This is a genomic window from Nannocystis pusilla, from assembly GCF_020073745.1.
Classification (GTDB): Bacteria; Myxococcota_A; Polyangia; order Nannocystales; family Nannocystaceae; genus Nannocystis; species Nannocystis radixulma.
The window spans coordinates 1-57,671 of record NZ_JAIRAU010000011.1 but is presented as its reverse complement, the minus strand read 5'-3'; the positions used below and the strand labels follow the sequence as shown (position 1 = coordinate 57,671).

Below are 57,671 nucleotides of genomic sequence, written 5' to 3'. Positions count from 1 at the left end.
GCGAGCCCAGCAAAGCCGAAGGTGGCTGTCCGACCTTCTGGGAGCTGAAAGACGTCACCGAGGCGACCGAGTCGTTCGACAAGAACGACGACGGCTGCGTCTGCGTCAAGATCATCCCCGGCCAGGGCAAGGGCAACACCGGCGCGGGCAAGAACGTCAAGGACAACAACAATCCCAAACACTGATCGCTGCTGATCCGCCACTCGTCCGGGGCGACGACGCTCCGTCGTCGCCCCGGCGTGGCCTCAATGGCAGCAGACGTGCTGCGAGCGCTCACGACCGCGGCGCTGGACAGGGAATGCACCGACGTGCCGGCCCGGCACAGGGCGTGAGCCTGTCGCGTTTTGGTGTGAGGGCGCGCCGGTACCCTGCTCGCATCGCCCGGCCAACCTCTCGAAGGCGCGCAGCTGGGCTCGCCCGGGAGGTCACTTCAAGACATGTCCCGAGAGCCAGGCTTCGAGATCGCCGTGCAGCGCCACGAAGCTGGCGCTCGCGCTCAGCATGTCGCGGCCCTGCTCGGCCAGCGCGCGGGCCTCGGCGCGCAGCGAGGGGTCGATCCACAGCGCCTCGGCGAGCGCCAGGCGCAGGCGCGCCGACACGTGCGGCCGCGCGGGCGCCTGGCCCGGCGGTTCGGCCGCGAGCGCCCGGCGCAGGGGCTCGCGCGCGGCCACGGGGTCGCCGGCGTCGAGGGCGGTCTGGCCGAGGCCGAGCAGCAGCGGCAGCACGTGCGGGTTGCCGAGGCCGGCGGGCTCGGCGAGCTGGAGGGCGCGGCGGAACAGCGCCTGCGCGGCGGGGAAGCGGCGCTCGCGGCGGGCGACCTCGCCGAGGTCGTGCAGCAGCTCGGCGAGCTCGGGGTGGTCGGGGCCGAGGGTGCGCTCGCGGATCGCCAACGCGCGGCGGAGGATCGCCTGGGCCTCGCCGAGCGCGCCCTGGCGCAGGCGGATGTGGGCGATGTTGCGGAGCGACGCGGCGACGGACAGATGGTTCGGGCCGTAGGTGCGCTCCTTGATCGCCAGCGAGCGCTCGTGCAGCGCGGCGGCCTCGTCGTCGCGGCCGGTGTCGGCCAGCGCGGCGCCGAGGTTGTTGGCGAGCGCGGCGGTCTGCGGGTGGTCGGGGCCGAAGAACTCCTCGGCGAGGGCGACGGCGCGGCGGTGGCTGGCCTCGGCCTCGGCGTGGAGGCCGAGGTCGGAGAGGGTGTTGCCGAGGTTGCTCAGGGTGCCGATCAGCGCGGAGGCGTCGGGCTGGTCGGGCCGGTCGAGGAGGTCGAGGGCGCGCTCGTGGAGCTCGCGCGCCCCGGCGAACTCGCCGCGGATCTGGCGGACGATGCCGGTGTGGCCGAGCCGCTTGGCCTCGACCACCTGTCCCTCGGGACCTAGCCGCTGGACCATGGCGCCGGCGAGGTCGGACCAGCGCAGGGCCTGGTCGGTGTCGGTCTGATAGACGCCGACGCAGGCGATGAGCTCGACCATGGCCCGCGCGGCCAGCTCGTCGAGCTTGCTCGCGGTGGCGACCAGTGCCGCCCGCGTCAGCGTGGCGCCGGCGGTGCGCGGCTCGGCGGCGCGGTTCTGCAGCAGGCCGAGGATGTACAGCGCCTCGGCCTGCGTGGGCGGGTGGGCGACCCGCTCGGCCTCCGCGGCGGCCTCCTCGGCGCGGGCGAGGCCGTCGGGCAGACGACCGGCGTCGAACAGCGCCTTGGCCTCGGCGAGCTGCTGGCGCACGGCCTGCAGCTGCGCGCGCGCGGCCGGATCGTCGGGCGGGGCGGCCGGGGCGATCAGGGCGGCGGGGTCGGAGCAGCGGCGCACGGGGGTCAGGGCCGCGGCGGCCTGCAAGGCGCGGTCGACGACCTCGGGACCTGTCTGAACGAACAGGTCGGTGAGGGCCGCGAGCTCGCGCCGGCGCTCGCCGAGGCAGGTCATGCGCAGGTCGAGCAGCTCGGGCGACTGCTCGTGGCGCACGTGGGTGGCCCGGCAGGCGTCGGCGTGGCCGGCGGCCCAGGCGGCGGCGTAGGCGTCGAGGGTGGCGACCACGCGGTCGGCGGTGGCGCGGGCGTGGGCGCGGCCGGTGGTCGCCAGGGCCGCGTGGACCTCGGCGCGGCGGGCCGGGTCCCACGCGCCGACGAGGCCGAGCGCGCCGTCGCGGCAGAGCTGGTCGCGGCTGTCCGAACGGACATATCCCCACACCCCGGCGCCGAGGAGCAGGCCGAGGGCGAGGCCGGCGGCGCCGGCGGCCCGGGCCCGCCGCGAGCGCAGGGCCCGGCGCTCGAGCACGTCGAGCAGCGCGCCGACGTCGGGCCAGCGCGCCAGCGGGTCGACGGCGAGGCCGCGGGCCAGCGCGCGCGTCAGCCAGGTCGGGGTCCGCCTGTCCCGAGGGACAGCACGCAGCTTGCCGCGCGAGATCGCCTGCAGCAGCGCCATCGCCCCGCCGTCGCCGAACGGGTGGGCGCCGTGGATCGCCTCCCACAGCGAGACGCAGAAGCTGAACTGGTCGCTGCGCGCCGAGGTCTCCAGGCCCATGTACTGCTCCGGGGCCATGTACGCCGGGGTGCCGATCAGCGCGCCGACGCGGGTCAGCCGGCTGTCGACGCTGACCAGCGAGCCGAGCAGGAAGTCGGCGCCGGAGCCGTCGGGCGGCCGCTCGCGCGCCGACGCGGAGTCGCTGCTGGCCTTGAGGACCTGCTCTAAAATACCTGAGTCTTCGGACACGCTGGCGCGCGCCAGGCCGAAGTCGAGCACGCGCACGCGGCCGTCGTCGCCGACCAGCACGTTCTCGGGCTTGAAGTCGCGGTGGATCAGGCCGGCGGCGTGGGCGGCCTGGAGGCCGCGGCCGGCCGCGACGAAGAGGGCGAGGATGTCGCGCCAGTGAAGTGTCCTCTGGGACAGGTAGTGGCGCAGGGTGACGCCGGGGACGAACTCCATGGCGACGAACACGCGGCCGTCGATCTGGCCGGCGTCGTGGACGGCGACGACGTTGGGGTGGGCGAGCCGGGCCAGCGCCTTGGCCTCGCGCAGCAGGCGGGCGCCGGGGCCGAGGCTGGCGCCCTCGGGCGCCTCGTCGGGCCGGCCCAGCAGCTTGAGCGCGACCTTGCGGTCGAGGCCGGGGTCGAAGGCGGCGTAGACGACCCCCATGCCGCCGGCGCCGAGGCGCTCGAGGATGATGTAGCGCCCGAGCAGGTGGCCGGGCTCGAGCGGCGCGTCGGTGAGGTCGTGCGGGGCCGGCGTGATCCGGTCCTCGGCGACCGCGGTGCGCGACAGCGCGAGCGTATCGGCGTAAGCGCGGTCCGTCACCAGCACGCCATTATATCGAGCCGGCCGCGCCGCCGCGCGGGCGGTCTTGCCGCGTGCAGACGCGGACGGGTCCGCATGCGGGAGGGTCGGGGCGAAACTTGTGTCCGTTCCGGCCCCCAGGGCGCGCGGAGGCGGCCGCATCACGGGTTCGTCGAGCGTCGACGGGGCACCGCAGAGGCCGCCTGACGCCGTGGTCCGCGCTTTGGACCTGTCGACGTATTCGCCGGTCCGGGCCTGGATGCGCAAAGGTCGTCGCGTTCGGCCGTGGCGCCTCGGAGCGACGTGTCGTGGCATACGCGGGCGAGGCATGCGGTGCGAGTCGCACGCGCACGGGACATGTCGACCTGGACATGCTTGAAGGGGCATGTCCAGGTCGACATGGGGTTATGACTAATCGTAACTCGAGCCCGCGCCGCGGCGAGCGGGCTCGATATTCTTTTTATAATGAAAATTCGCTGCTGCGGCCGGCGAATGGCGCTCGTGGGGCCATTCGTGGCGCACCGTCCGGAGCCGGCGCCCGAGCCGGATGCTCCCGCCGTCTGCGCCCTGACACACCCCTCCCAGGACAGCCAGGACAGACAGGCGGCGGAGACGATCAGGGCTCTGGCGACGTGCCCCTTCCACCCCTCATCGTTTCGACGTCCCTGCCTCGCGGGCGAGCGATGGGCCGCTCATCGGCCGGCGTGGCGGCGCCGGGGATGCGCGTGCCGATCGGCCCGCGGGCGGTCACACGCTCGCCAGGTCCAGCTGGAGGCAGGTCGAGGTGTCGATGAACACGACCTCCTCGAGGACGACGTCGGAGCCGATGTCGTCGTCGTCCCACGGGTTGATGTTGTAGAACGCGTCGTCCCAGCCGCCCAGGCGGGCCACGAGGTCGCTGGGCCCGCAGAACAGGGCGCCACCGTCGTCACACTGGCTGCGGCAGGTGGCGTCCTGGGCGCACTGCGCGAGGCAGGCCGGGCCGGTCAGCGTGTCGCAGTCGTACGCGCGATTGTAGTCGCTGCCCGTGCCGACGAAGATCTGGGTCTGGACGCACGCATTGAGCAGCACGTCGGTGTCCAGGTTCTGGTCCAGCTGCTGGATCGGCTCCCACTGGCCGGGGCCGGCGAGCGCCGGAGTGGACACGAGCGCCGACACGGCGAGGACAGAGCAAACCTTCAGGATGTTACGCAACATGGGGAGTTCCTTTCTTCTCTTCTCTCGGGCGCGGCGTGGGATGATTCCCTCCGTCGCACTGTGTGGGAATGTTCAGCGCATCCAGAACGTGGGCAATGTCGAAATGTGCCCCGTCGCATGCCCGGCCGCGGCTCGACCTCGCCTGAACGCCGGAGTTCGCCCGCTTGTCTCGACGAATTCGCGGTTTTCGTCGCGGGCGGGCAGGGGCCCGGCGCCGGCGGCGTTTGCGGCGTTCTGCGGCGTCCATTGGCGATTGGCGCCGTCGCCCGCCGCGCTCCTCCAATGTGCATAGTCTTGCGCGGCGGCGTGGCAATATCGAGGCCGTTCGCGGCTCGGCGCAAGGTACTATGATCATTGACGGTGCGGGGCGGTCGCGGCGGCCTCCGGAGGGCTCCGCGCACCTACGAGTCGATGACGGCCGCGTAGGCACCTTGGGCTATGTACATTGTGATATATCGCCTTACAAGTCGCGGGCGCTCCGACATTCGACATTGGCGCGACCGCCGGCGGGCCGGGCGGCGCTTCGATCGGCGCGCCGTTCGACGCGCCCGCGCGGCGACCACGACCTGTCCGGGAGGACGTGTGTGTTTGGAAGGACATGTTTTTCAAGACATGTCCTGAAGAGGGTGTTCAGGGCTGGCCGCGCGGCTGGGCGGCGGCGAGGCGCAGGTCGGCGAAGACGAGGCGGTTGTCGGCCTGGCCCTCCTCCTCGGCGAGGACGCGGCCGCGGCCGTCGGCCTCGATCGTCAGGGTCAGGCGCACGCGCGGCACGCCGCGCGGGCCCGGGCGGCGGAGCGCGAGCGTGACGGTCATGAGCGGGCGGCAGGCGCTCGCGCGTGGGCTGTTGCCGACGACGAGGCGGACCATGACCGTGGGCTGGTCGTCCTCCGCGGTGGTGAAGACCTCGGAGAAGCTGGTCGGGAGCGCCGCGCCGTACGGGACGATCGCGGTGGCGATGTCGCCCGCGGTCTCGATCGTCACCGCCTCGGCGAGCCGCGGGACCGCGAGCTCTCCGGCGCGGCCGCACCAGCGGCAGAACAGGCCGTCGTGCGGCTCGAAGGCGGCCCCGCAGTGGGCGCAGGCGGGCATGCAGGGACTCTATCATGGATCGCGGCCGACGCGCGTGGCCGCGCCGAGGGCCGAGGCGGGCGGGGCGTGTTCGGGCGGGAAGACGTGCGCCGCGTCGCGGTCGGGCGCGGTTGCGGGTGCGCCGGGGCCGGGCCTGGTGAATACTGTCCCACCGCGCCATGACACGCCTCGGCTGTCGCCTCGCCGTCCTGCTCCTGTTCGCCGCCGGGTGTTCGCGGAGCGGGCTGCGGGACGCGAGCGACCTGACGGCGGAGCAGCTCGAGGCGGCGGGGCAGTCGCGCTGCAGCGTGGTGAAGGACCCGGACAAGCCGCTGATCGTCGAGTGGTCGGGCATGGACGCGGCGGAGCTCGAGTCGCGGCTGCTCCGCGGGGTGGTGGCGGTCCGCTACGAGGATTGCGAGATGGAGGTGCTGCGCGGCTGTACCGCGCCGGGGCGCTACGCGTATGCGCAGACCACCACCGGGTCGCAGAGCATTCACATCGGCTCGCTCGACGATCTGCTGATCAACATCCCGCTCGGGCTGGCGCAGCTCGGCGGGCGGATCGAGCGCGGCGAGGCGCTCGAGCTCGACATGGTGGTGGTCGGCCGCTACGAGGCGCCGCAGCCGGCGTACACGGCGGCGGAGCTGAGCGGCGGGCCCGAGTGCGCGCGCGCGACCCACGTCGTCACGGGGGTCAGCCTCGGCGCGTTCCGCCTGTCGTCGGTGGCCGACAGCGCGCGCAGCGGGTCCGGGCCGGCGCTCGCCGGCGCGGCGGAGGACACGATCGAGATCCTCAAGGAGTCGCCGCCGAACATGCTCGAGGCGTGCGCCCAGGTGTCGCTGGCCGACGACCCGCGGCGCAATGTCTGTACCGCGCCGATCCGCCTCGAGGTGGCGCCGATCTCGGCCCACGCGGAGGCGCTGGCCGGGTCACAACAATTCCTCCGACCGCCCGACCTCGACCGCCGCGAGGTGCAATCGATGGACACGGCGGGCAGCCTGCTGGCGCACCAGGCCTACGACGTGGCGGTCAAGGTGCAGGCCGACGGCCGGGCGACGCCGGAGCGCCGCACCGAGGCGTGGTGCGGGCTGGCGGCGATCGAGCAGGACAACCCCTATTTGGCGCAAGCCCGCGAATTGTGCGACCGCTGGCGCGACCACACCACGGCGCTGCGCGCGAGCGAGGCGCGGATGGTCCACGACTACGACAACCTGCGCGTGATGCTCGAGCTGCGCGGGGTGCCGGTGGCGGTCCAGGAGCGCGCGGCGGCCAGCTTCCTGGTCACGCACGCGGGGCTGTCCGCCGAGCAGTATCCGCGGATCCGCGCGGTCGAGCGGGCCAAGCGGCGACTCAGCCGCGGCGACCGCACCAGCCTGCCGTCGTTCTCGGTCGCGGCCGCCGGCGAGCCGCCGCCGATCGACAGCCAGATCGGCGCCAGCCTGATCGATCGCCGCACGTACCGCAAGGCGATCAGCGTCGGCTTCGCCCCGCGGTGGGTCCCGCAGGGCTACGGGCTCGGCGGCACGCTGCTCGGTCGCGTCAATTATGTGCACGAGGTCGGCTTCGAGGTCGCCTATGCGCAATACGCCGGCTACGGCCCGCGCTGGCGCTACATCCTGGCGATGGCCCGCTACGAGCGGGTGTACCGGCCGCACAAGGTGTTTCGCCCGTACGTCGGCGCGTCGTTCGGGGCCCTGATCCCGATCGGCCGGCAGATCTGCGCCGAGTCGCCGCGGATGTGCGCGTCGCCGGCCGGGGTGATGACGCTCAACGGCGGGGCCCGCGTGTCGCTGACGCCGTGGCTGTCGCTGGTGGCCCAGGGCTTCGCGGGGGCGATGACGGCCCGGCCGTACTTCGTCGGCGGGGTCTCGGGCGGGATCGAGTTCACGATCCCGACCGGGCGCGACTGGCCGCAGTGACGCCGGTGACCTGCAGATCGGCGATCGACCTCGTCCTGTCGGGTTCGCTCCTCCTGCGACGGAGAACTCCCGGGCTTCGGAGGACACTGCTCGTGCTCAGCAGTGGCAGTTGCAGAGCGCGGGCCCGGCGTCCGGATACGGCAGTGCGCACATATCAGCAGCCGGCTCGGTCCAGGCGCACGAATTCCAGCCCACGAGGGTGGATCCACAGAAATTGCCGAGGAACATCTCGGTCTCGCAGGTGGCCGTCGTGCGAAAGTAAACGGTGCCTTCCACTGCGCCGGCGCAGGCCGTGGCGACCTCGCAGCCGTCTCCGAAAGCGCTGAGCGCGACGCACGCTCCGCCCTCCTTCGCGGCGCCGCACTCGCTCGCATCTTTCGGATACGAGGTCGTCGAGACCCACTGGCATGTATCATTGTTGTCGGCGAGGCCGATCGGGCCGTCGCAATCCTCGGCCGTACGTTTCGCGCAGATCTCCGCGCGGGGATCGGTCACCTCGTCGGGCGTGCAGGGGGTGGGCTCCGGAGCCGGACCGCAGGGGTCGCTCTCCGCGGCACAGGCCGACGCGAAGATCAGGGCTCCGAGGCATGCGGGACGAACGACCACCGTTTCGGTGTACGACGTGCGCCAGGGGGCGTCAACCGCGGTCGGTGAGTGAAGACCGCGCGGTCGCGGGTCACTGGCGCCTGGGGCGGCCGGCCTCGCACGCCGCCGCCGGGTCGGCGCGGGTGAGTTCGGCGGTCCAGGTTGGTCTCCCAGGCGCCGCCGTCGTACGAGAACGCCTGCTCCCGGCGGCGTGGTTCGTGAACGGACAGGCTCAAGAGGCGTGCCGACGCGGCGCCGGGTGCGACGATTCGTCGATGTCCTTGTGGACATGTCCCGTGAGCCATGCCGGAAGCAGCGGGGAGGGCGGGCCGGCGCTGGCCAGCCACAGCCGGTGGAGCGGGCGGGTGACGGCGACGTAGAGGGCGCGGCGGGCGTCGGCGCGGTCGGGGTAGGTGGCGACGTCGAGGTCGGGGACGACGACGAGGTCGAACTCGAGGCCCTTGACGTCCTGCACGGTGGTGACCTCGACGCCGGGGGCGAAGCGGAATTCGCCGTCCTCGACGACGAGGCGGGCCGCGACGACCCGCTCGAGGCTGTCGTGCAGGCGCCGCGCGGTCTCGACGTGGCGGCAGACGACGGCGACGTGGACGTGCGGGTCGTCCTGCTGCAGCGCGAGGAGGGCGTCGGCGAGGGCCGCGACGAGGTGACAGGCGCTGTCGTGACGCGTGACGAGGACGTGCTCGCGGTGGGCGAGGTCGCGGGGCCGCTGCGCCGGGTCGAGGACGGCGCGCGCGACGTCCTCGATCGGCGGCGGGCAGCGGTAGCTGACGGTGAGGGTCGCGGTGGTCGCGTCGCTGCGCCCGAGCTCGGCGAGCACGGCGGGCCAGCCGGGGAACGCGGTCGAGGCGTCGACCTGCTGCCGCTCGTCGCCGGCGATCGTGACGGTGCCGCCGGGGGCGACGGCGCGGCCGAGCAGCTCGAGCTCGATCGGCGCCAGCTCCTGGGCTTCGTCGAGGAGGATGTGTTGATAATGCGAGAGGGCGCCGTGGGCGGTGCGATCGCCGCCGGAGATCCGGCGGTGCAACGCGAACAGGACGGCGAAGTCCTCGACGTCGAGGGTGTCGGCGTCGGCGTTGGGAGTGCCGGCGTCGATCGGCCGCCCGTCGAGGGTCTGCAGCCGCCCGGCGTCGACGTGGGCCATGGCCCGCTCGGTGGTGGCGCTGAACTGGATCTTGGTGTGGGCGAGGACGTCGCGCAGCACCGAGGGACCGAGCTCGTGCGGGGCGGCAGCGGCGGCCTCGGCCAGCAGCTCGCGGTCGCCGAACAGGTGCAGCAGGAGGTCGCGCAGGCTGGTGGCGTGCTCGCGGTAGCCGGCCGCGAGGTCGCGCATGGCCGGGGTGCCGGCGACGATCCGCGGCAGCACGTCGCGCAGCGCGGGGTGGCGCTTGAAGGTGCGGACGCCGGGACCGGCGGTCTCGCTGAGCCGGCGCGGCAACCCGGGGAACAGCCGCCGCGCCTGGCCGGTGACCCACCGCTCGAAGGTGTCGACGAGGACGCGCTCGACGCCGAGCTCGGCGAGCATGCGGGTGGCGAGCCGCTGCAGGCCGGGCGTCGGCACGAGCATGAGGGCGCGGAACGGCCGCCGGGCCGCGTGCGCGGCGTGGGCGAGGAAGGCGAGGCGGTGCAGGGCGACGGTGGTCTTGCCGAAGCCGGCCTCGCCGAGCACGAGGAGCGAGCGCTCGACGGCCAGCTCGACGGCGGCGCGCTGGGCCGGGTCGAGCTCGACGCGCGCGGGCGAGAGCGGGCGCGTCCGCTGCCGCGGCGGCCGCGGGGCGACGCGCGGGCCGGTGCGGTGGTCGGCGTACCACCTGCCGTCGTGGTCGCGCCGGAGCCGGCGGTCGGCGAGGTCGATGCCGACGAGCTCGCCGGCGTGGAGGTGCACGAGGTGCCGGCGCACGACGGCGCCGGTGAGCAGGCGATCGTCGCGCTCGAGCTCGTAGTCGTCGCCGACGTCGCAGGTGAAGAAGACCTCGGCGAGCGGGGCGGTGCGCCAGTCGATCAGCGCGACGTCGCCTTCCGTCCACGAGCGATCGGCCAACAAGACGTCGCGCTCGCCCGCGGCCGTGCGCACGCGCAGGCGCCCGAAGTAGGGCACCTGCGGCAGCGCGGCGGCCAGCCCGGCGAGCGCGCGCGTCTCCTCGGCCACGAGTTCGGCCTCCTGCGGGGTGAGCGGTCGAGTCATGGGCGAAACATGACACCAGGCCCGGACCACGCGAGCGCGCGGGACGACCGGGGAGGTGCGGTTCCTCCGCGGCGGCGCGGCCGAGAGAGGCGGAGGCGGCGAGGCGCGGTGCTATGGTTCGGAGAGTGGAGGGTGAGGTGGTCGCCGTCGCGGTTGGCGAGGCGATCGGTGCGGCCATGGGGGTCGGCGGGCCGGAGATCGCGTGAGGCGCGGGCGGTGGCCGTGCCGACGCGACGACGAGATCGCTTCTGTGCCGCAGAGGCACGCGATGCGTGTCCGACCATTCGGACATGTCTTTAGAGACATATCCATGCAGCCGCGGAGGTGCGATGGTCGGCGAAGCACCGGCCCCGCCCGCGCGCCGGACGTGTCGGGGCGCCGTCAGGTCTTGTCGGCCGCCGCGCGAAGCTCGGCGCGCACGCGCATCAGCGCCTCGCCGAGCAAATTCTTGCCGCGCCACCGGCTGGTGTCGTGAATGCGAGGGTCGTCAGCCCGCAGCCCGACGCCCCAGATCCGGTCGAGCGGGCTCGCCTCGACGAGCAGCTTGTCGCCGGTCGCCAGCAGGGCGGCGCGCAGGTCGGGGTCCTGCCCGAACTTCGCCCGGTTGCCGCGCACCACGATCTCGAGGCACTCGCGCTCCCACACCGCTTGCACGAAGCCGGCGACCTCGCGCCCGAGCGCCTTGTGCTGCCGTGGCGAGTCGGTCGCGAGGATCTTCGCGCGCGTCGCCTCGTCGCCGAACAGCCGCGCCTTCTCGGCCATCATGAACTGTTCGGCGCAGCCGTAGGTGACCCCGTCGACGACGAAGCGCGACGAGGTCCACTGCCCGAACACGCCTGGCGGCTGCCAGAACAGGACCATCGTCTCCGTCTCGATCACCTGTGAACCATCGAAGTCGTCGGGTCGCATCGCCCGGCGACGATAGCAACGAGCCGGCTCGAGGTGCGACCCGAGGACGGTGCGCGCCGCGCGTTCTGGCGCGACCGGCTCGGCAAGGAAGGCGAGCCGAGTCGCCCACGCGCTGAGGACGGCGAGCGCGTGCCTGCTCGCGGACGGCGATCGAGCGGTCGGCAGACCCGAGCGACGAGGTCGCCGAGGTCATGGGCGGGCCGGGATGTGACGATCAGCGGTTGCGGAGCTCGGCGCGGAGCTGCATGAGCAGGTGGCCGAGGCGGTTCTTGCCGCTGCCGTCGCCGCCGTCGCCCCAGTAGGCGTCGTTGGTGGTGTGCTCGACGAGGCGGGCGTCGCCGGTGCCGAGCAGGAGGGCGCGCAGGTCGTCGTGCTGGGTGAACTTGGCGCGCAGGGCCGCGAGCATGACGCTCTCCTTGACGGACTCCCAGTCGCGCCGCAGCGGCCGCTTGCGATCGCGGCCCATCTCGGCGGCGAGCTTCGGCTTCTTGGCGCGCCGAATCTCCTCCTCGTGCGCGGTGCCGGCGAACTTCTGGGCCTGAAAGTAGTGCTCGCTGGTCGGCCAGCGCTTGCCGCCGAGCTTGATCGAGAACGGCGCGAAGTTGGACAGCTCGCCGTACGGATCGGCGGGCAGGTAGAACTCGATCACGTCGGGCATGTCGCGTCGACGAGGATCGCCGGATCGAGGGTGCGACGCCAGTCCGGAGATCGCGCGCGCGTGCACGTCGACGATCCTCCGCGGGACGTGTTCGACCGGATCGAGGGCATGTGGAGCGGCTTCGCCGACCTGTTCTGAGGGACATGTGAGCGCCCGCCGGGGCTTGGCCGGGGGGTCGATCTGGCGTACCCTCGCGCGTCATGTCCGAGCTGACGCCGCGAGACATCGCCGTGCTGGAAGAGCGCCGCCAGGCCGAGTGCACCGTGCTGGCGGCCGAGACGTCCGAGCCGGTCGCCGGCGGCTTCATGTCGGCCAGCGGGGTCGGCTCGTGGACCAATCAGGCGTGCGGGCTCGGCCTCGCGGGGCCGGTCGACAAGGCCGAGCTCGACCGCCTGATCGCGTTCTACGCCGGCCGCGGCATCGAGCCGAAGCTCGAGGTGTGCGCGTTCGCCGACGAGTCGCTGCTCGCCGGGCTGGCGGCGCGCGGCTTCGTGCTGCGCGAGTTCGAGGCGGTGCTGGCGCGGCCGCTCGCGCCCGACGAGGCGTTCGCGCCGCTGCACGGGTGGCCGCAGGGGATCTCGTTCGCGCGCGTCGACCCGGGCGACGCGGCCCAGGTCGAGGCGTACATCGACGCGTCGACCTGCGGCTTCCGCCCGGAGGGTGCGCCGGTGCCCGAGGAGCTGGCGGCGTCGGTGCGGCGGATGCTGGCGCAGCCGCGCACGGAGGCGTTCCTCGCCCTCGACGGCGAGGTCGCGGTCGGCGGCGGCTCGCTCGACGCCGGGGCGGGCGTGGCGGCGCTCCTGGGGACGTCGGTGCGCCCGTCCCACCGCGGTCGGGGGATCCAGCAAGCCCTGATCGCGCTGCGCCTGCGCGCGGCGCAGGGCCGCGGGTGCAAGGTCGCGTGCATCCACTCGCGCCCGGGCATCCCGACCGAGCGCAACGCGGCGCGCCTCGGGTTCGCGCTGGTCTATCACAAGGTCGTGCTCGTGCGGCCGGGGCCGGGGCTGGCGCCCTCGCCGTGATCCCGCTGCTCGACGATCGGATCCGCCTGACCCGCGGGTTCTTCGCCCCGGCGCGCGCGGCCGAGCTGCTGGCCGCGCTGCTGGGCGACACGCCGTGGCTGGCGGTCCGCTACGAGAACGCGGGGCGCCCGCAGGAGCTGCCGCGCTGGACGGTCAACTACGGCGAGCGGTCCTATGATTATTCGGGGCTGGTGTTCACGCCGTTGCCGTGGACGCCGCTCCTGGCCGGGCTGCGCGACCTGGCGGAGGCGCAGGCCGAGACGCGCTTCAACGCGCTGATCGTGCAGCTGTACCGCGACGGCGCCGACGGGGTCAACTGGCACAGCGACGACAGCCCGGGCGTCGGCGCCGATCCGATCATCGCCTCGCTGTCGTTCGGGGCGACGCGCCGGTTCCAGGTCCGGCGCAAGGGCGAGCGCGAGCCCTGCCTCGAGCTCGAGCTGCACGCCGGCGACCTGCTGGTCATGCGCGGCGACCTGCAGCACACGCACCAGCACAAGGTCCCGCGCGAGCCGGAGGTCACGGCGCCGCGCGTCAACCTGACCTTTCGGACATTGTCGGGTCCGGCGCCGCAGCCGGCGGTGGCGCACACCAGCCGGGCGGTCCGCTGGCCCGCCGACGAATAGCGGTCGGGCGCGCCGATCAGCGATCGGGGGAGTCGTCGCTGCTCGCCGGGCCGCTGCGCGGCAGGACCACCGTGAACGTCGAGCCGGCGCCGGGTTCGCTGTCGACCGAGATCGTGCCGCCGTGGGCGGCGACGACCCGCTCGACGATGTAGAGGCCGAGGCCGAAGCCGCGCGAGTGAGAGTCCGGCACCGCCCGTTCGTAGCGCTGGAAGATCCGCTCGCGCGCCTCGGGGGCGATGCCGATCCCGTGGTCGCGCACGGACAGGAAGACCGACGTCGCGTCGCCCCACACCCGGACCTCGATCGGCTCGCCGGCGCCGAACTTGAACGCGTTCGACAGCAAGTTGACGAACATCTGCTCGAGGCGGACAGGGTCCCAGCGGCCGCGCAGGTCGCACGTGGCGGACAGCTCCACGGGGCAGCCGCGGCGCAGGGCCTCGGATTCGAAGCGGCCGAGGATGTCGCGGACGAGCGCGACGAGGTCGACGCTCTCGGGCTCGATGCGCAGGCGGCCGGTGGTCATGCGCGAGACGTCGAGGAGGTCGTCGACGAGGCGGGCGAGGCGGTCGACCTGACGGACCGCCTGCTCGAGCTTCTCCGGGGTCGAGTCGGACGGCTCGGGCTGCGGGGCGTCGCGCCGCAGCTTGCGCATCAGCGACTCGATGTGGAGGCGCAGGGCGCCGAGCGGCGTGCGCAGCTCGTGCGAGGCGATCGAGAGGAAGTCGTCGCGCAGGCGCACGGCGCTGACGGCCTGGTCGTACAGGTGCTGGCGCTCGGCCTCGGCGCGCAGGCGTTCGCGGATGTCGCGGCCGATCGAGACGATCCGCCCGCCGTTGATCTCGATGCGCTGCAGCGAGATCTCGATCGGGATGTCGCTGCCGTCGCTGCGACGATAGCGGGTCTGCAGGCGGGTCAGGCTGTCGGGGGCGAGCGGGCCGGCGGCGAACAAATCGTGCAAGTTGTGCTCGTCGAACTCGGGCATGATGTCGCGCGGGCTCATGTGCAGGAGGGCGGCGCGCGAGTGGCCGAGGATGTCGCTGGCGCCCTGGCTGGCGTAGAGGATCTGCAGGGTGGCCGGGTCGAAGATGAGGACGACGTCCTGGACGGCGTCGAGCGTGCCCTTGAACTCGGCCAGGACGGCGCGCTCGCGCCGTTGCTCCTCGATGTCGGTGAAGGTGCCGAGCCAGCCGGCGATCCGGTCGCCGGGGTCGCGCTGGGGGACGACGCGGCACAAGTGCCAGCGGTGCAGGTGGTCGGCGGCGCCGTAAAGTCGGCACTGGAACTCGACCGGCTCGACGCCGGCGAGGCCGCGCTTCCACACGGCCAGTGACGCCTCGCGGTCGCCGGGGTGGACGGCGCCGCTCCAGCTGCCGGCGGCGCTCTCGGCGGAGATCCCGGTGTACTCGAACCACCGGCGGTTGAAGTAGTCGACGGTGCCCTCGGGGCAGGCGGTGAAGACGATGTGCGGGATGGCGTCCGCGAGGCTGCGGAAGCGGCGCTCGGTGGCGAGGCGGAGCTGGAGGAGCTCGAGCTCGGTCTCCTTGCGGGCGGCGTCGACCAGGAGCGCGGCCTGGGCCTCGACGCGGAGGCGCTGGCGGTGCAGCTCGACGAAGGTGCCGACCTTGGCGCGCACCACCGCGGGCACGAGCGGCTTGATCAGGTAGTCGACGGCGCCGAGGTCGTAGGCGCGGTAGACCTGCTCGAGGTCGGTGGCCTCGGCGGTGAGGAAGAGGATCGGCACGGCGGCGGTCTGCGGGCGCGCGCGGATGGTCGCCGCGAGCTCGAGGCCCGACATCCCGGGCATGAGGACGTCGAGCAGGAGCACCGCGAATTGCCGGCGCAGCAGCAGCAGCAGCGCGGCGGCGCCGGACTCGGCCTCGACGATCTCGTAGTCCGGGCGGGCGAGGATGGCCCGCAGCGCGAGGCGGTTCTGCGGCCGGTCGTCGACGACGAGGATGCCGACCGGCGACGCGTGCGGCTCGTTGCTCACCGGACGACCTCAATGCGCGAGCGGCCGCATGCAGCGGGCGATGACCGAGAGCAGCTGGCGGACCTCGATCGGCTTGACCACGTATTCGTTGCACCCGGCGGCGAAGCAGGCGAGCCGGTCGGCCTCGCTGGCCTTGGCGGTGAGGGCGACGATCGGCAGGTCGGCCAGCTCGGGCTTGGCCCGCAGCATCCGGGTGGCCTGCAGGCCGTCGATGTCGGGCATCATGACGTCCATCAGCACGAGGTCGACCTCGGGGTGCTCCTTGATCGCGGTGAAGGCCTCGCGCGCGCTCGCGGCGGCGAGGACGCGGGCGCTCGCGCGCTCGAGCAGGCCGACGAGGGCGTAGAGGTTGCGGGCGTCGTCGTCGACGACCAGGATCGTGCGGTCGACCAGGATCACCCTGTCGCGGGCGTCGTCGTCGCCGCGCTCGGCCGGCGCAGCCTCGAGCTGGCCGGCGCCGTGCGACGGCGGCAGCGAGGCCTCGTCGAGCCGCAGGATCGGCAGCAGCAGCGTGAAGGTGCTGCCGCGCTCGGCGACGCTCTCGAGCTGGATCTCCCCGCCGAGCACGCGCGCGTACTCGCGGCTGATCGTCAGCCCGAGGCCGGTGCCGCCGTACTTGCGGATCACCGTCGGGTCGGCCTGCTGGAACGCCTCGAACACCAGGCCGTGCTTCTCGAGCGAGATGCCGATGCCGGTGTCGGACACGGCGAACGCGATGATCCCGGGGGCGGCGCGCAGCTTGTCGGCGCGCACGGGCAGGCCCGGGGGGGCGGTGTCGATGCGCAGGTCGACGCGGCCCCGCTCGGTGAACTTGAAGGCGTTCGACAGCAGGTTCTTCAGGATCTGCTCGAGCAGGTGACGATCGGTGACGAGGGTCGACGGGGCGCCCGGCTCGATGTGGATGGCGAATTCGAGGCCGCGCTGGAGCGCGACGGGCCGGAAGGTGCGCTCGGCGAATCGCTTGAGCTCGGCCAGCGGATAGACCTCGTAGTGGGTCTCGATCCGCCCGGCCTCGACCTTCGACAGGTCGAGGATCTGGTTGATGAGCGCCAGCAGGTCGCGCCCCGACGAGTGGATGGTCTCGGCGTACTCCTGCTGCTTGGGGGTCAGCGTGCGCTCCTCGTTGGCCGCCAGCATCTGCGCCAGGATCATCATGCTGTTGAGCGGGGTGCGGATCTCGTGCGACATGTTGGCGAGGAACTGCGACTTGTACTGCGAGACCTTGGCGAGCTCGCGCGCCTTGCTCTCGAGCGAGGCTCCGGCCTCGGCGATCTCGCGGTTCCTCGTCTCGAGCAGCTGGGCCTTCTCCTCGAGCTCCTTGCGCCGGCGCTCGAGCTCCTGGTTCGAGCCCTGCAGCTGCTGCAGCAGCTCCTCGGTGCGCATGCTGGTGCCGATCAGGTTGATGGCGAGGCCGATGTTGAGCATCAGCTGCTCGATGAAGGTCAGCTGGATCGGGGTGAACTCGTGGAAGCTGGCCAGCTCGATGACGCCGCGCACCTGCTCCTCGAACAGCACCGGGAACACGGCGATGTTGCGCGGCGGGGCCTCGCCCAGGCCCGAGCTGACCTGGATGTAGTCGGCCGGCGCCCGGGTCACGATGATCGGCTTGCGCTCGAGCGCGCACTGACCCACGAGGCCCTCGCCGAGCCCGAAGGTGTTCGCCAGGTGCTTGCGCTTGATGAACGCGTACGAGGAGGTCAGCTGCAGCTTGGGGGCGCCGCCGGGGTCGCTCATGAGGTAGATCGCGCCGTGCTGGGCGTCGACGCTCGGGGTCAGCTCGGACATGACGAGCCGCGCCAGCGACTCGAGGCTGCGCTGGCCCTGCATGAGGCCGAAGAAGCGGGCGAGGTTGGTCTTGAGCCAGTCCTGCTCCTTGTTGGTCCGGGTGGTGTCCCGGAGGTTGGTGATCATCTGGTTGATGGTGTCCTTCAGGCCCTGGACCTCGCCGCGGGCCTCGACGGCGATCGTGCGGCTGAGGTCACCCTGAATGACGGCGGTCGCGACCTCGGAGATCGCCCGCACCTGGGTGGTGAGGTTGGCGGCCAGCTGATTGACGTTGTCGGTGAGGTCGCGCCAGGTGCCGGCGGCGCCGGGGACCTTGGCCTGACCGCCGAGCTTGCCCTCGATGCCGACCTCGCGCGCGACGGTGGTGACCTGATCGGCGAAGGTGCGGAGGGTGTCGGTCATGTCGTTGATGGTGTCGGCGAGCGCCGCGATCTCGCCCTTGGCGACCAGCTGCAGGCGCTTGGTCAGCTGGCCGTTGGCGACCGCGGTGACGATGCTGCTGATCCCGCGCACCTGGTCGGTCAGGTTCGAGGCCATCAGGTTGACGTTGTCGGTGAGGTCCTTCCAGGTGCCCGAGACGCCGGGGACCTGGGCCTGACCGCCGAGCTGGCCCTCGGTGCCGACCTCGCGGGCGACGCGGGTGACCTCGCTGGCGAAGGTGCGCAGCTGCTCGACCATGCCGTTGACCGTGTTCTTGAGCTCGAGGATCTCGCCCTCGGCGGCGACGGTGATCTTGCGCGAGAGGTCGCCGTTGGCCACGGCGGTGGTGACGAGGGCGATGTTGCGGACCTGCGCGGTGAGGTTGCCCGCCAGCATGTTGACGCTGTCGGTGAGGTCCTTCCAGGTGCCCGCGGCCCCGGGCACGCGCGCCTGACCGCCGAGCTTGCCCTCGTTGCCGACCTCGCGCGCGACGGTGGTGACCTGCTCGGCGAAGGTGCGGAGGGTGTCGGTCATGGCGTTGATGGTGTCGGCGAGCGCCGCGATCTCGCCGCGCGCCTCGAGCACGAGCTTCTGCGCCAGCTCGCCGCCGGCCACCGAGGTGACGACGCGGGCGATCCCGCGGACCTGGTTGGTGAGGTTGCCGGCCATGACGTTGACGCTCTCGGTCAGCTCCTGCCAGGTGCCGGCGACCCCGGGCACCTCGGCCTGACCGCCGAGCTTGCCCTCGGTGCCGACCTCGCGCGCGACGCGGGTGACCTCGCGCGCGAAGGTCCGCAGCTTCTCGACCATCGCGTTGATGGTGTCCTTGAGCTCGAGGATCTCGCCCTGCGCGGTGACGGTGATCTGCTGCGAGAGGTCGCCGTTGGCCAGCGCGGTGGTGACGAGGGCGATGTTGCGGACCTGGTCGGTGAGGTTGCCGGCCAGCAAATTGACGTTCTCGGTCAGCTCGCGCCAGGTGCCCGAGACGCCCGGCACGGTGGCCTGTCCGCCGAGCTTGCCCTCGATGCCGACCTCGCGCGCGACGGTGGTGACCTGCTGCGCGAAGGTCCGCAGGGTGTCGGTCATGTCGTTGATGGTGTCGGCCAGCGCGGCGATCTCACCCTTGGCCTCGACGACGAACTTCTGCGACAGGTCGCCGTCGGCCACCGCGGTGACGACCTTGGCGATGCCCCGCACCTGGGTGGTGAGGTTCGAGGCCATCAAGTTGACGCTGTCGCTGAGGTCCTTCCAGGTGCCGGCGACGCCCGGCACCTGCGCCTGTCCGCCGAGCCGACCCTCGGTGCCCACCTCGAGGGCGACCCGCGTGACCTCGCTGGCGAAGGTGCGCAGCTGATCGACCATGCCGTTGACCGTGTTCTTGAGCTCGAGGATCTCGCCCTTGGCCTCGACGGTGATCTTCTTCGAGAGGTCGCCGTTGGCCACGGCGGTGGTGACGAGGGCGATGTTGCGGACCTGCGCGGTGAGGTTGCCGGCCAGCAGGTTGACGTTGTCGGTGAGGCCCTTCCAGGTGCCGGCGACGCCCTGGATGTCGGCCTGCGCGCCGAGCTTGCCCTCGGTGCCGACCTCGCGGGCGATCCGCGTGACCTCGGCGGCGAAGTTGCGCAAGGTGTCGACCATGACGTTCACGGTCTCCTTGAGCTCGAGGATCTCGCCCTGCGCCTCGACGGTGATCTTCTGCGAGAGGTCGCCGTTGGCCACGGCGGTGGTGACGAGGGCGATGTTGCGGACCTGATCGGTGAGGTTGCCGGCGAGCAGGTTGACGTTCTCGGTCAGCTCGCGCCAGGTGCCCGAGACGCCGGGCACCCGGGCCTGGCCGCCGAGCTTGCCCTCGATGCCGACCTCGCGCGCGACGGTGGTGACCTGCTCGGCGAAGGTGCGCAAGGTGTCGGTGAGAGCGTTGATGCTGTCGGCGAGGACGGCGATCTCGCCCTTGGCGGCGATGACGAACTTCTGCGACAGGTCGCCGGCCGCGACCGCGGTCATGACCTTGGCGATCCCTCGCACCTGGTCGGTCAGGTTGTAGGCCATCTGATTGACGTTGTCGGTCAGGTCCTTCCACACGCCCGAGACGCCCTTGACGTCGGCCTGCCCGCCGAGCTTGCCCTCGGTGCCGACCTCCTTGGCGACGCGCGTGACCTCGGCGGCGAAGGTCTGTAAGCGATCGACCATCGAATTGATGGTGTTCTTGAGCTCGCTGATCTCGCCCTGGGCCTCGACGGTGATCTTCTGCGACAGGTCGCCGTTGGCGATCGCGGTGGCGATGAGGGCGATGTTGCGGACCTGCGAGGTGAGGTTGCCGGCGAGGCGGTTGACGCTGTCGGTCAGCTCGCGCCACACGCCCGAGCCGCCGCGCACCTCGGCCTGGACGCCGAGCTTGCCCTCGCTGCCGACCTCGCGGGCGACGCGGATGACCTCGGCGGAGAACGAGCGCAGCTGGTCGACGGTGGCGTTGATGGTGGCCTTGAGCGCGAGCAGCTCGCCGCGCGTCTCGACGGTGATCTTCTGCGACAGGTCGCCCTCGGCGATCGCGGTCGAGACCTGGGCGATGTCCCGCATCTGCGCGGCGAGGTTGGAGGCGAGCAGGTTGACGTCGTCGACGAGCGCGCGCCATGTCCCCCCGAGGTCGTGGTCGGCCGCCTGCACGCCCAGCCGCCCCTCGGTGGCGATCTCGCGCAACACGGAGGAGATGCTGGCGCTGACGCCTCGCAGCCGCAGCACGACGCTGTTGACGGCCTCGCCGAGGCGCAGGCGGTGACCGTGCAGCGGCTGACCGTCGGCCCGCAGCGGCATGGTGTCGGACAGATCGCCGGCCGCGACGGCGGCGAGGATCCGCGTGGCGTGGAGGGTCGGATTCACCAGAGTGTCGACGAGGCGATTGATGGCCTCGACGCCGACCCGCCAGGCGCCGCTCTCGGCGCCGAGCGTGGCGCGCACGACGATGTCGCCGTCACCGGCCCGATCGGCCGCGTGCACGAGCTCCTGCACGAGCCGCCCGTTCATCTCCATCAAGCCGTTGAAGGCCAGCGCGACCTCGGCGACCTGCGGGTCGACGCCCGACCCCGCCGCCGGCAGCCGCACCGAGAAATCGCCGAGCCGGGCGGCCCGCAGGGCGTCCCGCAGCGACCTCAAGCCCTCGCCGCGCGCGTCCACTGCACCGTGGCCCGACCGCTTGCCGGCGCGGGTTCGCGACTTGGTGGGAGCCGTCGCGCGGAGATCCGGAGCAGACATGGACGCGAATTCCTCGAGGTCGGCAAATGACGGTCCGTTCGGTCTGCGCCGGCCGCGAGAATGCGTCAAGGCGCCCCCGCGCAGGACGACCTGAGGCGGTGAACATATGGCTGAGACCGACGAGAGCGCCGGCCTCGCCGCCATGGTCATTGCGCAGCGCACGCGGGGGTCGGCGATGCCGCCGCGAACGGGCGACCCGAGCGGCGTGTGCGATCCGTGGCGACGCGTCAGCGACCGCGCGAGGGGCGGTCCGGCGGGAGAGTACGGTCGCGCTGCGGCACAGCATGTCGATTCGCGGCAGGACGCGGCCGCTCTCGATACGTGCGATCGAGGGCTGCCGCGTCCAATCCGTACGGGAGCTCGGAGGCTCTCGATTCTGAGCGCCGACCGGGGTTAGGATCTCCGGCGGAGCAAATTCATGACGCGTCGTGCCCTGATCCTGTCGTCGGTCGTCGCGGTGGCGTGCGGACCCGGCCAACCCATGAGCACGACGGAGACCGGAGGGACCGCGGGGAATTCGACGTCCTCGGGGGCGACGGTGGGCGATGCGTCGACGCAGGGAGGCGAGACCGCAGCGTCGACGACTTCGGGCGGGGGCACCGAGAGCGCGCCGACGACCTCGGGCGAAAGCACCGAGAGCGCCACGACGGACGTGTTCGACCCTGAACCGAATCTCGAGTACTGCCCGCTCGGTGGGCTGGCGACGAGCGACATCAGCGGGACGACCCCGTTCGGCGCATTCACGGCCGCGTACGCCCGCTTCGGCTGGGTCGGATGTGCCGGCAGCGCGGACGTGCCCGAGATCGTGCTGATGGGCGACGAGCAGGCGCTCGTGGACGCGATCGCGCAGGAGTATTCCTATTATGACGGCGGGGCCCGGCCGTTCCCGGTGCTCCGGATCCCGCTCGCTTTCATGGGCGGCGCCTGGCACGAGACCGGGTGGACGGGGGAGACGACGCAGTTCGCGTGGTTCTACAGCACACCCGAGTTCATGGAGGACGGCGGGCATTCGGTGACGATCACCATCACGATGAGCACCTCGGTCGCGGACACGATCGACCCGGGCGAGATCCCGCGGCTCGTCGGGTCCGTGATCATCGAGGGCGACGGCTGGGACCTCGCCGGCGATTTCGACGCGGCGTATTGCGGCGCCCTCACGTGGGGCCACGAGTGCGCATGACCCCGCCGTCGCCGGCGCGCCCGTGACAGCAGGGGCCGGGCAGGGTCGGAGCCTGCGGCCGATGTCCAAAGGGACATGTCTGAAAAGTCATGCGAGCGGGCCTCGAAGTCTGAGCGTGCTTCACGGCGACGAGGAGGGAGCCGTGCGCCACGGCCCGGCTCACGATCCGCGCGACGGCGCACGTGGGCGGGCAGGGGGTTGTGGCCCGGCCGGCGGCGTGCGACTGATGAGGTCATGGGAGAAACAATTCGTCGGGCGTGTCTGTCCGCGCTCCTCGGTGCGCCGGCCTGTTGCGTCGCAGCCAGCATGCGGGTGCACACGCCGCGGGGCGAGGTGCCGGTGGGAGCGCTGGGGGTCGGCGATCGGGTGTGGTCGATCGACGTGGCGACCGGCCGGCGGATCGAGGCGACCGTGCTGCAGGTGCGCCGGGCGACGCGCGAGTGCATGGCCCTGCACTGGCGCGACGGCGCGTTGATCTGCACGCCCGACCACCCGGTGTACGCGCCGGAGACCGGCGACTATCGCCCCGCGGGCGGGTGGACGCCGGCGCGCGGGCTGCTCCTGGCGACCGACGAGGGCGTCCGGACGGTCGCGGTGACGGCCATCGAGGTGTATGCCGGGCTCCACGAGGTCGTCGACCTCACGCTCGACGTCGAGCCGCACAACTTCGTCGCCGCGGGGGTGGTCGTCCACAACAAGAGCCCCGCGCCCGATTTCCTCGAGGCGGAGGAGGACGGGCCGGACATCGAGCTCGGCGCCGGCGAGGAGGTCGCGTATCGCGTCCGCGCCTGCCTGGACGGGACTGACGGCGACCTCTGGGTCACGGCCCAGGTCGAGGCGAGGACGCTGGTCGTGCCGACCGACAACGTGCCGTTCAGCCTCGGCATCACCGTCGAGACGGTGCACGGCAGCACCACCGGTACCGCGGCCGTGCCCTTCGACGACAAGGTCGATTACGAGCTCGGCAACAACAAGGAGTGCAGTGAGGGCGTCCTGTTCAACTTCCACCGCGCCGACGAGGGCGAGGGCGGCGAGATCGGGGTGACGTGGAGCGTCCGCGCCGCGATCGATCGCACCGAGCACACCGTCGCGGAGGACGCGACGATCTCGATCACGATCGAGCCCGAGCCGTAGCCGGCGCCTCGTTCGTCACGGCCGCAATGTTGCCGGTTACTCCTGCCTGGGGCATCAGGTGAAACTGGACGCTGCGGCGGCGCGGAATGTCGTGACGGGCCGGCGACGTCCTGCGCTAACGTCGACGCATGGCGAGCGAGTACACGGCGGACATGATCCAGGTCCTCTCGGTGCGCGAGGCGGTGCGCAAGCGGCCGGGCATGTACATCGGCCCGCTCGACGACGGCACGGCGCCGCTGCGCCTGCTGCTCGAGGTCGTCGCCAACGCGATCCGGCAGATCCAGCGCGGCCGCTGCACCCGCGTCGATGTGCGGGTCGAGGCCGACGACTTCGTCACCGTCACCGACGACGGACCGGGGATCCCGGCGGGCTCGCTGGTCGAATTTCTCGAGCACGGGACGAATTCCCCGACAGCCGGCGGCCGGGTCCACGGCGGGCTCGATGGCCTCGGGCTGCCGGTCGCCAGCGCGCTGAGCGATCCGTTCGAGGTCGACACCGTCCACGCCGACGAGCAGGCCACGGTCGCGTACGCCGGCGGCCTGCAGCGCGTCGCCCTGCGCGTGACCGCGGCGTCGCGGCCGTCCGGCACGCGCGTCCGGTTTCGTCCCGATCCGCAGATCTTCCCGCGCACGCGGCTGCCACGGGTCGAACTGACGCAGCGCCTCGAGGACCTCGCGTTCCTGCTGCCGACGATGGCGCTGTCGTGGAGCTTCGCGGGCGAGCGCGCGACGGGTCTCGTCGAACGCGTCCGGGTCGAGGCCGGCGGACCGCTCGGCGACGTCGCGCACCACCAGGGCGAGGTCGCGACGGACGACGGCCCGGCGGTCGTCGAGGTCGCCCTGGCCTGGCGCACGGAGCAGTACGAACAGCCGGCGCAGATCCTCGGCTTCGCCAACCTCCGGCGCAGCGAGGACGGGCCGCATGTCACCGGCCTGCGCGCGGGCGTCCGCAACTTCCTGAAGCTCCGCCCCGGTCGCGACCTCGAGGGACTCGTGGCTGCGGTCGCCGTGCTGCAGCCCGACGCTCGCTACCGCCAGACGATGACCAGGCTCGCCGACACGGGCCTGTTCTCCGCGGTGCAGGAGGCGACGGCGACCGCCCTGCAGCGCTGGGCCGAGCGCTTCCCGGAGGCCGCGGACACGCTGCGTCGCCGTGTGAAGGGGCGGTGAGCGGCGCCGCTACGTGGCGCGGGTCGGTATCACCGAGGACGCGGAGCTGCGCTCCGGTGCGTCCCAGGCGACCTCGAGCGAGACGAGGCCGCGGAACATCACGACCTGCCGGAACTTCAGCGGCGGGTCGCCGGCGAGGCGTAGCCCCGGCAGGCGCGAGGTGAGCACGGCGAGGCCCACGCGCCCCTGCAGGCGCGCGAGCGCGGCGCCGAGGCAAAAGTGGACGCCCCGACCGAAGCCGAGGTGCTCGCCGACGTCGGCGCGCCCGGGGTCGAACCGCAGGGGGTCCGCGATCACGCGCTCGTCGTGATTGGCTGAGCCGAGGGCCAGGAACACCCGCGCGTCCTGCGGGATCGTGACGTCGCCGAGCTTCACCTCGACCCGGGCGACGCGGGTGGTCCCCGGGACCGGGCAGTCGCGGCGGAGGGTCTCCTCGACCACCGCGGCGGCGAGCGACGGATCGCGCACCAGCGCCGCGAGCCGGTCAGGGTGCAGGAGGAGCAGCCGCACGGCGTTGCCGAGCAGGTCGGTGGTGGTCTTGTGACCCGCGAACACGAAGGTGGTCGCGTGGGTGACCGCCTTGACCAGGTCGAGTCGACCGTCGGGGTCCGTCGCCGCCTGAATGATGGTCGTCAGCAGGTCGGCCGCCGGCGCGCTCGCCCGCGCGGTGATCAGCCCCGCGAGGTGATGCTGCATCGCGACCACGCTCTCGGCCGCTCGCACCCACTCGTCGGTGGGCAGCCGGCCGCCCATGAACAGGCGCGCCGCGTCGTCCGCCCATTGCCCGAACTCGCTGGCGTCGGCCCGCGAGACGCCCAGGACCCCGGCGATCACCGCCACCGGCAGCGGGCCGCAGAAGCGGGCCATGAGCTCGGCCCGACCGTCGGCGGCGAAGGCGTCGACGAGCTCGCTGGCCAGCGCGACGACGGTGCCCTCGAGCGCGGCGATTCGCTCGGCGGTGAAGGCGGCGTTGAGCTTGCGCCGCACGGCGGTGTGCTCCGGGGCGTCGAGCTGGACGATCGAGCCGGTCCGCGGGAACCCCTTTCGCATCACCGCCAGCACCTCGGGCGGCGGCTCCTTGATGTTCGTGGTGGTGACCTTCGAGGAGAAGCGGTCGGTGTCGCGGAGGATGGCCGCGACGTCGGCGTGCCGTGTGACCACCCACATGCCCAGATCTTCGCAGAAGAAGATCGGCTCCTCGGCGCGCGCCAGCGCGTACCGCGAATACGGGTCCTGCTGCACCTCGGGCGAGAAGAAAGCGAATGCGGGGCGCTCCGTCATCGACCCGCGAGCGTACATGCGCCGGATCGGCGACTTCAAGGGGCGACCGCGGCGGCGCAGTTCACCGGCAGTCGGGCCTGCCTCGGGCGTATCCGCTCGCGGCGCAGCCGGCCCCGAGGCCCCGATCACTGGCCCTGTCGCCAGCCGCCGCCGAGCGCCTGGTAGATCGAGACGACGGCCTGCATCTGGCTCTTCTTCGCCTCGACGAGATCCATCTCGGCCTCGAGGGAGTCGCGCGTCGTCATCAGGACCTCGTTGTAATCCGCCTGCGCCGACTGATAGAGGGCCTTCGACGTCTCGATGGCGGCGTGGAGCGCCGCGACTTGCTCGTTCAATTGCTCATAGCGCTGCCTCATGTTCGAGATCGCCGTCAGCTGGTTGTACACGTCGGTGTACGCCTGCAGGATCGACCGTTCGTAGTCGAACACCGCCTGGACCTGCCTGGCGTTGGCGGACCGGTAGTCGGCCTTGATCGCCGCCCGGTTCAGCAGCGGCGCGATCAGGCCGCCGGCGACGTTGAAGGCCAGCGAGCGGGGGTCGATGAGGTGAGCCAGGTTGAAGGACTCGAAGCCGATGCCGGCGTCGAGGCGGAGCGACGGGTAAAACCGCGCCTTGGCGCTCCTGGTGTCGAGCTTCGACGCCTCCAGCCGCAGCTCGGCCGCCTTCACGTCGGGGCGGTTCTCCAGCAGATCGGAGGGCAGGCCGGTGGCCACGACGTCGGGCTTCGCGGCCATGAAGTTCCGGGAGTTGCGCGCGACGGGCTGCGGGAAGCGCCCGACCAGGAAGTTGATGCGGTTCTCGACGATGATCCGCTGCTGCTCGAGGGAGTATCTGAGGCCCTGGTTCTTGAGCACTTCGGCCTGGAAGCGCTGGACGCCGAGCTCCGTGCCGCGCGCGGCCAGCTTCTTGAGCTTGACGACCTCGAGGGCGTTCTTCTGCAGCTCGATGTTCTTGTCGAGGATCTCGATCTGGAGGTCGAGCGCGACGAGGTCGTAGTACGAGTTGGCGATCTCGGCCACGATCTCGGTGACCAGGAAGTTCCGCTCCTGGATCGTCGCCTCGTAGTGGAACGCGGCGGCCTTCCTGGCGTTGCGCAAGCTGCTCCAGATGTCGGTCTCCCACGAGGCCACGAAGCCGAAGCGGAAGTCCGCCAGCGGCTTCGGCAAGCCGTGGGCCTCGTGCTCGACGCCATGGGCGGTGTGCTCGCCGGGCTTCTCGAGGCCCGCGCCGACGCCCGCGTCCAGCCGCGGCAGGTACTCGCCGCGCATCGCCGCGACGTTGTTCTGGGTGATGATGATCTCCTGCAGCTGGATGTTCAGCTGCTGGTTGTTCTCCAGCGCCTCCGCGATCAGGTTCCTGAGGTCGGGGTCGGCGAAGAACTCGTCCCATTGCTTCTGCACCGCGACGCTCGGGCCGGAGTCCGAAGCGAGGGCGCCGAACGACTCGGGGACCGCCCTGTCGGCCTCCCTGGCCTTGTTGTCGCCGAGGAGGCTCGCGCAGCCGGCCACGAGCGACAGGGCGCAGGCGGCCGTCGCGGCGACGATCGGGTTCCAGCGCCTAATCACGGGACTCCTCCTGCGCGAGCGCCCGGTCCGGGTCCACCGGCGCCGCCTCTCGGGTCGGGTGAGGGGTCACGTCCTGCGGTTCGTCGGGGATGGGCGCCTGCGTCGTCGACATCGACTCGGCGTCCGCCAGCGTCTCCACCAGGACCGACGCCAGCGACAACTCGGAGAGCGGCAGCGGCTCGGTCGGCTCGGTCGGTGCGCCGATCCGCAGGAACTTCTCGAGCCGCTCGATGTGACCGAAGATGAAGTACAGCCCCGGGATCAGGACCACGCCGAACACCGTGCCCATGACCATGCCGCCGAGCGCGGACGAGCCGATGGTGTTGTTGCCGACGGCCCCGGCGCCCCTGGCGACGACCAGCGGGTACAGGCCGGCGACGAACGCGAACGAGGTCATCAAGATCGCCCGGAAGCGCGCCTTGGCGCCCGCGACGGCCGCTTCGAACACGGTGGCGCCCTCGCGCCGGGTCTGGACGGCGAACTCGACGATCAGCACCGCGTTCTTCCCGAGCAGGCCCACCAGCATGACCAGGCCGACCTGGGCGTAGATGTCGTTCGCCAGGCCCATGAGCTGGAGGAACAGGAACGAGCCGAACGCGCCCGCGGGGAGTGACGTGATCACGGCCAGCGGCAGGACGAAGCTCTCGTACTGGGCCGCCAGCACGAGATAGACGAACACCAGCACGATGGCGAAGATGTAGATCGCCTCGTTGCCGCGCCGCGCCTCGTCGTACGACAGGCCCTCCCAGGCGATGTCGTAGCCGCGCGGCAGGACCTCCGCCGCGACCTCCTTGATGGCGTTGACGGCGTCGCCGGTGGTGTAGCCGGGGGCGTTGTTGCCGCGGATGGCCGACGAGTTGTACATGTTGTAGCGGGTGATCTCGTTCGGGCCCTGGCGCTTCTTGAGCGTCATGAACGACGAATAGGGGACCATCTCGCCGGCGTCGTTCTTGACGTACATCTTCAGGACGTCCGGCGGCAGCGCCCGGTACTCGGGCAACGACTGCACGTAGACGCGGTAGAAGAAGTTGAAGCGGGTGAAGCCCTGCTCGTAGTTGCTGCCGATCATGACATCGAGGTTCTCCATGGCCTTGCGGATGGAGACGCCCTTCTGCATCGCCTTCTTGGCGTCGATGACGAGCTCGTACTGGGGGTAGTTGGCGGCGTAGAACGTGAAGAGGCCGGTCAGCTCGGGCCGCTCGCCCAGCGCGGCCATGAACTCCTGGTTGATGCGATCGAACTCGTAGTAGTCGGTGCTGCCGGTCTTCTCGAGCATGCGGAAGGAGACGCCGCCGGCCGCGCCGTAGCCGGGGACCGCCGGCGGCTCGAAGAACTCGACGACCGCGCCGATGTCCTTCGCCTTCTCCTCGAGCTCCTCGATGACCTCGTTGACCGACTTGTCGCGCTCGGACCAGTCCTTCAGATTGATGAGGCAGGTGCCGGCGTTGGAGGCGCGCCCCTCGGTGAGGATCTCGTAGCCGGCGAGGGCGGACACCGACGCGACCTCGTCCATCTCCTCGGCGATCTCCTGCAGCTCCCGCGAGACCGCGTTCGTCCGCTCGAGCGTGGTGCCCGGCGGGGTCTGGATGATCGCGTAGATGATGCCCTGGTCCTCGTTGGGTACGAAGCCGGCCGGGAGCACCTTGTTGACCTGGAAGATGCCGAACACGAACAGGCCGAGCGCCAGGATCGTCAGGTAGAACCTCCCGAGGAGCGCCCGGATCACCCGGACGTAGACCGACGTGACCCAGTTGAAGACGCGGTTGAAGCCGCGGATGAACAGGGTGATCGGGTTGCGGGTCTTCTCGCCGTGGTCGTGCACCGGCTTGAGGATCAGGACCGACAGCACCGGCGTGAGCGTCAGCGCGATGAAGCCGGACAGCACGATCGACGAGGCCATCGTCACCGAGAACTGGCGGTAGAACACGCCGACCGGTCCGGGCATGAAGGCCACCGGCACGAACACCGAGGTCATCACCAGGGTGATGGCGATGATGGCGCCGCTGATCTCGTGCAGCACCTGCTTCATCGCCTCGTAGGTCGACAGGTGCGTCGCCTCCATCTTGGCGTGCACGGCCTCGACGACGACGATGGCGTCGTCCACCACGATGCCGATCGCCAGGACCAGCGCGAACAGGGTGATGAGGTTGATGCTGATGCCCAGCACCGCCATGAAGATGAACGCCCCGACCAGCGACACCGGCACGGCGAGCGTCGGGATCAGCGTCGAGCGCCAGTCGCCGAGGAACACGAACACGACCAGCGCCACCAGCACGAACGCCTCGACGAGCGTGTGCGTGACCTGCTCGATGGAGGCGTCGACGAAGCGCGAGACGTCGTAGCTGATCGCGTAGTCCATCCCCGGGGGGAAGGTGGTCTGCTTGATCTCCTCCAGCGTTTGTTTGACGTTCTCGATGACCTCCTGGGCGTTGCTCCCGAGCGTCTGCTTCAGCACGATGGCGGCCGAGGGGTGACCGTCGAGGTTGGAGTAGATGTTGAAGAACTCGCTCCCGAGCTCGACCTTGGCGATGTCCTTGAGGCGCAGGACCTGGCCGTCCGGCGTGGCCCGGATGATGATGTCCTCGTACTGCTCGGGCTTGTTGTAGCGGCCCTCCCACACGAGCACGTACTCGAGCGACTGCGCCGTCTTGCCGGTGGCCTGTCCGACGCGGCCGGGGCGACCGATGATGCTCTGGTCGAGCATCGCCTCCTGCACCTCCTCGGGCGAGACGTTGTAGGCCCGCATCCGGTCCGGGTTGAGCCAGACCCGCATGGCGTACTGCCGGCTGCCGAGGATGCGCGCCTGCCCGATCCCCTTGACGCGCATGATCTCCGGCAGGACGTTGACGCTTGCGAAGTTGAACAGGAACTTCTCGTCCGCGCCCTCGGCCGTGCTGTACAGGTTGACGTACATCAACATGCTCGGCATGACCCGCATCAGGATGACGCCCTCGAGCTGCACCAGCTTCGGCATCTGGGGCATGACCTGGTCGATCCTGGTCTTGACGTTGATGATCGCCTGGTTGGGATCGGTGTCGAGGTCGAAGATGACCTGGATCGTCGCCTCGCCGGCGCTGGTCGCGTCGGTGATCATGTAGCGCATGCCCTGCACGCCGTTGATGGCGCGTTCGAGCGGGATGAGCGTCGACTGGATCAGGACGTCGGCGCTGGCGCCCGGATAGGAGACGGTGATCTGGACCTGCGGCGGCGCGATCTCGGGGAACTGAGAGATCGGGCGCGTCACCATCGACAGCAGGCCGAGGAGGACGATCAGGATCGAGATGACGATCGCCAGGACCGGGCGGCGGAGAATCTGGGCGAACATGGCGGGGTCCTCCTATTCCGCGTGGTAATTCAGCTGCGCGAACACCTCGGCGGGCTCCTCGAACTTCACGTCGACGTGCTTGCCGTCCTGGACCTTGCGCAGGCCCTCCAACAGGACGTGGTCGGTGTCCTCGAGGCCGCCTTCGAGGATGAAGGCGTGCGGGAGCTCGGCGGCGACCGAGATCGGGCGCTGCTTGACGATGCCCTCGTCGTCGACCACGAAGACGTAGCGGCGATCGAGGATCTCGAAGGTCGCCTTCTGCGGGATCAGCTGGGCGTCGGGGTACTTCGTCGTGACGACGACGTTCCCCGTCTCGCCGTGCCGCAGGAGGCCGGTGGGGTTGGGGAAGGTGGCGCGGAAGGCGATGTTGCCGGTCGTGTTGTCGAAGTCGGCCTCGATGGTCTCGACCTTGCCCTCCTGGTCGAACATCTTGTCGTTCGCCATCCTGAACTTGACGGCCATCTTCTGCTCGGGGTCGGCCTTGTAGTCGAGGTACTCGGCCTCGGGCACGTTGAAGTAGATCCACAGCATGCGGTTGTCGGACAGCGTCGTCAGCAGGTCGCCCTCCTCCACGAGGCTGCCCAGCCGCACCATGAACCGATCCATCAGGCCGGTGAACGGGGCGCGGATCTCGGTCAGGCGCATGTGGGTCTGCGCGAGCTCGAGCTCGGCCCTGGCTCGATTGAGCTTGGCGCCGGCCAGCGCGAGCTCGGCCTGCGACACGATGTCCTTGTCGGCCAGCATCTTGGTGTTCTTGTATTCGATCGAGGCCATGTCGGCCTCCGCCTCCGCGCGGTGGAGGTCCGCCCGGTAGATGAGCGGCATGATCTGGAACATCTTCGTGTCCTCTTCGACGAGCTGGCCCTCGTCGACGAAGATGCCCGTCAGATAGCCGCGCTCCTGGGCGCGCACCTCGATGTGCTGGATCGCGTGGACCGTGGCGACGTATTCGCGGGTGAGCTCGACGTCCTGGCGCAGCGGGGTCGTGACTGCGAAGACGCCGGCCTCCTCGTGCTTCTCGTGCGGGTGCTGACACGCCGAGACGCACAGGGCGAGCGCGGCCGACAATGCGAGGAGCCGCGGCGGCGATCGTTTCGTGTCCGTGCGCTCGAGCAGCGCGCGCCGGAGCGCGAAGACGAGGAAGACGAGGGGCCGCAGCGCGATGTGGATGATGTCGTTCATCGAGGTCCGCCTGTCGCGCGCGAGCTCTCGTCGCGCACGGGCTCAGGCGCGGCCACCTCCGTCGAGGGGCCACGCCTTCGGCCTGGTTCACGCCGTTACACGCCCGATGCCGGGGTCGTATCCGTTGGAAATTTTTGAGGAAATCATGATTGGGCGCGGCCCGATTGGATAAATTCCCAGCGATCGCTGGGAGCCTGTCCCATCGCCGTCCCCGCGGCAGGCCACGCCGCAACCTCCGCGACAGGGCGGCAGCTTCGCCGGTTGCGCGGGCGACGAGAGTTTCTCGGCAGCGCTCCGCGGTGGCGCAAGGATTGCAGCCGGCGGAACGAACCGCGGTAACCTCGCCGTGGAGCACCTCTTCATGACCCGACGACCCTTCGCCCCCGCCGAGCGCAGCCGTGTACGGATCAGCGGCCTCGTGCTGCTGCTCGGCGCAGTGCTCAGCGTCGCGACGGTCGCGCTGGTCGGGATCTGGTTCGAGGACGCGGAGTCCGAGCTGGCGATGGAGCGCGAGCAGCGGCGCCTGGGGGACCTCGCGGCGCTGCTGTCCGTGGAGCTCGCAGGGCAGCTGGCGAACATCGCCCGCGATCCGCCGCAGGCCGCGGGTCCGGCGGCGGCGGAGTCCGGTACCTGGACCGCGCGGGTCACAGCCGGCGACGGCCGCGAGCTCGACGTGCGGGTGCAGATCGGGGAGCTGTTCCACGCGGCCGACCACCTCGATTCGACGGACGAGCGGGTGTTCGTGCTGCCGCCCGGCGCGACGAAGTTCTTCGACCTGCACGGCCTGTCCGCAGGGCCAGGTGTGCTCGCGGAGCTGGTCGCCAGCGGCGAGGACACCGGCATGCTGTCCGACGAGCAGGCGCTGCAGCTCGGGCTGCCGGCGTACCCGGCGTTCGTCAGCGTCGCCGCGGCCGACGGCGGGGTGCTCGGGACGTGGCGCGTCGCCGTCGTCGGCAGCACCCACGAGGAGATCGAGCGCGACCGCCGGGGCATGCTGCGCGTGATCGTCAAGGTGCTGCTGACCGGGATCTCGACGGTGGCGTTCGGCTACTTCGCGTTCCGGGAGTTCCGCGCGCAGGTGATGGCCCGCCACCAGCTCGAGCTGGCGGAGCAGCGGCGCGCCGGTGAAGAGGTGCTCGCCCGCGAGAACCGCACGGCGACGATGTTGACGCTCGCGTCCGGGGTCGCCCACGAGGTCGGCACGCCGCTCGGGCTGATCCGCGTCAAGGCGGAGGCGCTGCTCGACGCCCTGCAGGACTCGCCCGAGGAGGAGGACGTGCGGACGATCCTCGGCCAGGTCGACCGCCTCCGCGACGTGGTCCAGGGCTTCCTCCGCGCCGCTCGCGGGCGAATGCCCGAGCAGACGCGCTCGGCCCCCGCGACGCTGGTGCAGTCGGTCCGCGACCTGATCGCGCACCGGTTCCAGGCCGCCGAGGTCGAGCTGCAGGTGGAGATCGCGCCCGAGATGCCGGAGGTCCGGGTCAACGCGCTGCTCGTCGAGCACGCGCTGGTCAACCTGCTGGTCAACGCCTGCGACGCGTCCCCCAAGGGCGCCTGCGTCACGCTGCGCGTGCGCCAGGAGGGGGAAGACGTGGTGTTCGAGGTGCTCGACGAGGGCGAGGGCGTGCGCGAGGAGGACCGCGAGCGCCTCCTCAAGCCGTTCTTCTCCCGCAAGGCGCAAGGCACCGGCCTCGGGCTCGCGCTCACCAACGAGATCGCCCGCATGAGCCGCGGGTCGGTCACCCTCACGGCCCGGTCGCCTCGCGGCGCGATCGCCACGCTGCGCCTGCCCAGGGAGGTCCCATGACGAGCGAACACAAGGTCCTGCGCCCCCACGTGCTGCTGGTCGACGACGAGCCCGAGTGGGGCGACGCGCTCGGCGAGCAGCTCGGCCGCCGCGGCTTCAAGGTGCACGTGGTGCGCGACGCGGCCGCCGCGCTCGCGCTGCTCGAGTCGCAGGAGATCGACGCGCTGGTCACCGACCTGCGGCTGGAGCGGGGCGACGGCGTGTCGCTGATGGTGCAGGCGCAGGAGCTCGTGCCGCAGCTGCCGACGATCGTGATGACCGCGTACGGGGCGATCGACACCGCGGTCGAGGCGATCCGGCGCGGAGCGTTCCACTACCTGACCAAGCCGTTCGGGGTCGACGAGCTGGTGCTGTTCCTGCGCCGCGCGCTCGACGACCGCCGGCTCCGCCGCGAGACCGGCGAGCTGCGCCGGCGCCTGAACGACGCGGCGCCCGGAGGCCTGGTCGGCCGCAGCACGGCGATGCGCGCGGTGTTCGAGATGGTCGCCCGGATCGCCGACGCCGACGTGCCGGTCCTCCTCACCGGCGAGACCGGCACCGGGAAGACGACGATCGCGGCGGCGCTGCACGCCCGCAGCCAGCGCGCGTCGGCGCCGTTCGTCGCCGTCAACTGCGCCGCGATCCCCGAACAGCTGCTCGAGAGCGAGCTGTTCGGCCACACGCGCGGCGCCTTCACCGGCGCGACGCAGGCGAGCCAGGGGCTGTTCGCGGAGGCCGACCAGGGCACCCTGTTCCTCGACGAGATCGGCGAGCTCCAGCCCGCGCTGCAGGCCAAGCTGCTGCACGTGATCGAGCGCGGGGTGGTCCGGCCGATCGGCGGGACCCGCGAGCGCCGCGTCCACACGCGGATCCTCGCGGCGACCAACCTCGACCTCGCGGCCGCCGTGCGCGCCGGCGAGTTCCGCGAGGACCTCTACTATCGCCTCGCCCTGATCGTGCTCGAGATCCCGCCGCTCCGCGACCGCCGCGAGGACATCCCGCTGCTCGTCGAGCAGTGCCTCGAGTCGGCCCGCCGCCGCCATCCGACCGCCGCGCCGCGCCGGGTCGGCGACGAGGTGATGGCGGCGTTCCTCGCCTACCCCTGGCCGGGGAACGTGCGCGAGCTGGCCCACCTGATCGAGCGCCTGGTGCTGTTGTCGCGCAACGAGGTGATCGTGCCGGCGGACCTGCCCCGCGGCTTCGGCAGCGAGGACCGGGACGTCGCCGAGAGCGAGCACGCGCCGTTCGGCGACGCGGTGCTGCCGCTGCGGGAGATCCAGCGGCGATACGCGCGCTGGGCGGTCGCCCGGCACGGCGGGGTGAAGGCCCACGCCGCCCGCGCGCTCGGGGTCGACATCAAGACGCTGATGAAGCTGCTCAGCGAGTGAGCAGGACGCGGCGTCCGGACGCAGGTGGCGTCGGTCATGGACGACGACGGCGGCTGTCTCGCCGCACGGCGAGCAGGTGCTGGTCCGCAGCTGCGATCAAGCGATGGGCGGTGCCGCTGTCCTCGTCTGCTTGGGCGATCCCGGCGGAGAGGGTCACCGAGATCGTGTGCGCGTCGACGGTGAAGGTGTGGGCCGCGACCTCCGTGCGGACCTGCTCCGCGAGCGCCGCGGCGCCCTCGCGATCGGTCCCCGGCAGCAACAACACGAACTCTTCGCCGCCGTGGCGCGCCAGGATGTCGCCTGGGCGCGCGTGCTGGCGCAGGATCGCCGCGAGCTCCCGCAGTACCTGGTCCCCCGCCGGGTGTCCATACGTGTCGTTGATCTGCTTGAAGCGATCGATGTCGAACATCACCAGCGCGAGCGGTCCTCCGGTGCTGCCAGCGCCCCCCAGTTGGCGGTCGAGATGATCGACGAGATGGCGGCGGTTGTGCAGCCCCGTCAGGCCGTCGAGCTGCGCCGGGCTATACGACGTCTCGACGATCGATGGCGCCTTGACCAGCTTGAAGATCGTGTGACCGATCTGGAGGCGATCGCCGTAGTGCAGCCGGGCCTCCCGCACCGGCTCGTCGTTGACGTAGGTGCCATTGACGCTGCCGTCGTCGATCACCCACCAGCCGTCGACGCGCCGCTCGAAGCGCGCATGGGTGCGCGAGACGGCGTTGCCGCCGAGCACGAGGGAGTTGTGGTCGCCGCGCCCGACGGTGCTGGGGCTCGCGGCTGACGCCAGCGCGTGGCAATGGCCGAGCATCTCGGCGTCGCGCGAGTAGATGACGAGGAGGAAGCACTCCGCCTGCTCCAGCGCGCCCGATGTCGTGCTGCGGCGACCGCTAGCGAACAGGCGAGCGGCCCAATCCCCGACGGGGTCGGGCCTGCCGAGCACAGCGTCGCTCTCGACGCCGCCGTTCGACAGGCGCTTCGGGATGGCGATGCACTGCCCGGCGAGCGCGCGGGACTCCGCGGCGGCGACGGTGTCGCAGTAATAGACGCGCTCCTTGCATTGCTGGCAGAAGCGGACGGACTCGGTGTCGGTCGGCGCGAGCGTCTCCCAGCGCTTGGTGCAGACGAAGGCGAAGCGGACCCGCCGAGCCTCCAGCCGGGCGCCGTCGCTGCCGCAGTTCATGATCGTGTCGCGGAGCAGCGCGTTCGCGAAGTCGAACCCGATCGTCCGCGACAGCTCGATGAATCGCGCGATCACGGCGGGGTCGTCGGCCGCGCGCGAATGCAGGGCGACCTCGAGTCGCAGCCACTCGGCGCGCGCGGGATCCCTGCCCTCGACCAGCCTGGCGTACGCGAGCCGGTCGGCGTCGTTCAGCGCGCCGCCGTAGGCCTTGTGGATGAAGGGGCGCTCGTCGTCGGCGCTGAGGTAGTCGGCGATGCGGGGCTGCGCCTGGGCCACGGAGACAGGCATAACACAGGGCCCTCGCGGGCGCGTTCGCGCCGGGCCGCGGGGCCGTTCACGCGCGATGCAGGACGGCAGCGGCGCCGAAGCGCCCGTCGAGCGAGCTGTCGCGCGTCTCGCGGAGCCCGATCGCCTTCTCGCGGGCACCCGTGACGAGGCGCAATTGATCGCGGGCCAGCGTTCACTGTCCCGGCAAGAAGGCCGGCGACGGCCGTCGCGCCGGGATTGAGGAGTCGTCGCGGACGAGCGGCGCCGGGGCATGCGGGTGGTCACCGGCCGGTGGGCGTGGGGCCGCTGGTGAGGACATCCCAGAAGAGCACGAACAGGAGCCCGAGCGAGACCATGCCGGCGATCACCCAGCCCTCGGCGTGTCGGCCGTCGCGGAGTTCGGAGGGGTCGGAATGAGCGTCGTGGCGGGCCCAGGCGATCGACCGCATCACTGCGGCGACGATCCACAGCATCGCCGCGATCGCAGTGGAGAGGACCGACAGGGCCTTGCCCTGGGGGTCTACGAGCGCGACGAGCCATGGCAGCAGCGTCGCCGCGAAGCTGCAGACGCCGACGCGGCGCGCGGCCGCCAGCCTCGCGCTCGCGCTCACGCGGCGCGGTCGCGGAATCGTGACATCCGCGCGGCGGTACGGCGATTGTCCGGCGGGCGCTTGCTCCGAGGTGTCGGTCGGCGGGGGGAGGGCGGCCTGCTTCTCCAGCTGGTAGCCGACCGCTCCGAGGAGCAACCCGAAGAACAAGAGAACGACCCCGGCGATCATGGCGAGCTCGCCCACCACGCCGTCCACTCCCGCGAATCGCCCGCTGTGCGGGGACGAGTTCGCGGACATGTCATGGCCCGAGAGCACGAGGGAAACGGCGAGGACCACCAGCCCGAATGCCGCCAGGAAGTAGCGGAAGCCCGGTCACCATAGCACGGCGAGCTCGCCGGAGCAGTCATCCGCTGTCGACGATGCGGTGGCCGCATTGGCACGTGCGTCGGATTGCGCTGCGGCGATTCGATCGCCGGCCCGGCCGGCGATAGGAGCAAGCCACCCCGTGAACGCGCTACGGTCGCATCATCATCGAGTCCGGGCCCGGGGCCTCGACGATCTGCTCCACGCCGAGGAACGAGGCGAACGCCTGCTGGAGCGCGGCCTTGTTCATCGTCGTGGCCGCGGGCAGCTCGAGCGCCATGCCGAGGATCCCGTTCTCCCAGTCGAAGGTCCAGAAGCGAGGCTCGGTCAGGTCGTCTTCCTTCGAGGCGTGGAACGTCCGCCAGGTCTCACCCGGGAGTCGCACGCATCCCTCCACGATCCGGCTGTCGTCGTCCACCACTACGTCGTACGAGATCTCCGCTCGCTCGGCGAAGAAGTACGAGGGCTCGACGCTGCCTTCGAGCGCGGTGAGGTGACGTTCGATCACCGTGCGGTACACGTGCTTCGTCGGGAAGTACACGACGTACTTCCAGCGCTGCGTCTCGGCCACGGCCGTGTGGTCCTGCATCGGCTCGCGCCAGAAGACGACGCCCTCCAGCTCGTTCACGTCTTTGTGCCACGGCTCGTCGGTGACGAGCTTCACCCGCCCGTTCACGGCGAACGCCGGCGGTCCGGGCGGGGGAGGCGGGCCCTGGCCCGGCTTCGCGGGAGGCTCGCACAACATCGGGTCAAGCTGGACGAGACGCGACGCGACGGGGGTGCGCTGCGCCGCCGCGAGCTCGGCGATGAACGCCTCGATCTCGTCCTCGAGCGGCAGTCGCGGCGCGCTGGCGGGATCGAAGGCCGGCAGCTCGGGCGGCGGCAGGCCGAGGTCGGCGAGCACGCCGGTGCACACGCGCAGGTCGTCGACCCACGAGAACTGCGGGCCGTCGGCCCAGGCCTCGCGGTAGCCGGCGAGCGCCAGCGGTGCGGCGAGCTCGCGCTCGCCGAGCGCGAGGTGGGCGGCGGCGAGGATGCCGGCGACGCGGCGATTGTCGTGGCGCCTGGCGGCGACGTGGGCGTGGGCGAGCGCCTGGCGGGCCTCGGCGAGGCGGCCGAGCCTGGCGAGGCAGACCGCGCGCCAGGCGTGGGCGCGCGAGCCGTCGCAGCCCATCCGCCGCGAGAGTTGCATCGCCGCGTTCAAGTGCGACAGAGCCGCCGCGAACGCGCCGCGTTCCGCCTTGATGCGGCCGGAGAGCAGATTCCAGCGGGCGGCGATATACGCGTGCCAGCCGATCGTGAGATAGACCGACGCTTCCTCGAGGAACGGCTCCGGGTCGTGGCCGCGGCCGAACGCGATGGCGGCGCGGCAGAGGTCGAGGAGGATGTTGTCGTGCTCCTCGCCGAGCGCCGCCATGTCGGCCTCGGCCTCGTCCCAGCGACCGAGGTCGGTCGCGATCTCGGCGCGGCGGGTGAGCCGGCCGGTCTGCTCCTTGCCGTGGGCGAGCATCAATCGGTGGACGAGGGCGCAGGTGTGCATCGCCGCGTGGGTGCGGTTGGCGGCCGCGAGCGACTGCATCCGGCCGTCGAGGCTGATCTGCAGGCTGACGGGGCGGCGGCGCTCGAGGTCGAGCCGGACCGCCACCTCGCGCAGGGCCGCGGCCTCGGGTTCGCGCCCGACCTGCGCGAGCGCGTACGAGAGATCGGAGATCCGCCGGCTCTGGGCCGTAGGGTCGTCGAGGTCCGGGGGCTCGCGCAGGCCGTCGGGGAACAGCGGGGTGAGGAGCTCGATCACCACCGGATAGGCCGAGAGGCGCTCCTTGAGCGCGGCATCCAGGCGCTGCTCGTAGACGTCCGAGGCCTCGTCGAGCTCGCCGAGGCCGATGTGCGCGCGGTGGAGCTCGAGCGAGCGCCGCAGGTCGGCGATGCAAGTGACGTCGTCGCGCTCGCGCGGGCCGGGGCCGAAGTGGCGGCAGACCGCCGCGAACGCGGGGTTGCTCTCGCTGTGGCCGTCGAGGCGCTCGAGCGCGTGGGCGCGGACGATCGGGTGGAGGTCGTAGCGGTTGCTGCTGCGGTCCCACGTCAAGAAGCCGCGCGTCTCGAGCTCGCACAGGTCGGCGTGGACGGCGGCGTAGTGGGCGCGGACCCCGGGCAGGCGCTCGTACGCGTCCGCGAGCGCGCGATAGATGTCCCACGCGTCGCAGCGGGCGCGCAGCCGGTCGCGTCGATCCCTGAGCCTGCGCCGGGCGTCGAATTCGGGCTCGCCGGCGAGCTTATCCTCGACCTCGCGCAGCCGGGCGCGCGGCGGCGGCGACGGACGGCGCAGGCCGAGCGGCGGTCTCACGAACCCGAGCACGTCGTCGTGCTCGGCCGCGAAGTGCAGCCGGGCGAGCCGCCACAGCAGGTCCTCGGGGCGAATCGCCAGGACGTCGAAGGCGGTCTCGAGGATGTTCCTGCGCAGCTCGTCGGGCTTCGCGTCGTCGCCGAGGATGTCGGCGAGCAATCCGGGGTCGTCCTTCATGACGCCGGCGAGGAGGCGCCACAGCAGGGCGTGGTGATCGAGCGTCGCCATGGCCCTCGTCGCGGGGGCGACCCATGCGGCGGCGGGATCGAGGCCGAGCGCGCGCAGCAGCGCGGGGAGCTCCGCCGGATCGAGGCCGTCGAGCTGGCGCAGCTCGAAGCCGGGCGCGAGGCCCTCGCCGTCGCGCAGGTCGGTCGGGAAGATCCGCGAGGTCGCCAGCAGCCGCGTCGGGCCCGCCTGGGCCAGCGCGCGCAGGAACTCGCCGTCGCGCGGATCGGTGAACGAGTGCGGGTCGACGGCCTCGTCGCCGAGGCGCGTCGCGTCGAGCCGGTGATGCGCGATCAGGGCCCGCTCGAGGCCGTCGACGACGAGCAGGAACGGTCGCGCCCGCGCGGCCTCGAGCACCTCGAGCTCGAGCTGCTCCCGCTGGCCGTGAAACGCGTGCGAGGGCGAGACCCCGGCCGTGTAGGCCGCGAGGGTGCGGAGCAGGCCGTCGAAGTTCGCGCCGCGCCGGTAGAAGCTGAACCACAGGCAGCCGGCCCACGGCGGGGCGTCGGCGAGCCGCCGCTCGACCCACGCCCACGCCAGCGCGCTCTTGCCGACCCCGCCGGGCGCGACGAGCACCCGCGCGGGCCGACCGTGCGCGAGCCAGGCGTCGAGCTCCGCGAGGTCGGCGGTGCGCCCGGTGAAGCTGTTGGGCTTGAAGTACGGGTGTACGAGGTGCGGCGCGGGCGGGACCGGCGTCGCGTACGGGTGCTCGTAGGAGATGGGCTCGTGGGCCGGCTCGGCGTCCTGGTCCGCGTCGTCGAAGGTCGCCTCGGGGGGCAGGGCGAGCAGGCGCAGCTCGGCGTAGGCGGCAGGGCCGAGGTCCGCGGGCGGGCCGTCGGGCAGCCTCAGGTCGGCCGGGCCTGGATCGTCGCCGACGCGGACGACGAGCGCGTCGGCGATGGTGACTGTCCTCGAGGACATGTCCAGGGGGACAAGGCCTGCGCGCCAGACGGCGTCGATGACGGCGGCTCGGGCGGCTTCGGGGGCGTGAACGGCGACGTGGCGGGCTGTTGTCATGAGCGCGGAGGATTGGTCGGCCTAGCCCGGCGGGCCGAGCTTGTCGGCGAAGAAGCGCCGGACGTCATCGTAGTAGTAGCGGCGCGGCTCGGGGTTGTGGCCGGTGCCGGGCATGATGAGGAGCTCGAAGCGCTTGTCGGCCCGGATCAGCGCGTCGGCCATGCGCATGGTGGTGGAGAGCGGGGCCTGGTCGTCGCTGGTGCCGTGCATGAGCTTGAGAGCCCCGCGCAGGTTGCCGGCGAGCGGGAGGTTCGAGGCGGCCTCGTAGGCGGCAGGGTTGGCGGCGGGCAGGCCGAGGTTGGGCTCGTTGCAGAGCGCGTCCTCGGTGAGGTCGCCGGGGGCACCGGCGTAGCCGGCGACGAATCGATCGGGCGCGGTGAGCATGGCCCGCAGCGCGAAGTAGCCGCCCCAGGAATGGCCGTAGACGCCGAGGCGCTCGAGGTCCATGTACGGGCGCGTCGCGGCGGCCTGGTCGAGGGCGGCGAGGTGGTCGGGGATCTCGATCTGGCCGAAGCGGCCGTAGGTGGCGTCCTGAAACGCCTTGCCGCGCCCGGGGGTGCCGCGCGCGTCGAGGACCATGACGACGAAGCCCATCTGGGCCAGGCCCTCGGCGATCCGGCTCTCGGAGGTGCCGACGTAGGTCCACGGCACGACGGAGACGAACGGACCGGCGTAGATCAGGTCGATGACGGCGTAGCGCCGGCTCGGGTCGAATGCGACGGGTTTGAAGAGAGTGCCGTGGAGTGGAGTCACGCCGTCGGCGGCGGTCGTGACGATGGCTTCGGGCGGCTGGTAGCCGAGCGCGGTGACGGCGCTCGCGTCGGCCTCAGCGTAACGAAGCGCGGCGCCGCCGTCCACGGCGACCACGTCCCACGCGCGCGGGCGGGCGCGCGCGGAGTGGCCGTCGATGTAATAACGCCCGGACGGCGAGACGCTGGGGCGATGCATGCCGGCGTCGCCCGACAGCCGGGTCAGCGCGCCCCCGGCGATCGGCAGGCGATAGACGAGGCGATCGTAGGGCGCGTCCGGCTCGGCGGACGCGAGGACGAGCAAGGCGTCGCGCTCCGGCGTGACCGCGAGGACCTGATGGACGGGGAACGAGCCGCGGGTGAGCTGGGCCTCGAGCTCGCCGCTGTAATCATAGCGGTAGACGTGGCGCCAGCCGTCGCGCTCCGAGATCCACAACAGGCCGTCCGACAATGGCATGACCTGCTGCTGCCATCCGCCCTCGTCGAACCCGACGTCGGCGACGAAGCTGTCCGGCCGCTCCTCGCGGACGATCAGGCGCACGTCGCCGGTCGCGGGAGCGACGGCGAGCAGATCGAGCCGCTTGCCGTCCCGCGCCAGACGCAGCACGAGGGCCTCGCTCCCGTCGGGTCGCCAGCCGGCGAGCCAGGTGTACGATTCGTCGCCGGGCAGCGCGGCCTCCACGACGCGCCCGGTCGCGGGCTCGACGAGGTGGAGCTCGGCGCGCACCAGCGGCGTGCCGGTCTTCACGTACGGCACCTGCCTCACCTCCTCGAGCGCGGTGGTGTAGTCGACGATCGGGAGCTTGTGGACGGCCCGGGCGTCGCGACTCCAGACTGCGAGGTGGCGGCTGTCGGGCGACCAGGCGGTGCGCGGGAGCTTCCACGCGGCGTCGGGCTCGCCGTCGCGTTCGACGAGGGCGCGGCCGTCGGCGGCCACGACCGCGAATCCGTGGCCGCGCCGGACGAGGAGCGCGCGGCGATCGGGCGCGAGCACCGTGTCGGGCGCCAGCACGTGATTGGCGGGGTCGTCCGCGGCGAGGGCGACGACCCGGCGATCGTCGAGGCCGAGCGCGAAGGTCCGGTCGCCGATCCGGAACACGAGCCGCGTGCTGTCCGGGGCGAGCGCGAATTGCAGGTAGTCCCCGGGCACCGTCGCGCCGGCGAGCTGGGCGCTCAATTCGTCGGGGGACAGCAACGGGGCGACGGTGCGGGCCTTCGGGTCGACGATCTCGAAGGTGCCGCGGTTCGGACCGACGCCGGGCCAGTGCACGAAGCGGTCGTCCGGGAGCCAGACCTGTCCGCTGAGGCTGTCGCGGATCCGTTCCGGCCGGAGGAAGAATTGCTCGGCGTAATCGAGGCGGGCTTGCAGCGGCTCGAGGTCGACGGGCGCGGCAGGCGAGGCCGGCTCGGGCTTGCCTGCGTCGCACGCGGCCGCCCCGGTGAGCGCGGCGGCGAGGAAGAGGATGCGGTGAATCATTGCAGGGCGCTCCATGCCGGGTTGTCGAGCAGGTCGGCGAGGATGGCGAGTCCGCGATCGAGCTCGGCGCGCGAGTGGGCGGCGGCGAGCGAGACGCGGATCGCGTTGGGGGGCATTGCCGGGGCGGGCGGCGAACACGTGCGAGGGGCCGAGCAGGACGTCGCGGGCGTGCGCCTGCTCGACCAGCTCGAGGGCGCGGCGCTGTGGCGGGCACGGTGTGTATGTACCAGGATAGGATCGAAGATTGTCTCAGGACAATCTCAATGCAGCCGGAGGGCCGCACGCAGCAGGTCTCGCGCGCCGCGTCGGTGTCTTCAGGAACGGCCCGATCGGACGATGGCGGTCGTCCCGGGGACGAGGCGGCGCCCGAGTTCGAGCTGAACTCGCCGCCTGGCTCGGCGCAGGCGATGAGGCAACATGTCCCTTCGATCATGTCGAACGGCCACGCGGCGAATTGCGGCCGCGGTGGCAGTATACGCGCAGGGCCGCGACGTTCACGGCGGAGCGCCAGGCGTGCGAGGGACGCCGGACGCGGCCTCGTCCGTCACCGCCCCGCGGCCATGGCCAGCGCGACGCCGCGTTGCAGCGTGCTGCAGGTGAGGATGCCGCCGAGATCGATCGGCGGCGTTCGCCCGCGAATTGTCGCCAGATCGGCGCACGCAGGCGGGCTCCCCGGTCGCTGATTCGTCGCTGCAGACGACGTTTCACCGGAGTCACTCTCGCGGGTGACGAGGCGCCTGGAGATCGTCCGGGTCATAGCTAACAGTATTCTGCACAGCGGGCCGCACGATGTTCGGACACGCGTGGTCGGAGCAAACGACGATCGACGGCGGGTTGTCGAACGCGGATGTGGGGACGTATCCTCGACGGGGGTCGGATGTTCACGCGGGGATTCACGCGCACCGGCGCGGGCCGCCGTCGAATTCGCGCCGCCGCAATTTTTCCGGCGGCCGCGGCTACTCCTACCGTGGACGCGACCTCATGCACCGCGAGCTCCTGAAACCCCGCCGTGAATTCCCCGGCCGCTTCGCCGGTCGGGACGACGAGCGCAGGGACGCCGACGACGCCGCGTCCTCCGACCCGGTGTCTGCCGACCCCGAGGGGACCGGCCTCGCGGGGCGCCACCAGGTCGCGGCGCGCTTCGAGTCCCGCGGCGAGCGCTGCGAGGTGCAGGGCGACGCAGCGCGCGGGCTCGACGGGCTCATGACGAAGGCAGCAGTCCGTGGCTCGATCCGTGGATCCGCGATCCGGCGCGCGACATGCCTCGGCCTCGTCCTCGCCGCGCTGACGCACGCGTCCGGCTGCGGCCCCGAGTGTGACATGGATCGCGACTTCGTCCTGACCGTGGAGCCCGTCGACGGGGACGGGGTGCACCTGCCCATCCAGGCGCTCGAGGCCGCGCTCGACGCCGGGGAGATCGAGATCTGCGTCGACGGGCTCGAGAGCTTCTGTCACACAAACCCGTCGATCGAGTTTCTCCGCGAGAAGAGGGTGTTCGAGCTGACGCGCTCCGACCTCGCGTACCCCGACCGACGGCGCTGCGAGCTCCCCACGGTCACGTTCAGCATCGAACTCCCCGGCTGCGAGCCGGCCGAGTACGTCCTCGAGGGCGGAGAGACCACGAACCAGGTCAAGTTCGAGATCCACACCGGCCGGATCGAGATCGTCTGCCCGCGGACGTAGCGCCCCGTCGCCTCGCTGCCCCGGGAGTCGCCCCATTCCTCGACGACCAGGAATCCGTGCAGTCGGGCGACCCTCGACATACCTCCCGGACGACGGGGCCTTCGCTTTTGCGAGACGACCGCGCAATCATACGACCGCGGCGAGCGTCCCGCGAACGGATCTTGCGCGGCCGTCGCTGTCCTGCGCGCGAGCGACGGGACGATTCCCGCGCTCAGCGGATGTCCGCGGCGGTCAGGCCGAATCGCTCGGTGTAGCGCTCGAGCGTCCGCTGCCAGGCCGGGCGCGCCAGGGCCCGATCGTAGTACGCTTGCAGCCGCGGGTAGTCGGTGAGGAGATCGGTGTGCCGGATCTGGCGCAGGACGGTCGCTAGCAGGATATCGGCGACCGTGAACTCGTCCGTGGCGATCCACGTCCGCCCTTCGAGCCGGCGCTCGAGCCCGCCGAGAGCGCGGCGGGACCAGGCGACCAGCGCGGCCCGCTGCTCGTCGCCGCCCGGCAGGCCGCCGAGGTCCATCAGCAGGATCATCGCGACCGGCGGCTCGACCGTGGTGAGCGCGGCGAAGCACCACTGGACGACCGCGGCCCGGCCGGCGGCGTCGGCCGGCAGCGCGCCGGCCTTCTCCGCCAGGTAGAGCAGGATGGCGCCCGTCTCGGCGACGACGACGCCGTCGTCGTCGATCACCGGCAGCTGATTGAACGGGCTGATCGCCGCGTACGCCGGACCGTTGTGCTCGCCGCCGGTGTGGTCGAGCGGGTGCACGCGGTACGGCAGCCCGAGCTCCTCGAGCGCCCACTGCACCCGCAGGTCGCGCGTCTCGCCGATGACTATTCGGATGACTCGGCCGAAGCCGTAGAGCGTGATCATTCGATCCTCCTCGCCGGGTCGTCCATGTGGATGGTTGGGGGGTCGACCCTGCGGCGGCAGTCTGAGCGAGATCGCGCGTCCCGTCAATCCATCCGGGCTCGGTTGCCGCGATTCCGGAATTCGAGGGGCGCGATGTTCGAGTGGCGCAACGACGCCGGGCGTTCAGAGCGTCACAGCGCGCGGCAAATCGTGGTCACCGGCGGGCCGCCGAAGCGGAAGCTGCCGGTGAGGTGGCGATGGGGCGCCGCGCCGGGGCGTTCGATGCGGGTCTCGAAGCAGATGCCGTGGTGGGTGCTCCCGGGTGTCTCTTCGATGCAGGGGCGGCTGGTGACGGTCCAGCGGGTGCCGTCGCTCAGCGCGAGGTCGAACTCGCGGGCGGCGCGGTTGGGATCCCAGCGCGTCGCGTGACGGGGGCGCCGCGGGAGCGTGAGGTCGCGGACCGCGAGCTCGCCGGGGATGGGTCCGGCGAACAGGATCTGCGAGCTGCCCTTGAACCGCCGAATGTCGATCAACTCGGCCTCGTGACAGAGCGGTCCGTGGGCGAGGCACCAGGAGCCCGCGTGCTCGTCGGAGAAGCGGATCCGGCCGACGACTCCGCCGGCGGCGAGGATCCAGTAGTCGCCGGGGACGGGCGCGATGTCGTCGAACTCGGAGGGGATGGCCACGACGCGGTCGTGGCCTCCGATCGGCTCCTCGGACGAGCGGTGCGAGCTCAGTCGGGCGTCGCCCCAGCTGAGCAATTCGAGGGTGTGCATCGGCGGCGGCTCCGGAGGGCGAGGCGCCGGCTCGGCGTACCACCGACCGTCGTGGCGCCGCCAGGCCTCGTGCAGCTCGCAGCGCCGGTGCGGGTGACAGTTGCCGCGCGCGCGCAGTCGATCGATCGCGCCGTCGCCGTCGAGGTCCATCGCGTCCGACAGCAGCCAGCGTCCGCGTGCATGCCCATCGCTGTCGAACGCGCGCGGCGAGGGCAGCGGTTCGTCCGCGGCGAACGGACCGAGCGCGTCGGCGTACTCGAGGTCGGCCAGCGAGCCGTCGACGATGCGGGCCCAGTGGCGGCGCTCGGGGTCATCGCCGGCGCACACGATGCAGCCCTCGACGTCCGGCGGACAGGTCTCGCCGGTCGCCTCGAGGACGGCGAGCCTGCCGGCCGCGCCGAACGCGACGAACCGATCGCCGGGGGCGGGCGCAGGGACGCCGAGCAGGGCGACGCGATCGGCCGGGTAGCTCGCGACGTACGGCGCCGCGACAAACGAGGCCGGGCGCGTCACCGCGGGAGCAGGCGGGTGCCAGCGGAAGAGGCCACGCTCGAGCCGATAGACCCGCCGGCGCAACGCCTCGGGCGGCGGGCTGTGACGACGCGCGTCGTCCTCGAGGATCAACGTGTCACCGGCGTCGAGCGTGACCTCGGGGCCGGCGTCGACGATGGCGCGGAGCGGCGCCGACGGTGACGCCGCGGGCGCGGCCGGCCGGCAGCCGAACAGGCCGGCGAACAGCGTGACGACGAGGCCGGGACGGAGCATGCGCGGCCTGGAACGGCCGGCGCGGCCCCGCCGGTCTACGTGGAGTCGCTGTCCGTCGCTGTTGCCGCCGAGATGCTGAGGACGCACGTTCGGGAGCGAACCATTCGTCGTGCGTGGCGCTCTCCTGTGATCCGCGACGAATCGCGGCGCGCGCGCGTGTGCGTGATAGAATCCCCGCTGTTCCGGCCATTGTCCCGGGGGAGGCTCCAGCGATGAGACGATCCGTCCGTGTCCTGACTCCCGCGTGCTTCCTCGCCCTCGTGTTCGCCTGCAAGTCGCCCGGGGCCGACCCGACCACCGAGACGACCGACGGCGACCCGAGCCCCTCCACGGACGGCACGAGCACGACCACGACGGCCGCGCCGCCGACGACGACCACGGCCACGACCGACAGCACGAGCACCACGACCGGCGCCACGACCGACGTCGCGAGCACTTCGACCGGGGGTCTGCCCGAGCCCGCGTGCGCGTGCAGCGATCCGAGCATCGAGGAGTTCTCGACGCTCGCCTGCGAGCCCGGCCCGTGCCCCGCGATCACCTCGCACTGTGAAAGCGACGGCGACACCGGCGGCGCTTTCGGGCCCGACGATGCCCCGCGCGAGTTCGTCGGCTGCATCTTCAACGCGTCCGTCCAGATCGACGGCCCCGACGCCCTCGCTTGCGCCCTCGATCAACTGATCGCCGGCACGCCCGGCGTCATCAGCTTCCAGCACGACGGCGACAACCTCGACAAGCACGGCGGATTCATCGTCGTGCAGGCCGACCGGAAGGCGCTCGGCCAGACCTGGGAGCAGGTCGAGCCCGGGTTCGGCGAGCGGAGCGCAGCCGTCGTCGCCGCGTTGCAGCCGCCCGCCTACTACGAAGCCTGCAAGAACGCGGTCGAGGGCGAGGACCAACTGCGCTGTCTGTTCGAGTGGGCCGCCCCCGGCGACCCGCTGCAGGTGTGCAGCGACGGCGCGAGCTGGTGATGCCTGCGCCGTCTGTCGCCGCGCGGTTCGGCGCGCCCGGTCGCTTGCGGCCGCGCGGAGCGGCGAGCGGTCAGCGCCGCTTCGACTCGCGCAGGTAGGCGAGGAACATGTCGGCGGTGGCCGTCGCCCACGCGTCCACCTCGGCCGGCGTGCGGTCCGCCTCCGAGACCTGCTTGCCGATCGCGGTCATGGCGGTGATGTAGAGCTCGGCCGCGAAGGCGCGCTTGCGGGGCGTGAGACCCGGCGCGGCCGCGTCGATGAGGGCGGCGAGCGCCGGCAGGCCGCGCTCGCGCTTCTCGTGGGCCTGCGGCGAGTCGCGGTAGAGCGGCGCCGCGTCGCCGAGCGCGCGCCGGAGCGGCGCCTCGTCGCACTCGGTGCGGAAGAAGGCTCGCATCGCAGCCCGCAGTCGCTCGGCGGCGTCGAGGCGGGTGTCGTTGAAGATGCCGTCGAGGAGCCGACTGGTGGCCGCCCACTCCTCCTCTTGCAGGCGGAACAGGATCGACTCCTTGTTGGGGAAGTACTGGTAGAGAGAGCCGACGCTGACGCCGGCCCGCTCGGCCACGCGAATGGTGGTGAACGCGGCCGCGCCGTCGCGCTCGAGAACGCGAATCGCGGCCTGCAGGATGGCCTCGACCAGGCGCGACGAACGGGCCTGTTTCGGGGTCTTTCGCGGGGCGAGGGGCGGGCTGGGGCGTCTCGGCATGGCTGCGCTGCGAATGCGAATTGTGAAGGCGAATGATCATTCGTATTTTATCGAAGGGCGCGACGCAGCGCCACCCGAAGAGGAACCATGACGAACACACTCACGACTCCACCCGTCGCGCCGCTGCTCGAGCGGCTGTTCGCGGACGCCGCCCGGTCCCGCCAATTGCTCGGCGAGCTGTTCGGCCAGCTCTCGCCCGAGGAGCGCGCGGCCCGCATGTCCGACCCCGGCGTGGACTACCGCGCCTTCTACAGCAGGGCCAAGGAGATTCACATGCCGGTCTCACCGGCCACCGGCGCGCTGCTCTACATGCTGGCGCGAGCGAACGGCGCCCGCGCGATCGTCGAGTTCGGGACCTCGTTCGGCATCTCGACGCTGCACCTGGCGGCGGCGCTGCGCGACAACGGCGGCGGCAGGCTGATCGGCAGCGACTTCGAGCCCAACAAGCTGGCGCAGGCGCGCGCCAACCTCGAGGCGGCCGGGCTCGCAGATCTCGTCGAGATCCGCGAAGGCGACGCGCTCGAGACGCTGGCGCGCGACCTGCCCGCGACCATCGACGTGGTGCTGCTCGACGGGCACAAGCCGCTCTACGCCAGGATCTTCGCCGGGCTCGCGCCGCACCTGCGCGCCGGCTCGTTCGTGGTCGCCGACAACACCGACGCCTGCCCCGACTACACGGCCCTGGTGCGCGCGCCAGGCTCCGGCTACCTGTCGATCCCGTTCGCCGGCGACGTCGAGCTGACGATGAAGCTGTGAGCGGTCCGTCGTGACGTCCTGGCGGGCATCACATGTCCATTCGGACATGCACGCGAGGACAGCCATGATCAGACCGCGGCGGCCGCGAGCGGGAGGCGGAGCACGAAGGTGGCGCCGGGGCTCGGTTCGTCCGCGACGGTGATCGTGCCGCCGTGGGCGTCGACGATCCGCCGCGCGATGGCCAGCCCGAGGCCGGTGCCGCCGCGCCGGCGCGAGCGGTCGGCGGTGTAGAACTGCTCGAACACGTGGGGGCGATCGGCGTCGGCGATGCCGGGGCCCTGGTCGCGGACGGCGAGCTCGGCGTGGGTGCCGCGGCGGCGGGCGACGACCTCGATGAGGCCGCCCGGCGGCGAGAACTTGAGCGCATTGTCGAGGACGCACAGCAGCGCCTGGGCGATCCGCTCGGGGTCGATGTTGACGGTGAGGTCCTCGTCGAGGTCGAGGAGCAGCGAGACGCGGCGGTCGAGCGCGCGGCCCTCGATGGCCCGGGTGGCGCGCTCGAGCACGGGCCGCAGCGGGACGTCGTGGCGGTCGAGGCGGGCGGCGCCGGCCTCGAGGTGGCCGAGGTCGAGGAGGTCCTGGATCAGGGAGCCGAGCCGGGTGGTCTCGTCGACGGCGGTGCGGAGGAAGCGAGCGCGCAGCTCGGGGTCGTCGCCGGCGCCGTCGTCGAGCGCCTGCAAGGTGACGCGGAGGTTGGAGACCGGGGTGCGCAGCTCGTGCGAGGCGTTGGCGAGGAAGCTGCGGCGCTCCTGCTCGAGCGCGCCGAGCCGCTCGGCCATGCGATTGAGCTCGGCCGCCAGCTCGCCGAGCTCGTCCGGCCGGGCGATCGCCAGGCGAGTGCCGAGCTCGCCGCGCCCGAGCGCGACCGCGAAGTCGCGCATCTGCGCGATCGGCCGCCCGAGGCCGCGCGCGAACCAGGCGATGAAGCCGGAGCCGACGGCGAGGATCACGCCGAGCGCGACGAGCACGGTGAACACGGTCTCGCGCGTGTGGGCCTGCAGCTGGGCCAGCGAGCGCGACATGCGGACGACGCCGAGCAGCTGGCCGTCGCGGACGATCGGGACGTTGTCGTAGATCCGGTCGTCGTAGCCGTGCGTGCCCTTGGCGGTGCCGGATTGCTCATGACCGGCGAGCGCCCCGGCGACCCCGGGGACGGCGGTCCAGTCGATCGCGTGCTCGCGCGGGTCTTTCTGCGAGGTCGCCAGCAGGCGCCCGTCGGGCGCGAGCACCCGCAAGGCGATGCTCTCCTGGGCGCCGTAGCGCTCGACGAGGACGCGCAGGCGCTCGTCGTCGCGGTGCTCGAGCAGCTCCGCGGCGGTCTCGGCGATCGCCTGGGTGCGGGCGGCGAGGTCGGCCTCGGCGGAGGCGAGGAAGAAGCGCGCGAAGGACCACAGCACCACCGAGGCGAGGCTGCCGGCGCCGAGCACGAGCAGGCCGAGAGTGGTGGCGAACAGGCGCTGGCGGACGTCGAGGGGGCGCAGTCGGAAGCGTACGCTCGCGGGCATGTCCCCTCGCGTCACGACGGCAGGTCGTAGCGGAAGCCGATCCCGGGGACGGTGGTGACGAGGCGCGGGTGGGCCGGGTCCTCCTCGATCTTCTCGCGCAGGCAGCGGATGTGCACCGCCAGCAAGGTGTGGCCGTCGGGCGCGCCGGGGCCCCAGGTGCGCTCGATGAGCTCGGTGCGGGTGACGACGCGGTTGGGATAGGAGAGGAGGATCCGCAGGAGCGCGTACTCGGCGGCCGAGCAGGTGATCGGCTGGCCGGCGACCACGACGCTGGCGCTGTCGAGGTCGACGACCACGCGCCCGCCGTGGAGCCGGCCGTCGGGCGGGGTGCGCAGCTGCGGCTCGCGGGCGGTGATCCGCGGGATGGGGGCCTGGCGCAGCAGCTCCTCCATGCGCTGGACGAGCAGGCGGTCCTCCTCGAGCAGGCGGCGGGCGCTGACGCGCCGCCGCAGCACCGCGCCGACCCGCGCCAGCAGCTCGGGGGTGTCGAACGGCTTGGTGACGTAGTCGTCGGCGCCGAGCGAGAGCCCGTCGATCTTGTCCTGGCCGCGGTCGCGCGCGGTCAACATCACCACCGGGACGTCCGACTCGGCGCGCAGGCGGCGACACACCTCCATGCCGTCGAGGCCGGGCAACATGAGGTCGAGGATGACGACGTCGGGCTGCGAGTCGCGCGCCCGCTCGAGCGCGCTCGGCCCGTCGGCGGCGGTGGTGACGCTGTAGCCCTCGCGCGTCAGCGCATACGTGAGGCTGACGCGCAGCGGCTCTTCGTCGTCGATGAGGAGCACTCGCGGCATGTCTCTGGGGATAGGCGGCTGGTCAGGGGGCGCAAGGTGAGTTTTATGCTCGCGGCCGCCGTTCGCCCGGGAGGGTGGGGCCACGAGGCGACGGCCGCCCCGCCGGGGTCGTGGCGCGGGGGGCGCGCGCAAGATCCGCGGTGCATGCGCCGCGATCACGGCACCGGCTCGTCGAAGTGGACCGCCCAGTTGTAGAGGGTGTAGCCGTGGCGGCTGGGGGTGGGGTCGGAGTCGCGCAGGTTGCCGCGCGCGCCGGTCGTCGGGCCGGCGCTCTGACCGGGGGCGCCGGTGGCGGCGTAGCGGACGCGCTGGTTGCCGCCGACCGGCACGGCGGCGAGGGTGAGCCGCACGCTGGTGTCGCCGGCCAGCGCGACCTCGGTGATCGCCGGGGCGGCGCCGCTGCTGTCGGTGAACTCGAAGCCGAAGTTGCCGGGGTCGACGACGAGGGCGGTGTCGAGGACGAGCGGCGGGGTGGGCACGGCGAAATCGACGGTGACGACGGCGCCCTCGCGGGTGATCGCGCGCGGCGCGAGCGGCTGCCACGGCAGGCCGTCGACGAGCACGCGGCGGTAGGCCTTGGCGTAGTACTCGCCGAGCCAGCGCGAGCCGTCGCCGGTGAGGTGGACGCCGTCGACGTAGGGGAAGATGTATTTCGGGCCGACGACGAAGATCCGGTCCGGCCGGGCGCGCGCGGCCGCCAGCTGCTCGCCGGGGATCCGCGAGACGGCGCTGCCGTACATGGTCCAGCTCGACATCTGACACAGGAACATCGGCACGGGCAGCGTCTGGCCGGTGAGCGCCCTGACGTCGGCCTCGTAGTCGCTCTGCCACGCCAGCAGGTCCTCGGCGTAGGCCAGGTTGCCGCCGAGGTGGTCGCTCTCGCCGTGGACGATGGCGACCGCCCGCACGGCGTACGACTCGCCCATCGCGGCGGCCAGCATGACGCCGGCGGTGACCTGGGCCAGGCCGGTGGCGTACGGGACGGTGCCCTTCTTCAGCGCGGCGTACGGCTGCCCGCCGACGCCGTGGGCCGAGGCGAGGATCCGGTGGGCGCGGCCGCGGGCCTGCTCGAGCTCGGCGACGAGGTTGGCGGCGCCCGAGGCGATGGTCTCGCCCTCGCTGCCGTTCCACGTCTCGACCAGCGGGATGAAGCCGGTCAGGCCGGCGCCGCCGGCCCGCACGCCGGTGTTGAACGAGACGTTCTGGTACGGCTGCTCGGCGCTGACGACCAGCGCGCCGGAGCCGGTCGACAGGCTCTGACCGCTGATGAGCAGGTGGTGCAGGCCGACGCCGACGCACTCGCCGTGGACGCACGGCTGTCCCGCGGGACAGGTCGCCTCGCAGCCGCCGCAGTGGGCCTCGTCGTTGCTCGGGTCGACGCAGGCCTCGCCGCACAGCGCCTGCCCGGCGGCGCAGTCGGGGACGCAGGCGCCGGCGATGCAGGCGACGCCGGGGTCGCAGGCGCGTCCGCAGCCGCCGCAGTGCGCGGGGTCGAGGTCGAGGTCGACGCAGGCGCCGTCGCACACGACGGAGCCGTCGCCGCAGGCGACGCCGCACTGTCCTTCGAGACAGGCGAGGCCCGGCCCGCACGGCCGGTCGCAGCCGCCGCAGTGGGCCGGGTCGTGGTCGAGGTCGACGCAGGCGCCGGCGCACGCGGCCAGCGGGGCGGGGCAGCCCCCGCTGGTCGCCGGTTCGCCGGTGCCGCCGGTCGAGGTCGGCTCGCCGGTCGCCGTGGGGCCGCCGGGGCTCGGACCTCCGGTGGTCGGGCCGCCGGTGCCCCCGGTGTTCGTGCCGGCGCCGCCGCCACAGGCGCACAGGAGGACGAGGACGAGCGGGTGCGGGGCGCGGACGGGCACGGCCCACGATCGATCGGTTCGCGGGTCGGCGCAAGCCGACGCAATTGGGGGATGTCCTTGCAGACATGTCATGGGGGACAGCCCGGCCAATGCCCCGGGGGCGGCCGCGCGCGGGCGCTCGCGCGCGCGGGCGCGGCAGTGCGCGCAGCTCCGGGGCGCCCGGTCCGCACATTGGCGGCCGCGAGCGAGCGCGCGGGCGTGCGGCGATGATTCGCCGCCAATCGTCGATCGCCCGCCGGCGGGCGGCGCACGTCCCACGCTCACCCGTATGCAACCACGAGAAGCGACAGACACGAGGACGATCGAGGCGACCGGAAAGGGCGTCGTGCGCGCGAAGCCGGACCTGGCGGTCCTGAAGCTCGGCGTGACCACGCAGGCGGAGCAGCCGGCCGAGGCGGTGGACCAGAACGCCAAGCGGATGTCGAAGGTGATCGCGGCCGTCAAGGCGCAGGGCATCCCGGACACGGCGATCCAGACGTCGGAGCTGCAGCTCGACCGGGTGACGAAATGGGACGAGGACCTGCAGACCGACGTGCTGGTCGGCTATCGCGCGACCAACGTGATCACGGTGCGGTCGCCGGTGGACACCGCGGTCAAGGTGTTCGACGCCGGCGTGGCGGCCGGGGCGAACACGGCGGGCGGGCTGGCCTTCGCGGTCAACGACGAGAAGAAGTACCGCCGCGAGGCGCTGGCGCAGGCGACCAAGGTCGCGGTCGAGGACATCGAGGCGGTCGCCAAGGCGCTCGGGGTGAACCTCGCCGCGGTGGTGCAGGCGGAGGTGGTGGAGGCGATCGAGCCGCCGCTGTACGAGTCGCAGTTCTTCGCCATGGACCACGAGCTGGCGGCGACGCCGATCGTGCCGGGGCAGCTCGAGATCACGTCGCGGGTGCGGGTGCGCTACACGATCAAGGCGCCGTGACCGGGGCGCATGAGTGCAGCCTGTCGCCCGCGCGCTCACGCCCGCGGCGGGCGGGCGGCTGCGTGTTCGCGCAGGCTCGTCATCAAATCGCCCCACCACAGGCCCATGGCGCGGATGAACGCGGCGACCGGCTGGCCGTGGCGGACCGGGTGGTCGGGGCGCAGGCTGGCGAAGCCGCGGTGTTGCACGCGGACGAGGGTGCCGTCGCCGCTCGGCGTGAACACGACGTCGACCTCGGTCTTCTCGCCGGCGGCGAAGTTGCTGGCGCGCCACTCGAACACCAGGCGGCTCGGCGGCTGCCACACGAGCACGCGGCCGGTCTCGACCACGCGCGGGCCGGCGTCGGTGTCGAACGACTCGAACAGGCGGCCGCCGACCTCGGGCTCGAGGCGGATGATGCCGCGGTTTCGCCCGGCCACGCGGTACTTGCTGCCGCGGCGCCACCATTGATCGATCTCCTCGGTGAAGATCTCGAAGGCCAGGTCGGGCGGGACCGCGACCGCGACCGACACGTTGGCCGCGTCGCCGGGGATCGGCGCGTTCATGCTTTCCTCCCGCGAGCGCGGCGCTCGGCGTGGGCCTTGAATGCTTGCAGTTGGTCGGACCAGAACGCCTCGACCTCGTCGAGCCAGCCGCGCAGTCCGGCGAATGGTTCGCGCTCGAGGCGATAAACGCGGACGCGGGCGTCGTCGTCCTGCGTGTCCTCGCGGACCAGCCCGGCCTTGCGCAGCACGCGGAGGTGGCGGCTCATGGCCGGGCGCGTCATCGCCAGGGCGTCGGCGATCTCGCTGGCGCGCCGGGGCTGGTGGCGCAGCAGCTCGACGACCCCGCGGCGGGTGGGGTCGGCGAGCGCGGCGAGGGTGCGGTCGAGGTCAGCCGCCACTCGGCCTCGGGTCGCGCACGCGCTGCATGAACCACCACTGATGGCCTTCGGGGTCGAGGGCGCCGTACGAGCGGTCGGCCCAGTAGTCCTCGCCGTAGTCCTCGGTGTTGGGCTCGCGGAACACCCGGGCGCCGCTGGCCCGCGCGCGCGCGCAGTGGGCGTCGACGTCGTCGACGAAGACGCACAGCGTCTGGGTGTTGCCGCCGTCGGCCGCGCGCGGGCTGATGTGCTTGGCCTGGTAGCCCTCGCGGCCGGGGTCGCGGCGCTGGGTGCCGCCGACCATGATGAGGCCCTCGCCGAACACCAGCTCGGAGTGCTCGATGCTGCCGCCCTCGCCCTCGACCTTGAGGCGGACCTCGAAGCCGAACGCGCGGCACAGCCAGTCGATGGCGGCGGCGGGGTCGTCGTAAAAGATGCAGGAGGAGATGCGGGGCCATCCGGCCGGCGTGCTCTTCATGAGTGCTCCGTTCGTTGCGGGGTTGGTGAATAGTTAACCCGAGAGAGAATCATTGTCAAGAACAGAAACCACCGCGAGGACGGGCTCGCGGTGGCTGCAGCGGGCCGAACTACTTGATCGGGGCGGGGCCCTTCAGAGCTTCGTCGAAGCGCTTGACGTAGGCGGCCTGGGCCTGGGTCTTGGCCGGCGCGTCCTCGGCGACTGGCTGGATGACGCTGGCCAGCGCCTTGAACAAAGCCCGGCGCTCGCTGCCGGACGGGGTCGCCGTGATGCGCTTGAGCAGCTCGACGACGGCGGCGAAGTGGGCGGCGTGGCGCTCGACGGTCTTGCCGCTGCTGGTCAGCTGGGCCTTGAGCAGGGCCGGGTTCTTGGGGTCCTCGGGGCCTGTACTTTCGGCCAGGTCGACCATCAGCGCGTGGGCGATCGCCGAAGGGTCGCCCTTGACCGGCTCGAGCTGCAGCAGCGCCGTCGCGCCGCGCGGGCCGGTCGACAGCTGCGCGGCGTTCTTGCCCCTGGCCCGGGTCTGCGCCTGCTTGAGCTGCGGCGCGAGCCTGGCGGTGTCGGTCGCGCCGCGCACGGCGGCGGCGGCCAGGCGATCGAAGCGCAGCTCGAGCTCGGTGAGCGGGCGGGCGAGCGCCGGGCCGCCCTCCTGCGCCGCGAGCACGGCGGCGAGATCGGCCTGGGTGACGGGGGCGTCGTCGGGGCTGATCAGCAGGTCCTGCACGCCCTGCAGCTCGCGCACGAGGTCACGGGCGCGGGCGTGGACCTCGTCGCCGCGCACGACCTCGTCGTCGCCGCTGCCGGCGAGCAGACGGAAGTGGTACGGCGACGGCTGGCCGCGGCGAAGCAGGCCCCACACCTCGGCCCGGCCCTGCTCGTGGCGCAGGCGCGGCTCGTCCGGATCGCCGCCGCGCTGGATCACCGCGTGCTCGAGGCGCAGCACGTTGGCCTGGGGATCGTAGCCGGCGGGGCGACCGGGGTGGTCGCGCATCCAGCCGAGGTCGTAGACCGTGCGGGTGTCGCCGCCGGCCCGCAGCGACTCCGACAGCCTCCCGAGAGGCGAGCCGCTCTCGGCGCTGATCCACAGCGCGGCGACCTTGTCGCCGCGCTCGACGTCGTGGACGATCGACAATTCGCTGAGGCGCTTCGAGGCGACGTCGAGCAGCTGCGGCGTGAGGCCGTCGAGCTCGGGCTTGCCCGCGCCGCCCGGCTGGGCCGCGGCCCGCTCGAAGCGGCCGGCAAGGTCGGCGTAGCTGCCCTTCTCGACCGGCTTGCCCGTCGGGGTGCCGTCGCTGGTCGCCGGGCCGTCGCCGCTCGCGCCGGCGGGGGCGGTCGTGGCCGACTTCTCACATGCTCCGAGAGACAGGAGCCAAAGGACAGACCCTAGGCAGGCCGCGCGCGCAGACGTTCGTCGCATCCGGCCGACTATGCCACACGCGCCGCGCCGCACGCATGCGCGCATGCGCACGCGACTCCGGGTGACCCGCGGCGATAAATCGTGGCCGTTCGACCTGCGGCGCTTCGCCGCCGACGGGACGGGGGGTGCGGACGCGCAGCGAGGATCGACTGCGGAAGCCGGGATGGCGGCACTGCTATGATACGCTGCACCGCCGCTACCGGGAGATCCCCACCCGTGAGTCCCGGCTCAGGCGGCGTGGGGGGCTCGCTCGGCGGCGAAC

At 72.0% G+C, this 57,671-nt stretch carries 40 protein-coding genes (1 of these 40 running past the window's edge); 13 read left to right on the top strand and 27 right to left on the bottom strand.

The genetic code is table 11. From position 1 onward, the window contains the following. Window positions 1–185 carry the 3' portion of a hypothetical protein gene (locus K7C98_RS11825; RefSeq protein WP_224191717.1) on the top strand. It extends 283 nt beyond the left edge of the window, so the window shows 185 of its 468 coding nt (coding positions 284–468); its start codon lies off the left edge, out of view; it ends in the stop codon at window positions 183–185. A 240-nt stretch (window positions 186–425) separates the two neighbouring features. On the opposite strand, the gene K7C98_RS11820 is transcribed toward K7C98_RS11825, so the two are convergent. The 3 genes from K7C98_RS11820 to K7C98_RS11810 all read right to left on the bottom strand — a co-directional run bounded on the left by K7C98_RS11820 (window position 426) and on the right by K7C98_RS11810 (window position 5,549). Further along, complete coding sequence (locus K7C98_RS11820; RefSeq protein ID WP_224191716.1) at window positions 426–3,284, bottom strand: tetratricopeptide repeat protein; 2,859 nt, start codon at window positions 3,282–3,284, stop codon at window positions 426–428. A gap of 726 nt (window positions 3,285–4,010) precedes the next feature. Next, window positions 4,011–4,460: a hypothetical protein gene (locus K7C98_RS11815; protein WP_224191715.1), complete on the bottom strand. Its 450-nt coding sequence runs from the start codon at window positions 4,458–4,460 to the stop codon at window positions 4,011–4,013. A gap of 630 nt (window positions 4,461–5,090) precedes the next feature. Continuing rightward, complete coding sequence (locus K7C98_RS11810) at window positions 5,091–5,549, bottom strand: Hsp70 family protein (RefSeq protein WP_224191714.1); 459 nt, start codon at window positions 5,547–5,549, stop codon at window positions 5,091–5,093. A 158-nt stretch (window positions 5,550–5,707) separates the two neighbouring features. Between K7C98_RS11810 and K7C98_RS11805 the strand changes: the two genes are divergently transcribed. Next, window positions 5,708–7,450 (top strand): hypothetical protein, encoded by a 1,743-nt coding sequence (locus tag K7C98_RS11805; RefSeq protein ID WP_224191713.1) that lies wholly within the window; start codon window positions 5,708–5,710, stop codon window positions 7,448–7,450. Between the two features lie 96 nt (window positions 7,451–7,546). On the opposite strand, the gene K7C98_RS11800 is transcribed toward K7C98_RS11805, so the two are convergent. The 4 genes from K7C98_RS11800 to K7C98_RS11785 all read right to left on the bottom strand — a co-directional run bounded on the left by K7C98_RS11800 (window position 7,547) and on the right by K7C98_RS11785 (window position 11,805). Then, the gene (locus K7C98_RS11800; RefSeq protein ID WP_224191712.1) at window positions 7,547–7,945 is read right to left on the bottom strand and encodes a hypothetical protein; all 399 of its coding nucleotides are present in this window, start codon (window positions 7,943–7,945) and stop codon (window positions 7,547–7,549) included. Window positions 7,946–8,267: 322 nt separating this feature from the next. Further along, complete coding sequence (locus K7C98_RS11795; RefSeq protein WP_224191711.1) at window positions 8,268–10,238, bottom strand: ATP-binding domain-containing protein; 1,971 nt, start codon at window positions 10,236–10,238, stop codon at window positions 8,268–8,270. 381 nt (window positions 10,239–10,619) lie between these two features. Beyond that, window positions 10,620–11,147 (bottom strand): NADAR family protein, encoded by a 528-nt coding sequence (locus K7C98_RS11790; RefSeq protein WP_224191710.1) that lies wholly within the window; start codon window positions 11,145–11,147, stop codon window positions 10,620–10,622. Window positions 11,148–11,361: 214 nt separating this feature from the next. After that, window positions 11,362–11,805: an NADAR family protein gene (locus K7C98_RS11785; protein WP_224191709.1), complete on the bottom strand. Its 444-nt coding sequence runs from the start codon at window positions 11,803–11,805 to the stop codon at window positions 11,362–11,364. 200 nt (window positions 11,806–12,005) lie between these two features. On the opposite strand from K7C98_RS11785, the gene K7C98_RS11780 reads away from it, so the two are divergent. Together K7C98_RS11780 and K7C98_RS11775 are read left to right on the top strand one after the other, a co-directional pair. After that, a complete protein-coding gene (locus tag K7C98_RS11780; protein WP_224191708.1) occupies window positions 12,006–12,827 on the top strand; it encodes a GNAT family N-acetyltransferase in 822 nt (273 codons plus the stop codon). Beyond that, the gene (locus K7C98_RS11775) at window positions 12,824–13,453 is read left to right on the top strand and encodes an alpha-ketoglutarate-dependent dioxygenase AlkB family protein (RefSeq protein WP_224191707.1); all 630 of its coding nucleotides are present in this window, start codon (window positions 12,824–12,826) and stop codon (window positions 13,451–13,453) included. Before K7C98_RS11780 ends, K7C98_RS11775 begins: the two co-directional genes overlap by 4 nt. 16 nt (window positions 13,454–13,469) lie before the next feature. On the opposite strand, the gene K7C98_RS11770 is transcribed toward K7C98_RS11775, so the two are convergent. Beyond that, the gene (locus tag K7C98_RS11770; protein ID WP_224191706.1) at window positions 13,470–15,443 is read right to left on the bottom strand and encodes a hybrid sensor histidine kinase/response regulator; all 1,974 of its coding nucleotides are present in this window, start codon (window positions 15,441–15,443) and stop codon (window positions 13,470–13,472) included. A gap of 9 nt (window positions 15,444–15,452) precedes the next feature. Beyond that, on the bottom strand, window positions 15,453–20,897 hold the full coding sequence (locus K7C98_RS11765; RefSeq protein ID WP_224191705.1) for a HAMP domain-containing protein: 5,445 nt from the start codon (window positions 20,895–20,897) through the stop codon (window positions 15,453–15,455). A 418-nt stretch (window positions 20,898–21,315) separates the two neighbouring features. Between K7C98_RS11765 and K7C98_RS11760 the strand changes: the two genes are divergently transcribed. From K7C98_RS11760 to K7C98_RS11750, 3 genes are all read left to right on the top strand, one after another. Beyond that, entirely contained in the window at window positions 21,316–22,077 is a 762-nt protein-coding gene (locus K7C98_RS11760; protein ID WP_224191704.1) for a hypothetical protein, read from the top strand. 312 nt (window positions 22,078–22,389) lie between these two features. Beyond that, window positions 22,390–23,211 carry a Hint domain-containing protein gene (locus tag K7C98_RS11755; RefSeq protein WP_224191703.1) on the top strand — a complete coding sequence of 274 codons (822 nt, stop codon included), beginning with the start codon at window positions 22,390–22,392 and terminating at the stop codon, window positions 23,209–23,211. Window positions 23,212–23,339: 128 nt separating this feature from the next. Beyond that, on the top strand, window positions 23,340–24,380 hold the full coding sequence (locus tag K7C98_RS11750) for an ATP-binding protein (RefSeq protein WP_224191702.1): 1,041 nt from the start codon (window positions 23,340–23,342) through the stop codon (window positions 24,378–24,380). 9 nt (window positions 24,381–24,389) lie between these two features. Here K7C98_RS11750 and K7C98_RS11745 read toward each other — a convergent pair whose 3' ends face one another. The 4 genes from K7C98_RS11745 to K7C98_RS11730 all read right to left on the bottom strand — a co-directional run bounded on the left by K7C98_RS11745 (window position 24,390) and on the right by K7C98_RS11730 (window position 31,733). Beyond that, window positions 24,390–25,661: a cytochrome P450 gene (locus K7C98_RS11745; RefSeq protein ID WP_224191701.1), complete on the bottom strand. Its 1,272-nt coding sequence runs from the start codon at window positions 25,659–25,661 to the stop codon at window positions 24,390–24,392. 125 nt (window positions 25,662–25,786) lie between these two features. After that, window positions 25,787–27,226, bottom strand: coding sequence for a TolC family protein (locus K7C98_RS11740; protein ID WP_224191700.1), 1,440 nt, complete (start codon window positions 27,224–27,226; stop codon window positions 25,787–25,789). Continuing rightward, window positions 27,219–30,551, bottom strand: a complete 3,333-nt coding sequence (locus tag K7C98_RS11735) for an efflux RND transporter permease subunit (protein WP_224191699.1) — start codon at window positions 30,549–30,551, stop codon at window positions 27,219–27,221. Before K7C98_RS11735 ends, K7C98_RS11740 begins: the two co-directional genes overlap by 8 nt. 12 nt (window positions 30,552–30,563) lie before the next feature. Further along, complete coding sequence (locus K7C98_RS11730) at window positions 30,564–31,733, bottom strand: efflux RND transporter periplasmic adaptor subunit (protein WP_224191698.1); 1,170 nt, start codon at window positions 31,731–31,733, stop codon at window positions 30,564–30,566. Between the two features lie 361 nt (window positions 31,734–32,094). Between K7C98_RS11730 and K7C98_RS11725 the strand changes: the two genes are divergently transcribed. Further along, a complete protein-coding gene (locus K7C98_RS11725; RefSeq protein ID WP_224191697.1) occupies window positions 32,095–33,540 on the top strand; it encodes a sensor histidine kinase in 1,446 nt (481 codons plus the stop codon). Further along, window positions 33,537–34,907: a sigma-54-dependent transcriptional regulator gene (locus K7C98_RS11720; protein ID WP_224191696.1), complete on the top strand. Its 1,371-nt coding sequence runs from the start codon at window positions 33,537–33,539 to the stop codon at window positions 34,905–34,907. The genes K7C98_RS11725 and K7C98_RS11720 overlap by 4 nt, the downstream gene beginning before the upstream one ends. A gap of 34 nt (window positions 34,908–34,941) precedes the next feature. On the opposite strand, the gene K7C98_RS44705 is transcribed toward K7C98_RS11720, so the two are convergent. The 4 genes from K7C98_RS44705 to K7C98_RS11700 all read right to left on the bottom strand — a co-directional run bounded on the left by K7C98_RS44705 (window position 34,942) and on the right by K7C98_RS11700 (window position 43,080). After that, the gene (locus K7C98_RS44705) at window positions 34,942–36,363 is read right to left on the bottom strand and encodes a GGDEF domain-containing protein (protein WP_224191695.1); all 1,422 of its coding nucleotides are present in this window, start codon (window positions 36,361–36,363) and stop codon (window positions 34,942–34,944) included. Between the two features lie 272 nt (window positions 36,364–36,635). Continuing rightward, a complete protein-coding gene (locus K7C98_RS11710) occupies window positions 36,636–37,133 on the bottom strand; it encodes a hypothetical protein (protein WP_224191694.1) in 498 nt (165 codons plus the stop codon). 286 nt (window positions 37,134–37,419) lie between these two features. Beyond that, complete coding sequence (locus K7C98_RS11705) at window positions 37,420–40,758, bottom strand: hypothetical protein (protein WP_224191693.1); 3,339 nt, start codon at window positions 40,756–40,758, stop codon at window positions 37,420–37,422. A 117-nt stretch (window positions 40,759–40,875) separates the two neighbouring features. Continuing rightward, the gene (locus K7C98_RS11700; protein ID WP_224191692.1) at window positions 40,876–43,080 is read right to left on the bottom strand and encodes a S9 family peptidase; all 2,205 of its coding nucleotides are present in this window, start codon (window positions 43,078–43,080) and stop codon (window positions 40,876–40,878) included. A 981-nt stretch (window positions 43,081–44,061) separates the two neighbouring features. Here K7C98_RS11700 and K7C98_RS11695 point away from each other — a divergent pair. Beyond that, a complete protein-coding gene (locus K7C98_RS11695) occupies window positions 44,062–44,763 on the top strand; it encodes a hypothetical protein (protein WP_224191691.1) in 702 nt (233 codons plus the stop codon). A 211-nt stretch (window positions 44,764–44,974) separates the two neighbouring features. On the opposite strand, the gene K7C98_RS11690 is transcribed toward K7C98_RS11695, so the two are convergent. Beyond that, entirely contained in the window at window positions 44,975–45,628 is a 654-nt protein-coding gene (locus K7C98_RS11690; RefSeq protein WP_224191690.1) for a glutathione S-transferase family protein, read from the bottom strand. A gap of 170 nt (window positions 45,629–45,798) precedes the next feature. Beyond that, complete coding sequence (locus tag K7C98_RS11685) at window positions 45,799–47,148, bottom strand: hypothetical protein (protein ID WP_224191689.1); 1,350 nt, start codon at window positions 47,146–47,148, stop codon at window positions 45,799–45,801. A 212-nt stretch (window positions 47,149–47,360) separates the two neighbouring features. On the opposite strand from K7C98_RS11685, the gene K7C98_RS11680 reads away from it, so the two are divergent. Beyond that, a complete protein-coding gene (locus tag K7C98_RS11680; RefSeq protein WP_224191688.1) occupies window positions 47,361–48,116 on the top strand; it encodes a hypothetical protein in 756 nt (251 codons plus the stop codon). A gap of 70 nt (window positions 48,117–48,186) precedes the next feature. Here K7C98_RS11680 and K7C98_RS11675 read toward each other — a convergent pair whose 3' ends face one another. Next, a complete protein-coding gene (locus K7C98_RS11675; RefSeq protein ID WP_224191687.1) occupies window positions 48,187–48,819 on the bottom strand; it encodes a TetR family transcriptional regulator in 633 nt (210 codons plus the stop codon). Window positions 48,820–48,906: 87 nt separating this feature from the next. Between K7C98_RS11675 and K7C98_RS11670 the strand changes: the two genes are divergently transcribed. Beyond that, the gene (locus tag K7C98_RS11670) at window positions 48,907–49,575 is read left to right on the top strand and encodes an O-methyltransferase (RefSeq protein ID WP_224191686.1); all 669 of its coding nucleotides are present in this window, start codon (window positions 48,907–48,909) and stop codon (window positions 49,573–49,575) included. A gap of 68 nt (window positions 49,576–49,643) precedes the next feature. Here K7C98_RS11670 and K7C98_RS11665 read toward each other — a convergent pair whose 3' ends face one another. The 3 genes from K7C98_RS11665 to K7C98_RS11655 all read right to left on the bottom strand — a co-directional run bounded on the left by K7C98_RS11665 (window position 49,644) and on the right by K7C98_RS11655 (window position 53,733). Continuing rightward, the gene (locus K7C98_RS11665; RefSeq protein ID WP_224191685.1) at window positions 49,644–51,095 is read right to left on the bottom strand and encodes a sensor histidine kinase; all 1,452 of its coding nucleotides are present in this window, start codon (window positions 51,093–51,095) and stop codon (window positions 49,644–49,646) included. After that, complete coding sequence (locus K7C98_RS11660) at window positions 51,092–51,877, bottom strand: response regulator transcription factor (protein WP_224191684.1); 786 nt, start codon at window positions 51,875–51,877, stop codon at window positions 51,092–51,094. The genes K7C98_RS11665 and K7C98_RS11660 overlap by 4 nt, the downstream gene beginning before the upstream one ends. Before the next feature lie 155 nt (window positions 51,878–52,032). After that, window positions 52,033–53,733 carry an MXAN_6577-like cysteine-rich protein gene (locus K7C98_RS11655; protein ID WP_224191683.1) on the bottom strand — a complete coding sequence of 567 codons (1,701 nt, stop codon included), beginning with the start codon at window positions 53,731–53,733 and terminating at the stop codon, window positions 52,033–52,035. Between the two features lie 70 nt (window positions 53,734–53,803). Here K7C98_RS11655 and K7C98_RS11650 point away from each other — a divergent pair, with 70 nt between their 5' ends. Next, window positions 53,804–54,652: an SIMPL domain-containing protein gene (locus K7C98_RS11650; protein ID WP_346660276.1), complete on the top strand. Its 849-nt coding sequence runs from the start codon at window positions 53,804–53,806 to the stop codon at window positions 54,650–54,652. A 35-nt stretch (window positions 54,653–54,687) separates the two neighbouring features. On the opposite strand, the gene K7C98_RS11645 is transcribed toward K7C98_RS11650, so the two are convergent. From K7C98_RS11645 to K7C98_RS11630, 4 genes are all read right to left on the bottom strand, one after another. Continuing rightward, window positions 54,688–55,197, bottom strand: a complete 510-nt coding sequence (locus K7C98_RS11645; RefSeq protein WP_224191681.1) for an SRPBCC domain-containing protein — start codon at window positions 55,195–55,197, stop codon at window positions 54,688–54,690. After that, a complete protein-coding gene (locus K7C98_RS11640; protein WP_224191680.1) occupies window positions 55,194–55,535 on the bottom strand; it encodes an ArsR/SmtB family transcription factor in 342 nt (113 codons plus the stop codon). The genes K7C98_RS11645 and K7C98_RS11640 overlap by 4 nt, the downstream gene beginning before the upstream one ends. Continuing rightward, window positions 55,525–55,992, bottom strand: coding sequence for a VOC family protein (locus K7C98_RS11635; protein WP_224191679.1), 468 nt, complete (start codon window positions 55,990–55,992; stop codon window positions 55,525–55,527). The genes K7C98_RS11640 and K7C98_RS11635 overlap by 11 nt, the downstream gene beginning before the upstream one ends. 109 nt (window positions 55,993–56,101) lie before the next feature. Then, the gene (locus K7C98_RS11630; RefSeq protein WP_224191678.1) at window positions 56,102–57,409 is read right to left on the bottom strand and encodes a hypothetical protein; all 1,308 of its coding nucleotides are present in this window, start codon (window positions 57,407–57,409) and stop codon (window positions 56,102–56,104) included. Window positions 57,410–57,671 lie beyond the last annotated feature (262 nt).

Coding starts and splice junctions, on each gene's coding strand:
- K7C98_RS11730 (WP_224191698.1), bottom strand. CDS start 31,733: ATGAACGACATCATCCACATCGCGCTGCGGCCCCTCGTCTTCCTCGTC.
- K7C98_RS11780 (WP_224191708.1), top strand. CDS start 12,006: ATGTCCGAGCTGACGCCGCGAGACATCGCCGTGCTGGAAGAGCGCCGC.
- K7C98_RS11675 (WP_224191687.1), bottom strand. CDS start 48,819: ATGCCGAGACGCCCCAGCCCGCCCCTCGCCCCGCGAAAGACCCCGAAA.
- K7C98_RS11705 (WP_224191693.1), bottom strand. CDS start 40,758: ATGTCCTCGAGGACAGTCACCATCGCCGACGCGCTCGTCGTCCGCGTC.
- K7C98_RS11785 (WP_224191709.1), bottom strand. CDS start 11,805: ATGCCCGACGTGATCGAGTTCTACCTGCCCGCCGATCCGTACGGCGAG.
- K7C98_RS11735 (WP_224191699.1), bottom strand. CDS start 30,551: ATGTTCGCCCAGATTCTCCGCCGCCCGGTCCTGGCGATCGTCATCTCG.
- K7C98_RS11790 (WP_224191710.1), bottom strand. CDS start 11,147: ATGCGACCCGACGACTTCGATGGTTCACAGGTGATCGAGACGGAGACG.
- K7C98_RS11700 (WP_224191692.1), bottom strand. CDS start 43,080: ATGATTCACCGCATCCTCTTCCTCGCCGCCGCGCTCACCGGGGCGGCC.
- K7C98_RS11815 (WP_224191715.1), bottom strand. CDS start 4,460: ATGTTGCGTAACATCCTGAAGGTTTGCTCTGTCCTCGCCGTGTCGGCG.
- K7C98_RS11710 (WP_224191694.1), bottom strand. CDS start 37,133: ATGATCGCCGGGGTCGTTCTCTTGTTCTTCGGGTTGCTCCTCGGAGCG.
- K7C98_RS11660 (WP_224191684.1), bottom strand. CDS start 51,877: ATGCCGCGAGTGCTCCTCATCGACGACGAAGAGCCGCTGCGCGTCAGC.
- K7C98_RS11685 (WP_224191689.1), bottom strand. CDS start 47,148: ATGCTCCGTCCCGGCCTCGTCGTCACGCTGTTCGCCGGCCTGTTCGGC.
- K7C98_RS11765 (WP_224191705.1), bottom strand. CDS start 20,897: ATGTCTGCTCCGGATCTCCGCGCGACGGCTCCCACCAAGTCGCGAACC.
- K7C98_RS11750 (WP_224191702.1), top strand. CDS start 23,340: ATGGCGAGCGAGTACACGGCGGACATGATCCAGGTCCTCTCGGTGCGC.
- K7C98_RS11720 (WP_224191696.1), top strand. CDS start 33,537: ATGACGAGCGAACACAAGGTCCTGCGCCCCCACGTGCTGCTGGTCGAC.
- K7C98_RS11725 (WP_224191697.1), top strand. CDS start 32,095: ATGACCCGACGACCCTTCGCCCCCGCCGAGCGCAGCCGTGTACGGATC.
- K7C98_RS11745 (WP_224191701.1), bottom strand. CDS start 25,661: ATGACGGAGCGCCCCGCATTCGCTTTCTTCTCGCCCGAGGTGCAGCAG.
- K7C98_RS11670 (WP_224191686.1), top strand. CDS start 48,907: ATGACGAACACACTCACGACTCCACCCGTCGCGCCGCTGCTCGAGCGG.
- K7C98_RS11630 (WP_224191678.1), bottom strand. CDS start 57,409: ATGCGACGAACGTCTGCGCGCGCGGCCTGCCTAGGGTCTGTCCTTTGG.
- K7C98_RS11810 (WP_224191714.1), bottom strand. CDS start 5,549: ATGCCCGCCTGCGCCCACTGCGGGGCCGCCTTCGAGCCGCACGACGGC.
- K7C98_RS11635 (WP_224191679.1), bottom strand. CDS start 55,992: ATGAAGAGCACGCCGGCCGGATGGCCCCGCATCTCCTCCTGCATCTTT.
- K7C98_RS11695 (WP_224191691.1), top strand. CDS start 44,062: ATGCACCGCGAGCTCCTGAAACCCCGCCGTGAATTCCCCGGCCGCTTC.
- K7C98_RS11650 (WP_346660276.1), top strand. CDS start 53,804: ATGGGGGACAGCCCGGCCAATGCCCCGGGGGCGGCCGCGCGCGGGCGC.
- K7C98_RS11680 (WP_224191688.1), top strand. CDS start 47,361: ATGAGACGATCCGTCCGTGTCCTGACTCCCGCGTGCTTCCTCGCCCTC.
- K7C98_RS11760 (WP_224191704.1), top strand. CDS start 21,316: ATGACGCGTCGTGCCCTGATCCTGTCGTCGGTCGTCGCGGTGGCGTGC.
- K7C98_RS11645 (WP_224191681.1), bottom strand. CDS start 55,197: ATGAACGCGCCGATCCCCGGCGACGCGGCCAACGTGTCGGTCGCGGTC.
- K7C98_RS11690 (WP_224191690.1), bottom strand. CDS start 45,628: ATGATCACGCTCTACGGCTTCGGCCGAGTCATCCGAATAGTCATCGGC.
- K7C98_RS11795 (WP_224191711.1), bottom strand. CDS start 10,238: ATGACTCGACCGCTCACCCCGCAGGAGGCCGAACTCGTGGCCGAGGAG.
- K7C98_RS11805 (WP_224191713.1), top strand. CDS start 5,708: ATGACACGCCTCGGCTGTCGCCTCGCCGTCCTGCTCCTGTTCGCCGCC.